At 58.7% G+C, this 56290-nt stretch carries 57 protein-coding genes and 2 tRNA genes (2 of these 59 running past the window's edge); 31 read left to right on the forward strand and 28 right to left on the reverse strand.

All coding sequences use genetic code 11. From position 1 onward, the window contains the following. Positions 1-848 carry the 3' portion of a LysR substrate-binding domain-containing protein gene (locus tag ABJO75_RS10045; protein WP_348129739.1) on the forward strand. It extends 88 nt beyond the left edge of the window, so the window shows 848 of its 936 coding nt (coding positions 89-936); the start codon falls outside the window, past its left edge; its stop codon occupies positions 846-848. A gap of 58 nt (positions 849-906) precedes the next feature. On the opposite strand, the gene ABJO75_RS10050 is transcribed toward ABJO75_RS10045, so the two are convergent. From ABJO75_RS10050 to ABJO75_RS10085, 8 genes are all read right to left on the reverse strand, one after another. Continuing rightward, positions 907-1626, reverse strand: coding sequence for a carbon-nitrogen hydrolase family protein (locus tag ABJO75_RS10050; protein ID WP_348129742.1), 720 nt, complete (start codon positions 1624-1626; stop codon positions 907-909). A 77-nt stretch (positions 1627-1703) separates the two neighbouring features. Then, positions 1704-3053 (reverse strand): APC family permease, encoded by a 1350-nt coding sequence (locus tag ABJO75_RS10055; protein WP_348129744.1) that lies wholly within the window; start codon positions 3051-3053, stop codon positions 1704-1706. Positions 3054-3315: 262 nt separating this feature from the next. Continuing rightward, entirely contained in the window at positions 3316-4113 is a 798-nt protein-coding gene (locus tag ABJO75_RS10060) for a helix-turn-helix transcriptional regulator (protein ID WP_348129747.1), read from the reverse strand. Positions 4114-4614: 501 nt separating this feature from the next. Continuing rightward, positions 4615-4689 (reverse strand) — tRNA-Glu (locus ABJO75_RS10065). 78 nt (positions 4690-4767) lie between these two features. Then, positions 4768-6531: a single-stranded-DNA-specific exonuclease RecJ gene (gene recJ / locus ABJO75_RS10070; protein ID WP_348129750.1), complete on the reverse strand. Its 1764-nt coding sequence runs from the start codon at positions 6529-6531 to the stop codon at positions 4768-4770. A 79-nt stretch (positions 6532-6610) separates the two neighbouring features. Next, positions 6611-7573 (reverse strand): class II fructose-bisphosphatase, encoded by a 963-nt coding sequence (gene glpX, locus ABJO75_RS10075; RefSeq protein WP_348129753.1) that lies wholly within the window; start codon positions 7571-7573, stop codon positions 6611-6613. 36 nt (positions 7574-7609) lie between these two features. Beyond that, positions 7610-8896: a homoserine dehydrogenase gene (locus ABJO75_RS10080; RefSeq protein ID WP_348129756.1), complete on the reverse strand. Its 1287-nt coding sequence runs from the start codon at positions 8894-8896 to the stop codon at positions 7610-7612. Positions 8897-8974: 78 nt separating this feature from the next. After that, positions 8975-9289 carry a hypothetical protein gene (locus ABJO75_RS10085; RefSeq protein WP_348129759.1) on the reverse strand — a complete coding sequence of 105 codons (315 nt, stop codon included), beginning with the start codon at positions 9287-9289 and terminating at the stop codon, positions 8975-8977. Between the two features lie 102 nt (positions 9290-9391). Between ABJO75_RS10085 and ABJO75_RS10090 the strand changes: the two genes are divergently transcribed. Next, positions 9392-9979, forward strand: coding sequence for a TetR/AcrR family transcriptional regulator (locus ABJO75_RS10090; protein WP_348129762.1), 588 nt, complete (start codon positions 9392-9394; stop codon positions 9977-9979). Positions 9980-10019: 40 nt separating this feature from the next. Here the strand turns inward: ABJO75_RS10090 and ABJO75_RS10095 are convergent, their stop codons facing one another. After that, positions 10020-10931 carry a pirin family protein gene (locus tag ABJO75_RS10095; protein ID WP_348129764.1) on the reverse strand — a complete coding sequence of 304 codons (912 nt, stop codon included), beginning with the start codon at positions 10929-10931 and terminating at the stop codon, positions 10020-10022. 225 nt (positions 10932-11156) lie between these two features. Here ABJO75_RS10095 and ABJO75_RS10100 point away from each other — a divergent pair, with 225 nt between their 5' ends. Together ABJO75_RS10100 and ABJO75_RS10105 are read left to right on the forward strand one after the other, a co-directional pair. Then, positions 11157-12107, forward strand: a complete 951-nt coding sequence (locus ABJO75_RS10100; protein ID WP_348130463.1) for an NAD(P)-dependent oxidoreductase — start codon at positions 11157-11159, stop codon at positions 12105-12107. A 67-nt stretch (positions 12108-12174) separates the two neighbouring features. After that, on the forward strand, positions 12175-12645 hold the full coding sequence (locus ABJO75_RS10105) for a hypothetical protein (RefSeq protein ID WP_348129767.1): 471 nt from the start codon (positions 12175-12177) through the stop codon (positions 12643-12645). A gap of 38 nt (positions 12646-12683) precedes the next feature. Here ABJO75_RS10105 and ABJO75_RS10110 read toward each other — a convergent pair whose 3' ends face one another. Genes ABJO75_RS10110 through ABJO75_RS10120 form a run of 3 tightly spaced genes read right to left on the reverse strand, consistent with a single transcriptional unit; the run spans position 12684 to position 15556 of the window. Beyond that, a complete protein-coding gene (locus ABJO75_RS10110) occupies positions 12684-13250 on the reverse strand; it encodes a pilus assembly protein (protein WP_348129770.1) in 567 nt (188 codons plus the stop codon). Between the two features lie 3 nt (positions 13251-13253). Beyond that, the gene (locus ABJO75_RS10115) at positions 13254-13790 is read right to left on the reverse strand and encodes a TadE/TadG family type IV pilus assembly protein (protein ID WP_348129773.1); all 537 of its coding nucleotides are present in this window, start codon (positions 13788-13790) and stop codon (positions 13254-13256) included. Beyond that, entirely contained in the window at positions 13790-15556 is a 1767-nt protein-coding gene (locus ABJO75_RS10120) for a TadE/TadG family type IV pilus assembly protein (protein ID WP_348129776.1), read from the reverse strand. Before ABJO75_RS10120 ends, ABJO75_RS10115 begins: the two co-directional genes overlap by 1 nt. Before the next feature lie 317 nt (positions 15557-15873). On the opposite strand from ABJO75_RS10120, the gene ABJO75_RS10125 reads away from it, so the two are divergent. The 14 genes from ABJO75_RS10125 to ribD all read left to right on the forward strand — a co-directional run bounded on the left by ABJO75_RS10125 (position 15874) and on the right by ribD (position 30694). After that, the gene (locus tag ABJO75_RS10125) at positions 15874-17304 is read left to right on the forward strand and encodes a Glu/Leu/Phe/Val dehydrogenase (RefSeq protein ID WP_348129778.1); all 1431 of its coding nucleotides are present in this window, start codon (positions 15874-15876) and stop codon (positions 17302-17304) included. A gap of 279 nt (positions 17305-17583) precedes the next feature. Continuing rightward, positions 17584-18837 (forward strand): sarcosine oxidase subunit beta family protein, encoded by a 1254-nt coding sequence (locus ABJO75_RS10130; protein WP_348129781.1) that lies wholly within the window; start codon positions 17584-17586, stop codon positions 18835-18837. Between the two features lie 68 nt (positions 18838-18905). Next, complete coding sequence (locus ABJO75_RS10135; protein ID WP_348129784.1) at positions 18906-19181, forward strand: sarcosine oxidase subunit delta; 276 nt, start codon at positions 18906-18908, stop codon at positions 19179-19181. Then, entirely contained in the window at positions 19178-22111 is a 2934-nt protein-coding gene (locus ABJO75_RS10140; RefSeq protein WP_348129786.1) for a sarcosine oxidase subunit alpha family protein, read from the forward strand. The genes ABJO75_RS10135 and ABJO75_RS10140 overlap by 4 nt, the downstream gene beginning before the upstream one ends. Beyond that, the gene (locus tag ABJO75_RS10145; protein ID WP_348129789.1) at positions 22104-22649 is read left to right on the forward strand and encodes a sarcosine oxidase subunit gamma; all 546 of its coding nucleotides are present in this window, start codon (positions 22104-22106) and stop codon (positions 22647-22649) included. The genes ABJO75_RS10140 and ABJO75_RS10145 overlap by 8 nt, the downstream gene beginning before the upstream one ends. A 35-nt stretch (positions 22650-22684) precedes the next feature. Next, on the forward strand, positions 22685-23020 hold the full coding sequence (locus ABJO75_RS10150; RefSeq protein WP_348129792.1) for a hypothetical protein: 336 nt from the start codon (positions 22685-22687) through the stop codon (positions 23018-23020). Between the two features lies 1 nt (position 23021). Next, a complete protein-coding gene (dnaG, locus tag ABJO75_RS10155; protein WP_348129795.1) occupies positions 23022-24968 on the forward strand; it encodes a DNA primase in 1947 nt (648 codons plus the stop codon). Positions 24969-25084: 116 nt separating this feature from the next. Then, positions 25085-27067 (forward strand): RNA polymerase sigma factor RpoD, encoded by a 1983-nt coding sequence (rpoD, locus tag ABJO75_RS10160; protein WP_348129798.1) that lies wholly within the window; start codon positions 25085-25087, stop codon positions 27065-27067. A 172-nt stretch (positions 27068-27239) separates the two neighbouring features. Beyond that, positions 27240-27650 (forward strand): hypothetical protein, encoded by a 411-nt coding sequence (locus tag ABJO75_RS10165; RefSeq protein ID WP_348129801.1) that lies wholly within the window; start codon positions 27240-27242, stop codon positions 27648-27650. Between the two features lie 87 nt (positions 27651-27737). Further along, complete coding sequence (locus tag ABJO75_RS10170; protein ID WP_348129804.1) at positions 27738-28154, forward strand: hypothetical protein; 417 nt, start codon at positions 27738-27740, stop codon at positions 28152-28154. A gap of 4 nt (positions 28155-28158) precedes the next feature. Beyond that, positions 28159-28581, forward strand: a complete 423-nt coding sequence (locus ABJO75_RS10175; protein WP_348129807.1) for a hypothetical protein — start codon at positions 28159-28161, stop codon at positions 28579-28581. A 13-nt stretch (positions 28582-28594) separates the two neighbouring features. Then, the gene (locus ABJO75_RS10180; RefSeq protein WP_348129810.1) at positions 28595-29017 is read left to right on the forward strand and encodes a secondary thiamine-phosphate synthase enzyme YjbQ; all 423 of its coding nucleotides are present in this window, start codon (positions 28595-28597) and stop codon (positions 29015-29017) included. A gap of 118 nt (positions 29018-29135) precedes the next feature. Continuing rightward, positions 29136-29600, forward strand: a complete 465-nt coding sequence (nrdR, locus tag ABJO75_RS10185) for a transcriptional regulator NrdR (protein WP_348129813.1) — start codon at positions 29136-29138, stop codon at positions 29598-29600. Further along, on the forward strand, positions 29597-30694 hold the full coding sequence (gene ribD / locus ABJO75_RS10190; RefSeq protein WP_348129816.1) for a bifunctional diaminohydroxyphosphoribosylaminopyrimidine deaminase/5-amino-6-(5-phosphoribosylamino)uracil reductase RibD: 1098 nt from the start codon (positions 29597-29599) through the stop codon (positions 30692-30694). Before nrdR ends, ribD begins: the two co-directional genes overlap by 4 nt. Positions 30695-30715: 21 nt before the next feature. On the opposite strand, the gene ABJO75_RS10195 is transcribed toward ribD, so the two are convergent. From ABJO75_RS10195 to ABJO75_RS10205, 3 genes are all read right to left on the reverse strand, one after another. Next, positions 30716-32713, reverse strand: a complete 1998-nt coding sequence (locus ABJO75_RS10195) for a capsular polysaccharide biosynthesis protein (protein ID WP_348129819.1) — start codon at positions 32711-32713, stop codon at positions 30716-30718. Positions 32714-32715: 2 nt separating this feature from the next. Beyond that, positions 32716-33798, reverse strand: coding sequence for a polysaccharide biosynthesis/export family protein (locus ABJO75_RS10200; protein ID WP_348130466.1), 1083 nt, complete (start codon positions 33796-33798; stop codon positions 32716-32718). A gap of 139 nt (positions 33799-33937) precedes the next feature. Further along, complete coding sequence (locus ABJO75_RS10205; protein ID WP_348129822.1) at positions 33938-35380, reverse strand: capsule biosynthesis protein CapA; 1443 nt, start codon at positions 35378-35380, stop codon at positions 33938-33940. Here ABJO75_RS10205 and ABJO75_RS10210 point away from each other — a divergent pair. The 5 genes from ABJO75_RS10210 (at position 35379) to ABJO75_RS10230 (ending at position 38738) form a co-directional block, all read left to right on the forward strand. Next, on the forward strand, positions 35379-35972 hold the full coding sequence (locus tag ABJO75_RS10210) for a riboflavin synthase (RefSeq protein ID WP_348129824.1): 594 nt from the start codon (positions 35379-35381) through the stop codon (positions 35970-35972). The two genes, ABJO75_RS10205 and ABJO75_RS10210, sit on opposite strands and share 2 nt — an antisense overlap. 191 nt (positions 35973-36163) lie before the next feature. Then, on the forward strand, positions 36164-37285 hold the full coding sequence (gene ribB, locus ABJO75_RS10215; protein ID WP_348129827.1) for a 3,4-dihydroxy-2-butanone-4-phosphate synthase: 1122 nt from the start codon (positions 36164-36166) through the stop codon (positions 37283-37285). 3 nt (positions 37286-37288) lie between these two features. Continuing rightward, entirely contained in the window at positions 37289-37840 is a 552-nt protein-coding gene (locus tag ABJO75_RS10220) for a 6,7-dimethyl-8-ribityllumazine synthase (RefSeq protein ID WP_348129830.1), read from the forward strand. After that, positions 37837-38319: a transcription antitermination factor NusB gene (nusB, locus tag ABJO75_RS10225; protein WP_348129833.1), complete on the forward strand. Its 483-nt coding sequence runs from the start codon at positions 37837-37839 to the stop codon at positions 38317-38319. The genes ABJO75_RS10220 and nusB overlap by 4 nt, the downstream gene beginning before the upstream one ends. Before the next feature lie 95 nt (positions 38320-38414). After that, positions 38415-38738, forward strand: a complete 324-nt coding sequence (locus ABJO75_RS10230) for a hypothetical protein (RefSeq protein WP_348129837.1) — start codon at positions 38415-38417, stop codon at positions 38736-38738. Between the two features lie 226 nt (positions 38739-38964). On the opposite strand, the gene ABJO75_RS10235 is transcribed toward ABJO75_RS10230, so the two are convergent. Both ABJO75_RS10235 and ABJO75_RS10240 read right to left on the reverse strand, forming a co-directional pair. Then, positions 38965-39384, reverse strand: coding sequence for an SRPBCC domain-containing protein (locus ABJO75_RS10235; protein WP_348129840.1), 420 nt, complete (start codon positions 39382-39384; stop codon positions 38965-38967). Then, on the reverse strand, positions 39381-39716 hold the full coding sequence (locus tag ABJO75_RS10240) for a metalloregulator ArsR/SmtB family transcription factor (protein ID WP_348129843.1): 336 nt from the start codon (positions 39714-39716) through the stop codon (positions 39381-39383). The genes ABJO75_RS10235 and ABJO75_RS10240 overlap by 4 nt, the downstream gene beginning before the upstream one ends. 115 nt (positions 39717-39831) lie before the next feature. Here ABJO75_RS10240 and ABJO75_RS10245 point away from each other — a divergent pair, with 115 nt between their 5' ends. Beyond that, a complete protein-coding gene (locus ABJO75_RS10245; protein ID WP_348129845.1) occupies positions 39832-40311 on the forward strand; it encodes an MmcB family DNA repair protein in 480 nt (159 codons plus the stop codon). Between the two features lie 193 nt (positions 40312-40504). On the opposite strand, the gene ABJO75_RS10250 is transcribed toward ABJO75_RS10245, so the two are convergent. Beyond that, positions 40505-40705: a DUF6324 family protein gene (locus tag ABJO75_RS10250; protein WP_348129848.1), complete on the reverse strand. Its 201-nt coding sequence runs from the start codon at positions 40703-40705 to the stop codon at positions 40505-40507. A gap of 79 nt (positions 40706-40784) precedes the next feature. On the opposite strand from ABJO75_RS10250, the gene ABJO75_RS10255 reads away from it, so the two are divergent. Beyond that, entirely contained in the window at positions 40785-41267 is a 483-nt protein-coding gene (locus ABJO75_RS10255; protein WP_348129851.1) for a GNAT family N-acetyltransferase, read from the forward strand. Positions 41268-41311: 44 nt separating this feature from the next. Continuing rightward, a tRNA-His gene (locus ABJO75_RS10260) sits at positions 41312-41388 on the forward strand. A 32-nt stretch (positions 41389-41420) separates the two neighbouring features. Here ABJO75_RS10260 and ABJO75_RS10265 read toward each other — a convergent pair. Then, positions 41421-42323: a LysR substrate-binding domain-containing protein gene (locus tag ABJO75_RS10265; RefSeq protein WP_348129854.1), complete on the reverse strand. Its 903-nt coding sequence runs from the start codon at positions 42321-42323 to the stop codon at positions 41421-41423. A 101-nt stretch (positions 42324-42424) separates the two neighbouring features. On the opposite strand from ABJO75_RS10265, the gene ABJO75_RS10270 reads away from it, so the two are divergent. Further along, a complete protein-coding gene (locus ABJO75_RS10270; protein ID WP_348129856.1) occupies positions 42425-43129 on the forward strand; it encodes an SDR family oxidoreductase in 705 nt (234 codons plus the stop codon). Between the two features lie 91 nt (positions 43130-43220). Here ABJO75_RS10270 and ABJO75_RS10275 read toward each other — a convergent pair whose 3' ends face one another. The 6 genes from ABJO75_RS10275 to pyrC form a co-directional block, all read right to left on the reverse strand. After that, positions 43221-43967, reverse strand: coding sequence for an ATP-binding cassette domain-containing protein (locus tag ABJO75_RS10275; RefSeq protein ID WP_348129859.1), 747 nt, complete (start codon positions 43965-43967; stop codon positions 43221-43223). Next, the gene (locus ABJO75_RS10280; RefSeq protein WP_348129861.1) at positions 43964-44746 is read right to left on the reverse strand and encodes an ABC transporter permease; all 783 of its coding nucleotides are present in this window, start codon (positions 44744-44746) and stop codon (positions 43964-43966) included. The genes ABJO75_RS10275 and ABJO75_RS10280 overlap by 4 nt, the downstream gene beginning before the upstream one ends. Then, entirely contained in the window at positions 44743-45780 is a 1038-nt protein-coding gene (alr, locus tag ABJO75_RS10285; protein WP_348129864.1) for an alanine racemase, read from the reverse strand. The genes ABJO75_RS10280 and alr overlap by 4 nt, the downstream gene beginning before the upstream one ends. 284 nt (positions 45781-46064) lie before the next feature. Continuing rightward, entirely contained in the window at positions 46065-47555 is a 1491-nt protein-coding gene (locus ABJO75_RS10290) for a replicative DNA helicase (protein WP_348129867.1), read from the reverse strand. Between the two features lie 271 nt (positions 47556-47826). Beyond that, positions 47827-48507, reverse strand: a complete 681-nt coding sequence (locus ABJO75_RS10295) for an orotate phosphoribosyltransferase (RefSeq protein WP_348129869.1) — start codon at positions 48505-48507, stop codon at positions 47827-47829. 67 nt (positions 48508-48574) lie between these two features. Beyond that, a complete protein-coding gene (gene pyrC, locus ABJO75_RS10300; RefSeq protein ID WP_348129872.1) occupies positions 48575-49615 on the reverse strand; it encodes a dihydroorotase in 1041 nt (346 codons plus the stop codon). Positions 49616-49725: 110 nt separating this feature from the next. Here pyrC and ABJO75_RS10305 point away from each other — a divergent pair, with 110 nt between their 5' ends. Further along, complete coding sequence (locus ABJO75_RS10305) at positions 49726-50163, forward strand: hypothetical protein (RefSeq protein WP_348129875.1); 438 nt, start codon at positions 49726-49728, stop codon at positions 50161-50163. 38 nt (positions 50164-50201) lie between these two features. Here ABJO75_RS10305 and ABJO75_RS10310 read toward each other — a convergent pair whose 3' ends face one another. Next, the gene (locus ABJO75_RS10310; protein ID WP_348129877.1) at positions 50202-51206 is read right to left on the reverse strand and encodes a hypothetical protein; all 1005 of its coding nucleotides are present in this window, start codon (positions 51204-51206) and stop codon (positions 50202-50204) included. A 121-nt stretch (positions 51207-51327) separates the two neighbouring features. On the opposite strand from ABJO75_RS10310, the gene ABJO75_RS10315 reads away from it, so the two are divergent. The 3 genes from ABJO75_RS10315 (at position 51328) to ABJO75_RS10325 (ending at position 54674) form a co-directional block, all read left to right on the forward strand. Continuing rightward, positions 51328-51963: a hypothetical protein gene (locus ABJO75_RS10315; RefSeq protein WP_348129879.1), complete on the forward strand. Its 636-nt coding sequence runs from the start codon at positions 51328-51330 to the stop codon at positions 51961-51963. A 223-nt stretch (positions 51964-52186) separates the two neighbouring features. Beyond that, a complete protein-coding gene (locus ABJO75_RS10320) occupies positions 52187-53473 on the forward strand; it encodes a hydroxymethylglutaryl-CoA reductase, degradative (RefSeq protein ID WP_348129882.1) in 1287 nt (428 codons plus the stop codon). A 616-nt stretch (positions 53474-54089) separates the two neighbouring features. Further along, a complete protein-coding gene (locus ABJO75_RS10325; RefSeq protein ID WP_348129884.1) occupies positions 54090-54674 on the forward strand; it encodes a Hint domain-containing protein in 585 nt (194 codons plus the stop codon). A 52-nt stretch (positions 54675-54726) separates the two neighbouring features. On the opposite strand, the gene ABJO75_RS10330 is transcribed toward ABJO75_RS10325, so the two are convergent. Both ABJO75_RS10330 and ABJO75_RS10335 read right to left on the reverse strand, forming a co-directional pair. Further along, the gene (locus ABJO75_RS10330) at positions 54727-55347 is read right to left on the reverse strand and encodes a nucleotidyltransferase family protein (RefSeq protein ID WP_348129887.1); all 621 of its coding nucleotides are present in this window, start codon (positions 55345-55347) and stop codon (positions 54727-54729) included. Positions 55348-55381: 34 nt separating this feature from the next. Then, positions 55382-56290 carry the end of an FAD-dependent oxidoreductase gene (locus ABJO75_RS10335; protein ID WP_348129890.1) on the reverse strand. 1500 nt of this gene lie beyond the right edge of the window, so the window shows 909 of its 2409 coding nt (coding positions 1501-2409); its start codon lies beyond the right edge, outside the window; it ends in the stop codon at positions 55382-55384.

The raw sequence follows: 56290 nt of genomic DNA on the forward strand, positions 1-56290 counted from the left end.
TCACCCAACCGGCATTGTCTGTGCAGATCAAAGAGCTGGAACAGCAACTGGGCGCGGTGCTGTTTGAGCGTGCCGCGAGGCAGGTCCGTTTGACGACGCTGGGTGAGGCATTCTTGTTGCGGGTGCAGGATGTGTTGCGTGCGGTAGAGGGGCTTGGCGATCTGGCGCGGGCGTCCCATGCAGGGCTGGTCGGGCGCTTGCGACTTGGCGTGATTCCGACAATCGCGCCGTACCTCTTGCCTACGATCATCGGCAATCTGTCAGAGGCACATGGGGAACTGGATGTGTTTGTGCGTGAAACCATGACGCCCAAACTGGTGCAGGAGCTTCTAGACGGCCGTCTGGATGCGGCGATCGTGGCTTTGCCGATTGGCGAGCCGTCACTGGTCGAGGAAGAGCTGTTTTCCGAGAATTTCGTGCTGATCCGGCCGAGTGCGGATGCGGATAAACCAGTGCCGAATGGCGAAGACCTGCGGCGGATGCGATTGCTGTTGCTGGAAGAGGGGCATTGTTTTCGCGATCAGACCTTGGCGTTCTGCAATATCCAATCGTCTCTGCCGCGTGATGGGCTGGATGGAAGTTCGCTGTCGACCCTGGTGCAGATCGTCGATGCGGGGATGGGCGTCACGCTGATTCCGGATATGGCCGTGCCGATTGAAACCCGCGCCGCGTCAGTTTCAATTGCACGCTTTGCAGACCCGCAGCCTACACGCAGCATCGGGATGATCTGGCGCAAGACCAACCCGTTGGGCGATCAGTTGATGCAGATCGCCGAAATCGTCCGTCGTTCGGGTTTGCAGAACCGGGGCGAGGTCCGCCATCAATCCCCGCAGGACGCAGGGACATAAGTTGATCGACACATCGGAATGTCACCGCGAGGGTATCTAACACGGCTGAGAACGGGATTCAGGCCCGGTCGCCGATATCAACAACCAGAAGGCACTCAGATTGATGGCCGGCACGCGCCAAGTCGGTGCCGTCCGGCGCAACAACGCAACTCATCCCGGTATATTCATAAGTCTCGTCGTGGCCATGTAAGTTGGCGTAGGCAGTGGTGATATTATTCTCCAGAGCACGTGCGCGCAGCATCGTTTTCGGAACCTGCCAATAAGGGGCCATGTTGGCGGTCGGAACAAGTAGGAGATCGGCACCGTCTGCCGTGGCCTGCCGACCGAACTCGGGGATCTCAATATCGTAGCAGATGCCCAAAGCGATCTTGCGGCCTTTGTATGGGATTGTCGGCACCGAATGACCGACGGAGAAGAGTGATTTTTCGGCGTCTCCGAAGAGATTGATCTTTCGATAATTTGCCAATATCGCGCCGTCGCCGCCGATCATTACGGCGCTGTTATAGACGGTGGCGTCGGCGGCTTCCGGATAACCCAGAACGATAGCGCAACCCGTGTCGGCGGCGATGTTCTGCGCTTCGGTTACGGACGGGCCATCAAGCGGCTCGGCAAGTTCATGGGTTTCGTCGCCTGTATTGTAGCGCGTCAGATACAACTCCGAGCAAACGAGGATATCGGCACCGGCCAGCGCGGCAACATTGGCAACCTCGCGCAATCGCGCCAGGTTCGCTTTCTTGTCGGCACGGACTGGCTGCGATTGGAATATGGCAAGTTTCATCAGGTCAACTCCGTATCAGATATTGCGTCGGATGGTCGACCTACACAAACGGTAGGTCGACCATCAAAGCAGATGGTTCAGGCTTCTGCAAAGTTGACATCGGGCGGCGGTCGGGAAAAACCACGGGTCAAGTAGGCGAGATACAGCACGCCCAGACCCAACCAGATGCATCCCAGCGTGATCGCTTTTCCGTCGAGGTTGATGAGCAGGTATAGATTGAAAACTGCTCCCAAGGCCGGAACGATCAGACCTGTCAGAACGCCAGTGTCACGCACCGCTTCATGCTTTTTGAGAACAAGCAAGATCACCGACAGGTTGACAAAGGTGAATGCGAGGAAAGCGCCAAAGTTGATGAAGGATGTGGATGTTGCGACGTCCAGATAGAGCGCCATCAAACCGACCAGGCTGGCGAGAACCAGGTTGTAGACCGGCGTGTTGAAACGGGGGTGAATGTAACCGAACACCCGTTTCGGCAGCACGTTGTCGCGGCCCATCGCATAGAGCAGCCGTCCGACCGAAGTCTGCGCGGCGAGGCCAGATGCGAATTGTGCAATGATCAGGCCGATCAGAAAAATCGCTGCGAAGACATCTCCGCCGATATTGGTGGCAATAACAAATGCCGCCGCATCGACATTCTCAAATGTGCTACTCGGGTGGGCAAGCTGGGCGAAATATGCCGCAGCTACAAAGATGGCCCCACCGATCAGCGCGATAAGCATGATCGCGCGCGGCATGTTCCGCTTCGGTTCGATGGTTTCTTCGGTCAGGGTGGTCACCGCATCAAACCCGAGAAAGGAATAGGCAGCAATTGCGGCACCGGCGAAAGCGAACGAGAATTTGACGTCGGCATTAAAGAAAGGCTTTGCCGAAATCAGCCCGCCGACACCTTGCGCCGCAGTGACATAGTGGATGCAGAGGAGAATGAAGGCCGCAACCATCAAGCTCTGCATGATCATGAGGACAAAGTTCACCTTGCTGGCAAAGGCAATGCCGATGATGTTGATGACCGTCGTGACAAAGATGAAGCCAATCAACCAAACCTGGGTCGGAATGGCCGGGAAGGCTTCGCCCAGATAGGCCGCACCGATTAGCCAGATCACCATGGGCAGAAAGAAGTAATCCAGCAGCACAGCCCAACCGACGATAAAGCCGATGTTGGAGCCTATGGACTTGCGCGCATAGGTGTAGGCCGATCCTGCGACCGGAAAGATATAAGCCATCTTGCCGTAGCTGACGGCCGTCAGAAGCACGGCACAAAGTGCAAGAAGGTAGGAAGTCGGCACCATGCCATGGCTGACTTCGGACAAAACGCCGAAGGTGCCGTACACGATCATAGGGGTCATATAGGCAAGGCCGAACAGGACAACGGCCCAAAGGCCAAGTGTCCTTTTCAGATGACCCTGCGCTTCTGGGGTGGTGGTGTTCATGGGACTTCCTCCATTGGAGTCTTATTGCGATTACACGAATTTTTGGTAACTCAATATTCTGGAGAAAATCATATCAATGGCAGAAATAGGGGTATATAACCCCGATGTGCTATAGCGACCGCATCGCCCCAAACGGTCCTTCAGCCGCCGCCAGAGCCCGGTTGATGTTGATTTAGCCCAAACTTGACGCGCGAAGGCTGAGTCCAGCGCCTTCGTCCAGGTGATGGGCACGTGGCGGCCCCTGATCCGGTCTATTTGCCCGTCAGAGCAGGGGCAGGATCATGGAAAAAAGCTCTGCCTGCGAAGTGACGCCGCATCGTTGATAAAGCTGACGACGGAATACGCGGACGGTGTGCCAGCTGATACCAAGTTCAGCGCTGATCGACTTTGCCGAATGGCCGCGCAAGATCAGCACGGCAACCTGAGCTTGTCTTGCGGTAATGTCGATTGCGTTGCGGGATTTCAGACGGCGGCGCAGGTCGTTGATGGGATCGCCCGAACGGGCGGCCTTAGATCTGCGGAACGTCGCCGACCTGTAGCGGGTTTCGAGCAAAGCTGAAACCACGGGAGCAATGCGACGGGCTCTCCTGATGTCAGCCTTGCTGAAAGACAATCCTGACGTTTCATCCCGTCCGATGCAAATATTCAGGGTCCAGCCATTGGCCGGATAGGCGAAAAAGGCGATCTCGTCCAGAAGCGTCGTGCGTTCGTAGTATTTCTTGAAATAGGCTGTGCTGCGAAACTTGTCAGGGGCCACATCGCTCAGACTGTAGGCACCGGCCTGCACCGCGTTGCAATGCGCGATATAAAACGGATCAAGTAGGTAATGCGACTGAACATAATGCGTTTCGATTTCGGCATGGACGCGCGGCGACTGACTTTCGTGTGAGAGAACCACCGGCCGCTCGGCCGCGAAATAGGCGATAAGCAGGTAATTGTCGAAGGCAACGTTGCTGGCGAGGAACTTACTGATAGCCGACTGAAATTCCAACTCGTCTTGCGCACTGATCGCACTTCCCAGATTGGTCCAGATGTCGGGAGAATTGTGATCAACAGTCATAGTGCCCGCCGCACGTAAAAGCCAAAGTTACCGTACAAATTCCTTGCGTCAAACCTCAAGGGGGCTGGCTGCAATCTGCGATTGTTGCACGGCTTCAATCTGTCCGACCAGGTTGCCCATGACCCCCTCAGCGATTTCTAGCGTCATGCACACGGCGTATGAATTGCTCCCAAGTATTTGCGGCACATTTGGTTCGGTGTTGAGCGCACAGAGACAGGTGCGCAGGATCGAATGAACGTCAAGCGCGACATGGTTGGCTCGCTAAGCTCGATCGTTCATACCCTCACCGCTAACCAGGCCGCTGCCACAATCGCGCGGGCGATTCTGGATTGCGTCGGTCATGCCCGTTTTGTTTCGAGAGTAAGCTGGAAGGGATCGGCCAGCAGATTCTGAGTAATCGAGGCAAGCACGCCCAACTTTTGCGCTGTCGTGGGAAAATTGGTGGGACGATTTCGAGTCGCTTCGAAATAGTCTGACTTTTCAATATGCTGGGAAGGCAACTGGCAGCCCGTAGGGGAATCGAACCCCTCTTTCCAGGTTGAAAACCTGGCGTCCTAACCGATAGACGAACGGGCCAGTGTTGGTGATCGGTTCATTAGGCAATAGCTTCCGGGGGCGCAAGAGAAAAAATACGGAAATCAGTAAGAAAGTGGTTTAGCGGGACGACGACGCGGATTGCGACGGCGCGGCGTCGTCAAGGCGCAGTTGCGGAGTCTTTCGTCCGCGCCAAATATTGACCTCAAGACGCCCCGCTACGTGAAAGCGTGCGCCCCCGTGTTCCACCATGCTTTGTCCAAGCGGGGTGTCGAATGCGCCAAAGGCAATGGCGTCCAGTGAGCCACCCATTCCGTCGCCAAGCGAGAGTTTGAGGTGGGATTCTCCAACGCGTCGGGCATGCTTGACCTGGAGGTCGGGCAAGGCAAAGCGGGGGGCCGATGCACCTGCGCCGAATGGTCCGGCCTGTTCGATTTGCTCGATCAACTCAATCGTCACGGCCTTGGGCATCAAGACGCCATCGAGCCGCAGATCGGCGGGACCAGCGGTGCCTGCACCCTGCCGGGCGAGGAGGTCGGACAGGCGCTCCATGGCCTCTGGCAAGCGATCTCGGGCCACGGTGAGACCAGCAGCCATCTTGTGGCCGCCGCCCTTGATCAATAGCCCTTCGGCCGCGAGACGCTGGATCGCAGCCCCCAGATCGACGCCTGCCACAGAACGGCCGGATCCCTTGCCTTCGTCTCCATCCAGGCCGATCACAATCGCCGGTCGGTTCGCCGCGTCCTTGAGCCGGGAAGCGACGATACCCACGACGCCCGGATGCCAACCTTCGCCAGCGGCCCAGACTAGCGGGGCGTCCAACCCGCGCCCTTCGGCCTGTTCCATCGCTGCCGCGCGCACAGCGCTTTCGATATCGCGGCGTTCGGTGTTGAGCTTGTCCAGTTGTTCCGCCAGCGCTTCGGCCTCCGCCGAGGAATCCGTTGCCAGCAGGCGCGCGCCCAGATCCGCTTTGCCAATACGCCCGCCCGCGTTGACCCGTGGTCCGAGCAGAAAACCCAAATGATAGCTGCTGGGCGCGGAATCCATGCGCGAAACATCCGACAGCGCCACCAGTCCGGGGCGTTCGCGGCGGGCCATGACGCTCAGCCCCTGGCGCACCAATGCACGGTTGGCGCCGATCAGCGGGGCCACATCGGCAACCGTGGCCAGCGCCACCAGATCCAGCAGTCCCATCAGGTCGGGACCCGGTGGCATGTTGGCTTCTCGCATCTGGCGTGCGGTTTCCACCAGCATGAGAAACACGACCCCGGCGGCGCAGAGGTAGCCGATATCGCCACTTTCATCTTGCCGGTTCGGGTTCACGACAGCCAACGCCGGGGGCAGGGTTTCGCCGCCGAGGTGATGGTCCAGAACGATGACATCGGCATCTTTGGCGGCTGCGATTGCCTCGTGTGAAAGCGTGCCGCAATCGACGCAGATGATCAGATCGTGCGCGGAGGCAAGCTGGGTCATGGCCGGGACGTTCGGACCATAGCCTTCGTCGATGCGATCGGGGATGTAGAGTGTAGAGGCGAGCCCCATCTCCCTTAGCCAGACGATGAGAAGTGCGGCAGAGCTTCCGCCATCCACGTCATAATCCGCAAAAACCGCGATGCGCTGACGTTTACGGACCGCCTCCAGAAACCGGGCAGACGCGCTCTGCATGTCGCGCAGGCTGCGTGGGTCGGGCAGCAGGTCGCGCAGGCGTGGCGAAAGAAAGGCTTCGGCCTCTGCGGAGGGTACGCCGCGCCGGGTCAGCACCTGACACACAGACCGGGGCAGGGCGGTGCCCTGCATCATCGCATCCGTGGCGCGTTCGGTTTCAACATCCGGCCCGATCCAGCGACGCCCGGTCAGTGAGGACTCGATGTCGAGAAATGCCAAAACGAACCTCTGTTGCTGGAGTGCTGGCGATCACCCGGAGCGGCGCAGTTGTGCCCCTCCGGATGTCTAGAGGTCTGGTTCAGACCGGTGTCCGGTATTCCATGCGACGGACGGAACCGGTCTTTGAGCGCATCAACAGCGTTTGGGTGGTCAGCCAGCCCGGCTCGCGTTTAATACCTGCCAACAGGGTACCGCCAGTGACGCCGGTGGCGGCAAAGATCACGTCCTGTTTTGCCATCTCGTCACGGGTATAGATTTTGTCCAGATCGGTGATCCCGGCCTTGGTGGCGCGGCCTTTTTCATCGTCATTGCGGAACAACAGGCGGCCCTGAATCTGACCGCCCATACATTTCAGCGCAGCAGCGGCAAGGACACCCTCAGGCGCACCACCCTGGCCCATATACATGTCGATTCCGGTAACCTGTGCCTCGGCGCAATGCATGACGCCAGCCACATCACCATCGGTGATCAGCCGGATCGAGGCGCCGGTGCTGCGCACTTCTGCGATCATTTCCTCATGGCGGGGACGCTCAAGGATACAGACCGTGATGTCAGAGGGTGCGCACCCCTTTTCCGTGGCCAGAGCAGAGACCCGCGTGGCAGGCGGCATATCAAGGCTCACCAGTCCTTCGGAATAGCCGGGCCCTATGGCCAGCTTGTCCATATAGACGTCCGGGGCGTGCAGCATCGAGCCACGGGGGCCCATGGCGATCACGGTCAGGGCATTGGGCATGTCCTTGGCCGTTAGCGTGGTCCCTTCGAGAGGGTCCAGCGCGATGTCGACACCCGGTCCATTGCCCGTTCCGACTTCTTCGCCGATATACAGCATCGGGGCTTCGTCACGTTCGCCTTCACCGATGACCACGACCCCGGCGATATCCAGCAGGTTCAGCTGTTCGCGCATGGCGTTGACGGCGGCCTGATCTGCGGCCTTTTCGTCGCCCCGCCCAATCAGCGATGCAGACGCAAGCGCCGCCTGTTCGGCAACGCGGGCAAGGCCCAACGACAACATGCGATCGTGGAATTCATTGGATTCGGTCATCAAAAGCTCCTGTTTCGGGCAACGGTCAATAAGATATCATACACTCTCGATGCGCAGCGCAACCGGGGGAGACGCGATAACATCGGTTTTTTGCATTTCGTCCAGCGCCTCGTCCAGCGCGGCACGGGTCGTCTTGTGTGTCACAAACAGAACCGGTGCTGTCGAGTCAGAGTGGCCATATTGGCGCATTCTGTCGATGGATACGCCCGCATTGCCGAGGATTGTCGCGATCTTGGCCAGCGCACCCGGTTTGTCGAGCAGCGCCATGCGCAGATAATAGGGTGCAGGCAAGACCGCACGCGCCGAAGGGGCATCCATCAGGGTCGCGGCAGGTTGCCCGAAAGTCGGCAACCGAAAGCCACGTGCCAGATCGCAGACATCGCCCATGACGGCGCTCGCCGTTGGGCCTTCGCCAGCGCCGGGACCGCGCAGTACGATCTGTTCCACCGCGTTGCCTTCGATGACGATCATGTTGGTGCCGCCTTCGAGCTGCCCGAGCGGAGAGGAGGCGGGCACCAGACAGGGTTGCATGCGCTGTTCCAGCCCGCGCCCTGTGCGCTGAGCCACACCCAGAAGCTTGATGCGATACCCCATGTCAGAAGCCTGACGGATGTCGTCGATGGTAATCCGCTGGATACCTTCCAGTTCGATGCCGTCAAAATCAGGTCGGGTGCCGAAGGCGATGGAGGCTAGCAGCGCCAGTTTGTGTCCGGCGTCAATGCCGCCCACGTCCAGATTGGGATCCGCTTCGAGATAGCCGAGATCGCTGGCTTCCTGAAACACCTCGTCATAGGGCAGACCGGCATTTTCCATGCGGGTCAGGATGTAGTTGCAGGTGCCGTTCATGACGCCCATTACACGGGTAATCTCGTTCGCGGCCAGCCCCTCGGTCAGGGCCTTGATCACCGGGATGCCACCGGCAACGGCGGCCTCGTACCGGATCACACGGCCTGCGGTTTCGGCGCGCTCGGCCAGTGCCTGACCATGAATCGCCAGCATCGCCTTGTTGGCCGTCACGACATCCTTGCCTGCGTCGATCGCGGCTTCGGTGGCGTCCTTGGCCGGGCCGTCAGTGCCGCCCATCAATTCAACGAAAACATCCACGTCGTCGCGTTTGGCCAGAGCGACCGGATCGCTCTCCCAGGCATAGTTGCCCAGGTTGACACCCCGGTCCTTGTTTGCATCCCGTGCTGAGACGGCAGTGATCTGGATGTCGCGCCCGGTACGGGCCGACAACAGGGCGGCCTGGCTGCGAATGATCTTGACCACGCCCACACCAACGGTGCCCAAACCGGCTATTCCAAGCCGCAGAGGTGCTGTCATGAACCTGTCCCTTGTTCTTGTTTCTGGCTGTGCCTTAGCGGGTTCGGTGCAGGGGCGCAACGCGACACATGCCGTCGATCACCCTTCGACCCCGGCCCGCATCCGCGCCTCGGTTTCTTCGTCCACAACTGTGGCGTTGTTCAGTCTGCGCGCGCGCTCCTGCAAGGCATCCCGGCGGCTTTCCAAGTCTTGTCGCACATCGTCGCTGCGTTCTTTGGGCTCGGGCAGGGGGATCAGCAGGGTTTCGATAGGCGCAAGCGCCGGATAGTCGGCGCTCTCAAGACTTGCAGACAAGGTATCATCCAGTTGCGGAATTTGCGCACAGCCTGCCACCAGCAAGGCTGGGCCAATGACCCGCACCCAGGCCTTGGGTCCTCTGGACTGTGATGACATCAGCACCTCTCATGTCGCGATCTGAACAACGTGATGCCCGTTTGGCGTTTCTGGTGCAAGCAGGGGTTTTATCTGAACATATGTTCAGATAGCATCCTTGGCATGGCTCGTACCACCGGTTCACATTCCGATATCACCGGACCTCGTATTCGCGAGGTTGCAATGCGCCTTTTTGCCCAGCAAGGATATGCCGCCGTATCGATGCGCCAGATTGCCGCCGGCGTCGGGGTGCAGGCCGGAGCCCTTTATAATTACACGCCTGACAAGCAAAGCCTGTTGTTCGGCCTGATGCAGGGCCACATGCAGGATCTGCTGACAGCGCGGGCGGAACGGGATCGGCCCGAAGATCCGCTTGCCCAACTTGAGGATTTCACCCGCTTCCACATCGCGTTTCATATGGAGCGGGCAGATGCAGTGTTTGTCTCCTACATGGAGCTGCGCAATCTTGACGATGAGAATTTCGCGACCATCGAATCCTTGCGCCGTCGATATGAGGATGAGCTCGAACAGATCCTGCGACAGGGAGTCTCCACCGGTATTTTCTCCGTGCCGGACACCAAGATCGCGACGCTGGCTTTGATTGCCATGCTGACAGGGGTCAATACATGGTATCGAACCGGAGGCAGATTGTCGGTCAAAGAGGTCGAAGCGATCTACTGGGATATGGTCCGCAAGGCTGTTGCGCCCTGAATAAAGGCGCAACAGTTATCATCAATGATGGGCGGTGGTGCTAATGGGCGGCTTGCACAAAAGTTCCGTTGCGCAGATCCTTCATCGCCTGCCTTAGTTCCGCCTGCGTGTTCATGACGATCGGCCCGTGCCAGGCAACGGGTTCGTCAATCGGAGCCCCCGAGATCAACAGGAACCGAACGCCTTCGGGACCGGCCTGAACAGTGATCTCGTCGCCGGTGCCGAACCGCACGAGCGTCCGGTCACCAGACAGATCGCGGATATTGACCTCTTGGCCGGCCACTTCCTTTTCCAGCAGAATGCCAGTTGGGTCCGAGGCATCGACAAAGGCTGCTGCCCCTTCGAACACATAGGCAAATGCCCGGCGATAGGTGTCGATGCGAAACGTCTTGCGCACGCCTGCGGGCACCGACACGTCAAGGTATTGAGGGTCGGCCGCGATGCCATCGACAGGCCCGGTCTTGCCCCAGAATTCACCTACGATGACGCGCACCCGCGTGCCGTCGTCATCTATGACCTCGGGGATGTTCGCAGCGCTCACATCCTGATAGCGGGGTGCGGTCATTTTCTGCGCGGTGGGAAGATTGCCCCAAAGTTGGAACCCGTGCATCTGCCCGGTGGCGTTCCCGTGCGGCATTTCCTGATGCATGATGCCCGATCCGGCGGTCATCCATTGCACGTCACCAGCCCCAAGCGTCCCGGCGTTGCCAAGCGAATCGCCGTGATCGACGCTGCCGGACAGCACATAGGTGATGGTTTCAATCCCGCGATGCGGATGCCAGGGAAATCCCTTGATGAAATCTTCTGGCCGGTCATTGCGGAAATCATCGAACAACAGGAATGGGTCGAGTTCGGTCGGATCCTGAAACCCGAAAGCGCGGTGCAGCTTTACGCCGGCACCTTCCATGGTCGGTATCGCCTTGCGAGTTTCGAGCGTTGGTCTGAGGGACATGGTTCTGACTCCTGCGCTGTGTTTCGTTAAACAAAAGATAGGTGTGAAATGATGCTTCGCAAATGCCGTTCCCAAACTGGACCTGTGCGTAGATGCGCAGAGAACCCAATGGAGCGAAGGGTAGTTCGACGCGGTGACGTTTCGGGATTATAAGGTCGCAAATGGATCAGACCGTGGCGATTTGACAGAACAGGCTTTGAGGAATTTGTCAGGGGAGACGGCATGATGCGCGTTGGATTCGTTGGATTGGGAAATGTCGGTGGCAAGCTTTCGGGGAGCTTGCTGCGCAACGGGATCGACCTGTCGGTCCATGATCTGAATCCGGAGCTTGTCGACGCGTTTGTCGCGCGCGGCGCAGTCGCCGGGGGCAATCCTGCGGCCATGATGCGGGACTGCGATGTGGTGATTACCTGTCTGCCAAGCCCGGCAGCCAGCGATGCGGTGATGTCCGAAATGCTGGAAGAGGTCGGTCCGGGCAAGATCTGGTTGGAAATGTCCACCACTGACGAGGCCGAGGTCAGGCGATTGGGCGATGCAGTACAGGCGCGGGGTGGTGCAGCCGTTGACTGCCCGGTATCCGGCGGGTGTCATCGGGCCGACAGTGGCAACATCAGCATCTTTGCCGGGTGTGCGCGTCCAACGTTTGAACGGGTTCTGCCTTTGCTGACCACGATGGGGCGACGTGTTCTCCATACCGGCGATCTCGGCAGCGCCAGTGTTCTCAAGGTGGTGACCAACTATCTCGCCACCGCCAATCTGGTCAGCTGCGCCGAGGCGCTGGTTGTGTCCAAGGCCGCTGGCATGGATCTGAACGTGGCCTACGAGGCGATCCGGATCAGTTCCGGGACGAGTTTCGTGCATGAAACCGAAAGCCAGGTGATCCTGAACGGCAGCCGCGACATTTCATTCACCATGGACCTAGTAGCCAAGGACATCGGCCTGTTTCAACAGGTGGCCGATCGTGCCGGAGTACCCTTGGAGATCAGCCCGAAACTGATCGACATCTTTGCGGATGGTATCGAACGCTTTGGCTCGCGTGAACTCTCGCCCAACATCATCCGGCGCCTTGAGGAAGCCACAGGCCTCGATATCCGCGCGCCCGGATTTCCGACTGAGATGGTTGATGATGAACCCGAAGAACCCGGCGCTGAGGTCATCATCGCGCGCGATGGATAGAGACCGCCTGTACATCGAGCATCGGACTGCGATATGCGCCTTGTGACGCAATCGGCAGGAGGTCGCCATGCAATCGGATGTTATCGCAGTGGTAGAGGCCACGGCGTTTCGGCGCTGGATGGCGGTGGCGACGCTTGTCGGTGTCTCGGTGCTTTTGATCTATACCGGGGTGCAGGCGGGGTCGTCAGCGTTGCTGAGCGTCTTTGCCATAGCGCTTGGGATATTTTCTCTGGTCATTGGTGCGCGGCTCTATCAGGCAACCCGGCATCGCATTGAGCTGACCAGCGAAGGCTTGCGGGACAGCAGCGGCATTTCTATCGCCAGACTGGACGAAATTGCGTCCTTGGACCGGGGATTTCTTGCATTCAAACCTTCAAACGGATTTGTGCTGCGCACCCATGCACCAAGTGGGAAAATCTGGCGGCCCGGTCTGTGGTGGCGGATTGGTCGTCAGGTCGGCGTGGGCGGCGTCGTACCGGGGCATCAGGCCCGTTTCATGGCGGACCGTCTCGCGGAACTCGTCGCGGCGCAGCGCTGATCGAGGTCAGTAGAGATGTTGCAGTTCGGTACGAGTGTTCACCCGAGACTGCTTTGCCCGTCCCACTTGATCTGATCGACGAACCGGGGCCGGGTAAACACAAAGTTCTCCAGCTTGGTTTTTTCCATGCCGATCCTGAACAGCGGGGTGAACGTGTTTTCCGTCTCTACCAGGATAACGATCTCATTGTCTGGCATGGTGGGGAGCCTGCCTGCATACTGGCTGACCGTTCCGTCGTTCATCTCGCCCGGAAAACCACGGTTTGCCGACCAGTTGACGTGATACCGGTTCTCGGATTCGTCCCAGCGGATGACTGATATGCGCAGTGCAATGTCGCTCGGCGTGTGGGTCATCATCCCAAAGAGTTCGTACATGCTGTCGACGTAGGCGTCGTTGATATCAGTCGTTTCCCGAGAAATCAGATCGCTGATCGTATAGGCCGCTTTCAGGTTCGCGGTGCTTTGATGATAGCCGTCAAAATAGACGTAGGACGCCATGAACGCCCAGAATACAAACGGCATCGCAAGGATGAATTCTACGGTCACGCTGCCGCGCGTGTCGTTCCAGAAATTTGCGAGAAAGGTGCGGAGTTGTGCAGGTCGCATGGTCTACCTCGGCTCCTGCACAAACGCAGAGGTGGACACCAGCGCGTATTGACCGGCGCCGTCCTTCGCGATGTTCTTGCCAAGTCCGGTGGTGGGAAACACCGGCGAAATCTTGGCGCAGGCGCGCAGGATCATCAGTTCGTTGTCGCCTGCGTCATTCTTGAAGTTTATCTTAGGCTGCACGTTTCTGGATGCGTCCGTACAGCTGGCTTCGCGCGCAACGTTCCCCCAGTTTCGCGGATCGACCTGGATCATCTCGAGCCTGAGGTTGGATTTGCAATTGCTGATGAAACCGGCGCGGTCGCAGATCAGGTCCTTGATCGCGTCGTGCTGCGGGGCAGAGCCTGTGCTGAGGCGGATATCGCGTACGGTCAGGTCCATTGCTCGCTCGAGGCTGGAATGGTTCAGCGTCATCATACCCAGTTCAATACCCGATAGCATGAAGAGCAGCATTGCAGGGAAGGTGATGGCAAATTCAACAGTCCCGTTGCCGTTCTCTGAACGCAGAAAGCGCCGTATCAGGATCGAAACCCGGCGCATCACTGCGTCAGTCTCAGCTTGCGGATCGACGACGCGATCGACGAAAAGGCAATCCGAATCTTTTCGCCGTCTGCATCTCGTTTTACCTCAAAGAAATGCGCGTCGGAGCTGGCGCAGTATTTCAGCATATCAACACCACCCGATGGCGCGTCAAAGCCAATCGTGAACACGATGATGTTGTTGTCCTTGGCGACATCGCAGATACGTTCGGTACGCCCATTCTTGACCCAGGTATCCACATAATTGCGAATGTCGTGATACCATTTTCTGTTGGCTTCCGATGGTGACATGAACGGATAATAGTTTTCGTACAGGTTCGCCTTCAGCGTGACGTGCGCCCATAGGTCCGGATAGCTGATGTTGACCGGGGTGCCCGGTTGTGACCATTCCCTGCACGACCAATCGCCCGGGGTATCCCCGATACATCCCTCAATGCTGTCATCGGGATGGTTTGCTCCATACGGGTGATCGGCCCATTTGTTCCCGTCATTTACCCAATTGCCATGCCGGTCATAGTGCCCCTTGTTGTCGTCGGGCCAAAAATAGGCTTCGGCTGGTGGGTGGTAGATCGAGTAAGCCTTTTCGTCGATGTTGTAGAAGATATCAGAGGGACCCTCGCGAAAACCCTCGTTGACAAAATACTGATCGGTGTTCTGGCCATCGGTCATCAGCACAATCACCTTGAGCGTTTCGCCATCGTTGTAATTTGTCGGCAGGTTCGCGGCACTTTCCGGAACTTCGCCAATCGTGCTGAGTGAATTTACGGCGGTGCGCAGGCTGGGATCGAGCAGGGCTGTACCCCACTTCATGCCAACGTCAATCGAGGTGTTGCCGCGGGCCGTCAGGTTTCTGATATAGCTTTTCAAAGCATCCGGATCGGATTGCATAAGCAATATTTGACGATTCAGATCAGCCTCGCAGACGGGTAGGGAGTCCCGTTCTATGTCATTTCCGACGAGAGTGATCTCGTCTTGGTTCAGACCATTGAATTCATTCCACGGATCAAAATGCATCGTGCGCTGGTATTGGTTGGCATATGAGAGAGATGCCGTATCGAAATCGGCGCTCTCAAAGTTGATGCAATTCGAATACCGGTGTTCCTCGGAGACATTGAACTGCTCCATGAGGGTTTGTGGCACAGAGACCTGCGTTGCATAGGGGACGATCGACATGGTCATGTCGCCATCGGCGCTGTTGTCCGCCATGGTGTCAACAAACTCTTGCGCCGCCGTGATCAGGTTGGTCAGGCGGTTGTTGTTGTTCATTGACCCGGAGACATCCAGCACCAAGGAAATCTCGACCCCATCGATGCGTTCCTCGGCTGTGCCTGCGGCGGGGGCGGTCAAGGTGTCAACACCACTCATATGCATGAACTGGGTGTCGATCTCGGTGCTGGCCGTAGCTGACACCACGCGATAGCCGAGTCCTTGGTCGACCGTGACCGAGGTGAGGTAATCGCCCAGCCCCGATTTCGCAAAGTAGTCTTCGACGACCTCCGAAGGGTTCATCGGCTGATCAAGATCTGCCGCCGCGAGCACAGCACGGTCCAACGTGGCCTGAAGTTTGGAACGGTCGCGTTCAAAGCGCATGAAGTCGATGCCGATACCTGCGACCATCAAGATGATGAGAAATGTATAGACGCCAAACACCAGCATCGCGCCACTGTCGTCGCGTGCGAACCGACGCAGAAAACTGGCGAGCGCAGATGCGCACGCTGATCGTCTGTCAAGACGGTTCAGTCTGCTGACTTTGGCGTTAGAACCCATCGTTAAACCTCATCCGCTCTAATAGGGACATCGGATAGAAAAATCTATTACTCTATGGTTGCGGAACGTGACGAAATTTGGACACAAATCGCGCCGCATTGCGCGTATTATCTACATATTTAGTATAATCCTAACCCTATCATAGCAGGGACTCTCTACCGAACCATCCATCCTTTCCGACGCGTATTATGGTCGATTTTGTGCTGGTATGTACAGGATCATGTCAAATATGTCGCCAAACTTCACCATCTCGTCATAGGTTGGCTTCTAGAACACAGCGCAAGTGAGTCGTTGTGAACGTTCGGGAGGAGAAACGCATGAATCAGAGAAACGAGCCGACATTTCGCGAAAGCGTCGATCTGATGTTCAACCGCGCCGTGGCGCTGATGGACCTGCCGCCGGGGTTGGAAGAAAAGATCCGAGTGTGCAATGCAACCTACACGGTGCGCTTTGGTGTCCGCCTGCGTGGGCAGATCCAGACCTTTACGGGTTACAGGTCCGTGCACTCTGAACATATGGAGCCTGTCAAGGGCGGTATCCGTTTCGCAATGGGTGTCAATCAGGACGAGGTCGAGGCGCTGGCCGCGCTGATGACCTATAAGTGCGCGTTGGTAGAGACCCCCTTTGGTGGCTCAAAAGGCGGCCTGAGGATCGATCCGCGCCAATATGACGAGCATGAGCTTGAGCAGATCACCCGTCGCTTTGCCTATGAACTGGCCAAACGCGACCTGATTCATCCCAGCCAGAACGTGCCTGCACCTGACATGGGGACGGGCGAGCGCGAGATGGCATGGATCGCCGATCAATACGCCCGAATGAACACCACGGATATCAACGCGCGTGCCTGCGTCACCGGCAAGCCGCCGAATGCCGGCGGTATCGCGGGACGGGTCGAGGCCACGGGGCGGGGTGTGCAATATGCCCTGCAAGAGTTCTTCAGACACCCCGAGGATGTGGCCAAATCCGGGTTGTCCGGGTCACTGGAGGGCAAGAGAGTCATTGTTCAGGGCTTGGGGAACGTGGGCTATCACGCGGCGAAATTCCTGGCCGCGGAAGACGGTTCGGTCATCACGGGCATTATCGAGCGGGATGGGGCGCTGTTTAATCCGGACGGTCTTGATGTTGAAGCGGTGTTCAACTGGATTCGCGGTCGTGGTGGTGTGACAGGCTTCCCTGACGCGGCGCACACGGCCGAAGGTGCCGCAGTTCTGGAAGAAGAATGCGACATCCTGATACCTGCGGCGCTGGAAGGTGTGATCAACCTCAGCAATGCGGACAGAATCAAGGCGCCGTTGATCATCGAGGCGGCGAACGGACCCATTACCGCAGGGGCGGACGATATCCTGCGCGCTAAGGGAACCGTCATCATTCCCGATATGTATGCCAATGCTGGTGGTGTGACCGTTTCGTATTTCGAATGGGTCAAGAACCTGAGTCACATTCGGTTTGGCCGGATGCAACGCCGGCAGGAAGAAGCGCGTCACCAGTTGGTGGTGGACGAGCTAGAGCGCCTGGATCGTTATCTTGGTGATGCTTGGTCGATGTCGCCGGACTTCAAGAAAAAGTACCTGCGTGGCGCTGGCGAACTCGAACTGGTGCGGTCCGGTCTGGATGACACGATGCGCACGGCCTATCAGTCGATGCGCGAGGTCTGGCATTCACGCGACGATGTAGATGACTTGCGGACAGCTGCCTATCTTGTTTCGATCACCAAAGTCGCCGCGAGCTACCGCGCCAAGGGCCTCTGAACGGGCAATAGCAACGGTGCGTGAACGGGACTTCGGATGTTCGTACCGCATTTGCCATTTTCCTCCAGCCCGTGCGTTTCATTGCGCGGGCTGAGTGGCTAAGCAAGATATATAGCGAATGTGCGCCAGAACGCCGTGGGCGCGCTGAAATTTTGCGTGATCCCACATTCGATCGGTGCCAAGCCAAATTTCCGTTGGGTTTTCTTTAAAGGCGCTGCTAGGTCTTGGAAAACAGGCGGGTGCGGGCTGGTTTTCGTGCCCTCGCATTAGGGGAATGATATGCGGTTTTCTGGTCTTCGAGTCCTGAAAGAAGGGCTGACCGGGAATCGGGGTTGGACGCCTCACTGGCGTGATCCCGAACCCAAATCCGAATACGATATCATCATCATCGGAGGCGGAGGGCATGGTCTGAGTACGGCCTATTACCTTGCCAAGGAACACGGGCTGACCAATATCGCCTTGCTTGAGAAGGGCTACATCGGTGGCGGCAATGTGGGGCGCAACACGACCATCGTGCGGGCCAACTATTTTCTGCAGGGCAATTCGGAGTTCTACTCCCACTCACTGAAGTTGTGGGAAGGGTTGGAAGAAGACCTGAACTATAACGTCATGCATTCGCAGCGGGGCCTGATCAATCTGTTTCATTCCGACGGGCAGCGCGATGCCTTTGCGCGGCGCGGCAATGCGATGATCAACCAGGGCGACGATGCGGAATTGCTCGATCGCGAAGGCGTGCGTGCTCATCTGCCCTATCTCGATTTCGACAATGGACGTTTCCCGATCTATGGGGGACTCTACCACCCGCGTGGAGGAACGGCGCGCCATGACGCCGTCGCTTGGGGTTATGCGCGCGGTGCGGAACAACGCGGGGTCGACCTCATCCAGAACTGCGAAGTGACCGGGATTGATATCGAGAACGGCAAGGTCCGGGGCGTTCAGACGACACGCGGAGAAATTCGGGCCAAGAAAGTCGGCATCGTGGTCGCCGGACGATCCGGCCAGGTTGCGGCGATGGCTGGGATGCGATTGCCGATCGAGAGCCATGTCTTACAGGCTTTTGTCACCGAGGGTCTGAAGCCGGTGATCGACCATGTGATCAGCTTTGGCATGGGGCATTTCTATATCAGCCAGTCCGACAAAGGCGGGTTGGTGTTTGGTGGTGATCTCGATTTCTATGCCTCTTATGCGCAGCGGGGTAATTTGCCGATGGTCGAGCACGTCATGGAGGCCGGGATGACCCTGATGCCGATGATCGGCAAGGCGAGAGTGCTGCGCAGTTGGGGCGGTATCATGGACATGACGCCGGACGGCTCGCCGATTATCGACAAGACGGGAATAGATGGGCTCTATATCGACTGCGGCTGGTGTTATGGCGGGTTCAAGGCCGTGCCGGCCTCGGGGAATTGTTTTGCGCATCTGATGGCAACGGATCGTCCACATGGGGCAGCGACCCGGTTTGGACTGGATCGGTTCCGCACCGGGCGGGGGCTTTTGGATGAAGAGGGCACCGGCTCTCAGCATAATCTGCACTAGGCGATGGAGGACAGGATGGGAGCCTCCGGCGGGAGTATTGTTGCAAAGATGAAATTGGGGTGCGGCGCATGAGGATCACCTGTCCGGTTTGCGGCGAACGGGATCGGCGCGAGTTTTATTATCAAGGCGCTGCGGTGGCGCTGGATCGGCCATTGCCTGATGCGAATGAGGCGGCATGGGACGACTATGTCCATCTGCGTGAGAACCCCGCAGGGGTCACGCGAGACCTGTGGTATCACGAGGCGGGATGCGGGGCCTGGATCGTAGTGACGCGCGACACAGTCAGCCATGAAGTGCTGGGAACCATGTTGGCTGCGGATGTCCGCGCGGAGGCTGGGGCATGAGGCTGGCGGGAAAGGGTCTGGTGGATCGCACAACGCCAGTGCGGTTCAGCTTTGATGGCGCAGTTCATCAGGGATTTGCAGGTGATACCGTGGCTTCGGCGCTCTTGGCGAATGGTGTCAGGCTGGTCGGGCGGTCTTTTAAATACCATCGGCCCCGTGGAGTTCTGAGCGCCGGAAGCGAAGAGCCGAATGCGTTGATGACCATCGGAACGGGGGCCGGGGTGGAGCCCAACATGCGCGCGACGGTGCAGGAGCTTTATGACGGGCTTGAGGCACAGAGCCAAAACCGTTGGCCATCGCTGAACATGGATGTAATGGCGGTGAATGATCTGGCGGCGCCATTTCTGGGGGCCGGTTTCTATTACAAGACCTTTATGTGGCCACCTGCGTTCTGGGAAAAGCTTTACGAGCCAGTGATCCGGCGGGCGGCAGGGTTGGGAGCCCTGTCCGGGGATCACAATCCTGACTGCTATGAGAAGGCCTTTGCCTTTTGTGATCTTCTGGTGATCGGGGCCGGACCGACCGGATTGATGGCCGCGCTGGTTGCTGCGCGCGCTGGGGCGGACGTGATCCTGGCAGATGAGGATTTCCGTGCCGGCGGGCGATTGCTTGCCGAAAACGAAGAGGTGGATGGGAAGCCCGGTGCCGTTTGGACCGATGAGGTTGTTGCCGAGCTTTCGGCGATGCCCAACGTACGCCTGATGCCCCGCACGACTGTGACCGGAGCTTACGATCAGGGCACTTATGGTGCGCTGGAGCGGGTTGGCCATCACCTCGGGGCGCGGCACGCTGCCTTGCCGCTCGAGACGTTCTGGCGGATTGTGGCCAAACGCACCATTCTGGCGTCGGGTGCGATCGAACGGCCCGTTGCGTTTCGCAACAATGACCGGCCGGGCATCATGACTGCGGGCGCGGTCAGGGCGTATCTAAACCGTTGGGGCGTCGTTCCGGGACACAAGGTGGCGGTTTTTGGCAACAATGACGATGCGCATCGCACGGCGCGGGATCTGCAGGCGGCGGGGGTTCACGTTGCCGCCTTGATCGATAGCCGACACGACGCGCCGGATATGGCGGGTGTTCGGGTGTTCAAAGGCGCGATGGTGTCCAACAGCAGGGGCCGCCGGGCGGTGGAGAGCATTACCATCCGCAGCGTCAGCGGTGAGGACAATCTGGCGGTCGACTGTCTGGCGATGTCGGGGGGGTGGAACCCAACGCTTCATCTGACCTGTCATACCAATAGCCGTCCGGTTTGGCGTGATGATATTCAGGCATTTGTTCCCGTTTCTGGCGCGGTGCCGGGTCTGCGCGCTGCGGGGGCCTGTAACGGGACGTTCTCGACCGCCGCTTGCCTGCGCGCGGGGGCCGATGCGGCTAAGGCAGCGCTGGCTGATCTTGAGCGCACACCGCAGGGAATAGATATTCCGGCGGCTGAAGACGAACCCTATCGGCTGTCGCCACTTTGGGCGGTGCCGGGGCGCGGGCGGGCATGGCTCGACTTTCAGAACGATGTCACGGTCAAGGATGTCAAACAGGCAGCAACCGAGAACTTCCGCTCGGTCGAGCATATGAAGCGTTATACCACGCAAGGCATGGCGACCGATCAGGGCAAGAACTCGAATGTCGCGGCGCTGGCGATCCTTGCCGATATCACCGGGCGCGCCATTCCCGATACAGGCACGACGACGTTTAGACCGCCGTATAGCCCGGTTTCGATTGCCGCGATGGGGGCCGGAGGGCAGGGCAAGGGCTTTGCGCCGCAACGGTTTACCACCAGCCATGTCGCCAGTGTCGAGCGAAACGCGCCGATGATCGAGGCGGGGCTTTGGTACCGGCCGAGCTATTTTCCTGCGCCGGGTGAAACCACTTGGCGGCAGTCCTGTGATCGTGAGGTTGCGATGGTGCGCAACGCGGTTGGCATCTGCGATGTGTCCACGCTCGGGAAGATCGACATTCAGGGGCCGGATGCGGCCGCATTTCTGGATTTCCGTTATACCAATACGTTCAGTACGCTAAAGGTCGGTCGCGTGCGCTATGGGCTGATGCTGCGCGAAGACGGGCATGTGATGGACGATGGCACGACCGCGCGACTGGGCGAAAACCACTATCTCATGACCACCACAACGGCGGCGGCCGGGCCTGTGATGCGCCATCTTGAATTTGCGCATCAGGGATTGCGTCCGGATCTGGATGTGGCGTTCACCTCTGTGACCGAACAGTGGGCGCAGTTCGCAATTGCTGGACCGCAATCGCGCGAATTGTTGAATGAACTGCTGGAAAAGCCGCTGAACGACGATCTTTGGCCGTTCATGGCCTGTGGCGCGGTGTCGGTGCGGGGCATCGCCGGGCGATTGTTCCGGATCTCGTTTTCGGGCGAACACGCTTACGAAATTGCGGTTCCGGCACGCTATGGCGACAGCCTCTTTCGGATGCTGCTCAACCGCGCAGAGGCCTTGGGGGGCGGTGCCTACGGGATGGAGGCGCTGAACGTATTGCGAATTGAAAAGGGGCACATCACCCATGCCGAGATCCATGGTCGGACGACGGCGGATGACATCGGCATGGGGCGCATGGTTTCTGCCAAGAAGGATTGTATCGGCAAGACCATGAGCGAGCGTGAGGGTCTGTCAGGGCCGGAACGCGACCAGTTGGTTGGCCTCAGACCGGCGGGAGATGTCAAGCAATTGACGGCGGGCGCGCATCTGTTCGATCCAGAGGACGAGGCCGTGCGGGTCAATGACAAGGGCTATGTCACGTCGGTCGGGTATTCGCCGACGCTGGGCCAGATGCTGGCGCTTGGGTTTCTAAAAAACGGGCGGGCGCGGCATGGGCAGCAGGTGCGCGTCGTCGATCACCTGCGAGATGTAGAGACGCTGTGCGAGGTGGTTGATCCGGTGTTCTTTGATCCCGAGGGAGGGCGTGTTCGTGGGTGATTTCGTTGCAAGAACGCCCTGCAAGGGATTGTTGCCGCTGGAAATTGGCAATGTCGTGCTTAGTGAGATTGACCTTGGCAGGATGACCTCGATCATGCCGTTCAAAGGCAAACAGGCGATGGTTGCAGGTATCCTGAAGTCTTCGCATGAAGTCGATCTTCCGGAGCCCAATCGGCTCAGCGATAAGGCCGAGGTCCAAGTGATATGGTTTGCCCGTGGACAAGTGTTTCTGGTCGGCGCCGATCCTGATCCTGCGCTGACGGGGCATGCAGCGCTCACCGACCAAAGCGATGCCTGGGCGGTTGTTGCGCTGGAGGGAGCCGGGGCCGAAGATGTGTTGGCGCGCCTCGTGCCTGTTGATCTGCGGAACAGTACATTTCAGATCGGGCACACCCTGCGCACGCAGATGATGCACATGAACGCTTCGATTACCCGCGTTGACGCGGACAGGTTCCAGATCATGGTGTTTCGGTCGATGGCGGAGACTCTCGTTCACGATCTCAGATCGGCTATGGAGGGTGTCGCGGCGCGCGGGTAGAGTATCTCGATCCAAACTGATTCCGGAGTACACCAATGATCCGTCTTGCGCTTGTCGCTTGTCTATTTGCCTCGCCGCTTCTGGCCGCTGAAACCAAAGAGCAGAGCTGTGGCTATCAGGCGCAGGTCATCAGCGCCATTCAGAAGGCGCGGCTTGACCGGGTAAAACAGGCGGATGTGGCGTCGACCATCGCGGCATCCAACCCGACCTGGCCTGCAAACTACAATGCGGCGATCCCGCAATTGACCGAATTTGTCTACAGCCAGAAAAAGCGCGATCTGAAAAAGACCGATCTGGGTGCGAACATGGAACAGCAGTGTCTTGAAAACTGGGACCAGATTCAGGAAATGCAAAAGAATCTGAAGAACTGATATGTCGCTGCCGCCGGGTTTTCTGGAAGAACTTCGCTCTCGGGCCAGCCTGTCACAGGTGGTCGGACGCAAGGTGACCTGGGACGCGCGGAAGTCCAATCAGGGCAAAGGCGACATGTGGGCACCGTGCCCGTTCCATCAGGAAAAAACCGCGTCCTTCCATGTCGATGACCGCAAGGGATTCTATTACTGCTTTGGTTGTCACGCCAAGGGTGATGCGATTTCCTTTATCACCGAAACCGAGAATGTCGGGTTCATGGAAGCGGTCAAAATCCTTGCGCGGGAAGCAGGGATGAACATGCCCGCGCGTGATCCCAAAGCGCAGGAAAAGACTGACCGGCGCAGTGAATTGGCCAAGGTGATGGAGCAGGCGGTACAGTTTTTCCGCCTGCAACTCAAGACAAGTGCAGCGGCGGAGGCGCGCGACTATCTCGACCGGCGCGGTCTTAGGGCTGAGGGGCAGGAGCGATGGGAGATCGGCTTTGCGCCCGATGGCTGGCAGGGCCTGTGGGATCATCTGCGCGGAAAATCTGTTCCGGACGACATGATACTGGCGGCGGGGTTGGCCAAACCGTCGACCAAAGGCGGCAAGCCCTATGACACGTTTCGCAATCGCATCGTGTTTCCGATCCGGGATGCGAGAGGGCGTTGCATCGCTTTTGGCGGGCGGGCCATGGACCCGAACGACAATGCAAAATATCTGAACTCACCGGAAACCGAACTTTTTGACAAAGGGCGGAGCCTTTACAACCACGGCCCGGCGCGCAGCGCGGCGGGCAAGGGCAAGCCGCTGATCGTGGCCGAGGGTTACATGGACGTTGTCGCGCTGGCGTCTGCCGGGTTCGATGCGTCGGTGGCCCCTTTGGGGACGGCAATCACCGAGAACCAGCTGCAACTGTTGTGGCGGATCGCGCCTGAACCGATCATCGCGCTGGATGGTGACACGGCAGGCCTGCGTGCCGCGATGCGCCTTATTGACCTCGCATTACCGTTGCTCGCGGCGGGGCAAAGCCTGCGGTTCGCGATCATGCCGGAGAAGATGGACCCAGATGATTTGATCCGTGATCGCGGGGCTGGCGCGATGAAGAAGCTGCTGGATGATGCGATTCCGATGGTGCAATTGCTCTGGCAGCGTGAGACCGAGGGCAAATCCTTTGACAGCCCCGAGCGCAGGGCAGCACTGGATGCGACGCTGCGCGAGCGGATTCAGCAAATTCGCGATCCGTCGATCAGGGGGCATTACGGGCAGGCGATCAAGGATTTGCGGTGGGAACTGTTTTCGCCGCGCAGAACCGGGGTAGGGCGCAAACCCTGGAAGCCGGGGCAAAAGGCAACGCCCGTTCCGATGGCCGGAACTAAAACATCCCTGCTTGTCGCTGCGGATGACGCCGCCCAGATACATCTGCGCGAAGCGGTCATTCTGGCCACGATCATCGCCACGCCCAAAGTCGTCTCTGAATTCGAGAGCGATTTGGAACGGATGGCCTGCGCCGATCCCACCCACGCCCGGCTGCGTGATCTGGTTCTGCGCCACGCGGATACGCAGGAACGGTCACTATCTGACATCCTCGCCGAGGAAATTGGTCCCGGTACCCTTGAAAATCTTCATGCCCTTCGCCATGTCGCAATCAGCCCCTGCGTTCGAAACCCGGGCGATGTTGAACTGGCGCGCATGACGCTGACCGAAGAACTCGCCAAACTCACCACGCAACGCGGGCTAACTGCCGAAATTGCCGAAGCCCTCGAAGATGTCGCGGGCGGCGCCGATGAGGCTTTGACATGGCGGCTGTCGCAGGCCGCCGAAGCCCGTAACCGGGCTGCACGCAGTGAACACGAAGACAAGGCAGAGTATGACACCGGCGACAATGGCGCGCGAATCAACAAGGACGAACGCGAGCGTTTTGAGGCCTTGTTGCAGCAGATCGGGCAACCCAAATCGCAACGGTGATGTGTTTTGGTAAAGAATCACTAAAGAAAAACGGGTAGATGGGTAGCCGAATCAGCAGATCACGCTAATGATTCGTTCCAATCGAATCACCCGAGACGCCCTAGCAGGAGCAACGCATGGCCGCCAAAGACAATGACGACCGCAAGTCTGACGATCAGGACGCCGAGATTTCGCTCGATATGAGCCAGACCGCCGTCAAGAAAATGATCGGCGAGGCGCGCGAAAAGGGTTACATCACCTACGACCAGCTCAATCAGGTTTTGCCGCCAGATCAGGTCAACTCCGAACAGATCGAAGACGTGATGTCGATGCTCAGCGAGATGGGCATCAATATCATCGAGGATGAAGAGGCCGAAGAGGAAGAGCAAAAGGGCTCGACCGAAGTCGCGACAACCGAGAGCGCGCGCGAAGTCACCGTTTCGACCGGCACCACCGAAAAGCTGGACCGCACAGACGATCCTGTGCGCATGTATCTGCGCGAGATGGGCAGTGTCGAGCTGCTCAGCCGCGAAGGCGAGATCGCCATCGCCAAGCGGATCGAGGCAGGGCGCAACACGATGATTGCCGGGCTTTGCGAAAGCCCGCTGACCTTTCAGGCGATCACGATCTGGCATGACGAACTGCTTAGCGAAGACATCCTGCTGCGTGATGTGATCGATCTCGAGACGACATTCGGCGATCAACTGGACGAAGACGAAGAGGTTCAGGCCCCTGTTGTCGACGCCAACGCCAAGACCGAAAAACCAGCGGAAGAGGAAACTCAGGAGCTGGATGCGGATGGCAACCCCATCGCCAAAGACGATGACGATGACGAGGATGAACAAGCCAACATGAGCCTTGCGGCGATGGAGGCCGCGCTCAAGGATCAGGTTCTGACCACCCTTGAAACGATCTCCAACGACTATGCGCAACTGTCCGAAATGCAGGACAGCCGTATTTCCGCAACCCTGAACGAAGACGATTCCTTTAGCGATGCGGCCGAGGCAACCTATCAGGCGCTGCGTTCGGAAATCGTTGAGCTGGTGAACGGATTGCACCTGCACAACAACCGGATCGACGCGTTGATTGACCAGCTTTACGGGATCAACCGGCGGATCATGTCGCTGGACAGCTCCATGGTCAAACTGGCGGATCAGGCGCGGATCAACCGGCGCGAGTTCATTGATGCCTATCGGAGCCGGGAACTTGATCCCAACTGGCTCAGCGACATGGCGGAAAAGCCGGGTCGCGGCTGGAAGATGTTCATTGAACGCTCATCGGACAAGGTCGAAGAACTGCGCAATGACATGGCCCAGGTCGGGCAATATGTCGGTCTTGATATCAGCGAATTCCGACGCATCGTTCAGCAGGTTCAAAAAGGCGAGAAAGAAGCCCGTCAAGCCAAGAAGGAAATGGTCGAGGCCAACCTGCGTCTGGTTATCTCGATCGCCAAGAAATACACGAACCGTGGTCTGCAATTCCTTGATCTTATTCAGGAAGGCAATATCGGCCTGATGAAGGCGGTGGACAAGTTCGAGTATCGCCGGGGCTACAAGTTCAGCACCTATGCGACGTGGTGGATCCGGCAGGCGATCACCCGCTCGATTGCGGATCAGGCACGCACGATCCGTATTCCGGTGCACATGATCGAAACGATCAACAAGCTGGTTCGTACCGGTCGCCAAATGCTGCACGAGATCGGACGCGAGCCGACACCAGAAGAACTGGCGGAAAAGCTGCAGATGCCGCTTGAGAAGGTTCGCAAGGTGATGAAGATCGCCAAGGAACCGATTTCTCTGGAAACGCCGATCGGCGATGAGGAAGACAGCCAGCTTGGCGATTTCATCGAGGACAAGAACGCGGTTCTGCCTTTGGACTCCGCAATTCAGGAGAACCTCAAGGAAACCACGACCCGCGTCCTAGCAAGCCTGACTCCACGCGAAGAACGCGTGTTGCGGATGCGGTTCGGGATCGGGATGAACACCGACCACACCTTGGAAGAGGTCGGGCAACAGTTCAGCGTGACACGCGAGCGGATCCGCCAGATCGAGGCCAAGGCATTGCGCAAGCTCAAACACCCAAGTCGCAGTCGCAAGCTGCGCAGTTTCCTCGATCAGTAGTCAATACAGAAACCCCGCCGTCCCTTCGGCGGGGTTTTTTGCACTGGCATCTTTTGTTGAATGGCCGTCTGGCGAGGCAGCCGCGGGTTATCGCCGATAAACACGCCGTGATCGCCCTTTGCACATCTCACAACCGCTCTATCGTTGGTTCACACCCAATCGGAGAAACCTCATGAAGAACAAGATCACAGGCCTTGCGCTGATCGCCGGACTAGCCTTGGCGATTCCGCAGACGGGCGACGCCTTTACAAGCAAGTTGGGTGCGCGCGTGAATCCAGTCAACTCCAATGTTTTTGAGGTTGTCCCAAAGAGCAGTGGAAATGGGCAGGTCTTTTGGTGCAGCGCGGCTGATTATGCCCAGCGTGAATTGCGAGCGTCATGGCAAGCCCGCCTCTATATCGCTCGCGGCCGAGCACCAAGCGTTACGACCGGGCGGCGCTCGTCGGTTCAGTTCACGCTCGACCCAAAGGCGGCAGGCATAACACCCGCACCACCCTCGCTTAGCCTGAATGCCTTGAAAGTAGGCGAGAGCATGACCGTTCAGCAGGCGCACGGGTATTGTCAGGTCGCACCGATCTTTTAGGGGGTGGCGAGACAACCCGATCAGACCGTGCTAGGTTTATCGAAACAGGCAACAGAGCCACGGCGTCATACAGCGCGAGGTGAACCAATGAAAATAGCGACGAGCGTGACACTGGCAGCGTTCTTGGCCGTGATCCCAACATGGGGGAGCGCATGGTGGGCCATTAACCGGCTCGAAGTATTTCCAGTTTCCGAAACAGTGTGGGAGGTGGTCGCCGGGGTAGGCACCAGCGCCGCCGATTTCTGGTGCGGTGCAGGGGATTTCGCCCAACGGGTGATCGGTGTGCCGGCTGTCGCTCGTATCTATATCTGGAAGCCGATCGGTTCCAGCGTAACGCGTCCGGGACGCAAGGCAGTGCAGTTCTCGATGTCACCGCCAGCGGGCGCCGATACCAGCACCGGATACTCGCTTACCGTCAAGCGCGCTGGTGACAATCTCGCGCGCCATACGGCCGTTTGGTATTGTTATCAGTATGACGGTCCGGCGATCTGGGATAGGTGGTAAGCCCATGCTAAATAATGTTCGGAAGACCCGATATCTCGCTTTTTCCATTATCCTTGCAATAGTGTACACGGCGACGCCTGCATCGGCTTGGCGCGCCACCAACAGTCATGTGGTCAATCCACTCTCGGCGACGTCTTTCGAAGTGATTGGCCGCGGCGGTATTTCCAGCACCGAATACTGGTGCGCAGCCGGAGACTATGCACGCCGCGTGCTTGGCGTGCCAATCGAACAGCGCATCTATATTTCACGACCGCGCGGTCGGTCCGAGACCGAGAATGCCAAATCTGCTGTTCAGTTCTCGCTCGACCCACCAGCGAACGCAGACCTAAAGCCGGGATTGCTGCTGACTGTGACCAGGACGGGCGACAACCTCAGCGCGTGGGGTGCGTGGAACTATTGCGTGCCGCAAATGGGCCGCGCCGGATAGGGCGCAGGTTAGCGTGGCCGATCAGACCGAATTCATCATCGAAACCCATGGTCCGGGGCTGTACGAATTTACGCGCGATGTCACCGGTTGGGTGAGGAACACGAGGTGCCGGACTGGCCTTCTTACACTCTTCGTGCGGCACACATCTTGTTCGCTGGTGATTCAGGAAAACGCTGACCCCGAGGTTCGGGACGATCTGACCGATTTCTTTGATCGTTTGGTTCCACCAGGTACTGATCCTGCCATGTCCTATCTGCGCCACACCTATGAAGGCCCCGATGATATGCCGGCGCATATCAAATCGGCGCTGTTGCCAGTCTGCCTGTCGATCCCTGTATCGGATGCAAGGCCGCTCCTTGGCACGTGGCAGGGAGTCTATCTCTTTGAACACCGCACGGCGCCGCACCACCGGCATGTGGTCGCGCATTTGGCCTGACTTCCGTATCTTGCGGTGTGAATTCCCCCCTACCCAAATCCTAGCGGCTCGCCTATAATTCTCGGCAAGTGGGCCAGAGCACCCACAACAAGTGGCAGAAATCATAGGGGGACGGCTGATGCGCTGCCCGTTTTGCGGAAATATCGACACACAGGTCAAGGATTCACGTCCCGCCGAAGATCACGTTTCGATCCGGCGGCGGCGGTTCTGCCCGGCTTGCGGTGGCCGGTTCACAACCTATGAGCGGGTACAGCTGCGCGACCTCGTGGTAATCAAGACAAACGGCAAGCGCGAAGACTTTGACCGGGATAAACTGGAACGTTCGATTCGCATTTCGATGCAGAAGCGCCCGATTGAACCGGAACGCATTGATCAGATGATCTCGGGTATAGTTCGCCGGCTTGAGAGCATGGGTGAAACCGATATTCCATCCAGCAAGATCGGCGAGATCGTGATGGAGGCTTTGGCCCGGATCGATACGGTTGCCTACGTGCGTTTTGCCAGTGTTTACAAAAACTTTCAGGCGGCAGACGACTTTGAGGATTTTGTCCACGAACTGCGCCCACAGACGCCGGAAGAGTGACCGACAGCGACACACGCTTTATGGCGCTGGCCCTGTCTTTGGGCCGCCGCGGACAAGGACGATGCTGGCCAAATCCCGCTGTCGGCTGTGTGGTCGTGCAAGAGGGGCGCATCGTCGGGCGGGGATGGACTCAACCGGGCGGGCGACCCCACGCCGAAACCATGGCCTTGGCGCAGGCTGGTGATCTGGCGCGCGGTGCAACGGCCTATGTCACGCTTGAGCCTTGCTCTCATCACGGCAAGACACCGCCTTGCACCGACGCGTTGATCGCAGCAGGTGTCGCGCGGGTCGTCGCATCCATCGAGGATAGTGATGCGCGGGTTGCAGGGCAGGGGTTTGCCAGATTGCGCGAACATGGCATCGACCTGACCACTGGCGTACTGGCGGATGAGGCCGCGCGGGATCACGCCGGGTTCTTCCTGAGAACCGAACAAGGCCGTCCTCTTGTCACGCTGAAACTTGCCAGCAGCTTTGACGGTCGGATCGCCACCGAAACCGGACAGAGCCAATGGATCACCGGACCGATGGCGCGTCGAGCGGTGCATGGGATGCGTGCGCGCCATGACGCGGTGATGGTCGGTGCCGGTACGGCGCGGGCGGATGATCCATCACTGACCGTGCGCGATCTGGGCATCGCGCAGCAACCGGTGCGCGTGGTGGTATCCCGCTATCTTGATCTGCCATTCATGGGGAAATTGGCACGCACGGCGGGCGAGGTTCCCTTGTGGATCTGCCATGGCGAAGGGGCCGACGCCGAACGGTTGCGGGCGTGGACTGGGTTGGGCGCGCGTTTGCTGCCCTGCGGTGCGCGCGGGGTGCAGCTCGATCCGAACGAGATACTGCGCCAGCTCGGCGATGCAGGGCTGACACGGGTGTTCTGCGAAGGGGGCAGCGCGTTGGCGGCGTCGTTGCTGGCCGCCGATCTGGTGGACGAGCTGGTTGGTTTCACCGCAGGGCTTGCCATTGGGGCCGATGGGTTGCCCGCAATCGGCGGTCTTGGCATCACGCATCTGGCAAGTGCGCCGCGCTTTGAGTTGATCGAAACGGGCCGGGTCGGGCCGGATATACTGCATCGCTGGCGTCGCGCGATCTGATTGTCGGAGTCGCTGGCCGGATCACCGCCAAAGATAGGCGTAGGTCGCAAACAGTCCTTGCAGCTTTGACACCGTTCGATTGACCGGGCCGGGTTGGGGGACTGAGGCATCGTTGAGGCGATCAACAACCACTTCTACCGGGCAAATCCGTCGGGTCACCGGATCGAAATAGCGCGGATAGTCGATCAGCGCCGCATGTACGAGGCCCAGCAGGTCCGGACGGGCCTGACGCCGCTTGGGTATGTCACCCAGATCGGTGGTCAGCCCCCATCCCGCATAGAACGGCGTACCAACCGTGGTCACAGGGATACCGCGCAGCAACGCTTCGAACCCGAGCAGCGAAGTCATTGTCCAGACCTCGTCGACTTGCGCGAGCAGGGCAGACGGATCGGTTTCGTTGGCGATCACGTCTGCGTTCGCGGTATCTATGACTCCGGGGCGCAGGCCAGCCTCGACATCGGGGTGAGGTTTGTAGATCAGGATGGAGTCCGGATGCGCCTTTCTTACCGCACGCAACAAGGCCGCGTTGGTCGAAATGTCGCCGGTGCCCAGCCGGATCGACGCATCGTCCTCGACCTGGCCCGGCACCAGGATGCGATGGCCCTCGGGCAGTGATGCGACCGGCCCACCAACATTGTATTTGCTAAGCCCGCTGCGCGTGAGCATCGTGATCAGCCTCTCGGCGCGCAGGCTTTGATCCGGTCGCAAGGTCGTGCGGGCGGTGATATGCGCCTCAAGTCGGCTGGCCTGACGGGGATCATAGTAGATCCCGAGATCGTCGAGGGTGAGCGACAGAGCAGGAACCAGCGTCGCGCCCAACCCGCGCGAGCGTAGAAATCCGTCTTCGATCCGGATCGTGTCGTCATCTATTGTCGGAGCGCTGCCCCATATCATGTGGCGACGGTCGGGGAATTTGCGGCGATCCCTGTCGAATTTCATCCGTTTCACATAGCCGAATGTCTGCTGCATCGGGCGGCGTTTCCAAAGACGGATGCCGCTTGCGACCCATCCTCGGCGATCTTCGCGCCAGGCCCTGACCTGCGCTTCAAGATTGTCCAGCACGGTTTCCAGCTCGCAGAGCTGATCCCGAAACGGATCGTACCATGTGGGATAGAGAATCATGGCGGCGGCAAAGAGCTGCGCGCGCGTGAGACTGCGGGCGCGGCGCGGCACCGGGTTTTCATCCGTCGTAAGCCCCCAGCCTGCATAAAACGGCTGACCAAAGACACGGGGGCGATGCCCGGCAAGGATCGCTTCGAAACCCAGATGTGAAGACACCGTATAGACGCCGACAGCGCCATCAAGGATGTCCCACGGGCTAAGCGGATCGTCATGCAGGCTGACCCGATTGCTGGTATCTGCCTCAGAATAATATCCGGGCCGGAAGCCTGCGCGCGTCTCGGGGTGGGTCTTGATGATCACCCGCGCGCCGGGATGTTCCTCTTGCGCAAAGACCAGCATTTCGCGGAATAGGGCGTCATTGCCATTGCTCGCTGTAACCGACGCATCATCGCGCACCTGATCGACAACGAGGACGTAACCGGGGTCGGGCGGTTGGATAGCAGTGTCGAAATTGTTGTATTTGCTCAGATGATGTTCGCGAATGCGGGCCATCGCTCCGCGCGCACGATCCAGAACTGCGGTATCGTCCAAGGGGTCATGCGCTAGAATGTGTTCCAGATGGGACGGGCCTGACGGGTCAAAATGCAGGCCCGAACGGTCCAGCAATAACCCGATGGGAGGCTCTCCGCTCCGGCCCGGATGGATGGACCGCAGGAATGCGTCTTCGACGCGCAACAGCGGTACGTTCCGATTTCGCGCGACCTTCTGACCGCGATGGGCCGTCGGGCTGTTGCCCCAAATGGCCACGAGGTCATCCGCGCCGGGCAGTCCAAATCGCAGATCAAAACCCGTAAGATGCAGTATGCGTCGAACCCGCCGCTGTGTCAGAAAGCCGCCATTATAGGCATAGACCCGGGAACGCTCATCATCTCCGGGTGTCGGCGCTTGGCCGGTCATGCCTATTGGGTCAGGGTGGCGACGTTCGCGATGGGGGTCAGCCCGCCTACGATAAGTGAAATTGATTTGCTCCACTGGGCATAGGGTGCCTCGGTCACGTAAATCGTATCACCGTCATGGATCACGAAATCGCGGGCCTGAAACACGCCGTTCGGCTCTTTCAGGTTCAGCACGTAAACGAGGCGTTGCGCTCCTTGAAGATCGTCGCGGCCCAGAACCTGATTGGCAATCGCGGCCTTTTCATTGCGGAACACAAAGATACCGGTGGGATCAGAGGAAATCGATATCAGACCGCCGACCTGCGCCAATGCATCCATGGCCGAGAGGTTCTTGGTCTCGAACCTCACGCGGGCTTGCTGGCTGGTGGCACCGATCGCTGTATAGGCCCGGCTGTCTTCTTCGACGAGAATTCGGTCGCCGCCACGCAGGGCGATGTCCAGATTGGGGTCTTTGTAGAGGTCCTGAAACCAGACTGTTCCCTTGCGAGAGCCGCGAATGACGGTCACGAGGGCAATTTCGGGTTCGATGACGACGCCGCCAGCCTTGGCCAGCATCGCCGCGAGCGTCCGGGTGGGCCGTTCGATCGGGTAAACACCTTGGGCCCCGACACCGCCAACAAGCGAAACGGTCGACCCGTCACCGGCTAGACGCCGCACTTCGACCTGCGGGTCGGGTGTCTGGTCCATCAGGCGTTCGGTGATGATCGCACGCAACTGTTCCGGGGTGTTGCCGGCGGCACGAATGCGGCCGCCATAGGGGACAAAGATATGACCACTACTGTCCACCTGAACTTCTTCAAGCGCTGTGGAATTGCCGACGTCACCTGCAAGCAGACCATCATCGACGTTTTCCCAGATCGTCAGGCCCAGCGTATCGCCCGGACGAATCGTATCTGATGTGAGTTGCGGCGTGGTTCTGAAATCGCTCGAAAACCCAAGAGCGGGTACCACTGCCGTTGCGCGGGTAACGCGGTCGTTGACCGCTACGACAAAGGCGTCACCGTCCTTTTGCAGGGACCCATCAAAGATTTGACCTTTGGTCGGGCCAGCCTGTGGCAGGGAACAGGCGGTCAGTGCGCCTGCCACTATGGCGATTGTGGCGAATCTAACCCATCGGAACGAAACAGTTTTCAAAGAGCGGCCCCCTCGACCCGGTGTCAGCACCCATCAATTTTGCGAAACCTAGAGGAATTGGCTTTGGATAGCCAGTCATGGGGACGCAGTCTCAGGTTATCGCGCGCAAATGTGGTTTCTGTGCCTCTTGGCCGGATTCCCGCGCAGTATAGGGGTCGTGAGGCGCAAGCATCATGTCAACGACACGACGCAGCAATCGCTGCCGTCCTCGTCTGGAATAGAAACCTCCCGGCACCTGGCTGGTTTCCAGAAGATATCGCCGATAGATCAGGTAGGCCGACGTCACAGGGCGGCGGGGATTCGCAAAGAAGTCGGGTAGCGCTTGATCGGAGATGAACTCGGGTTTGGCATAGACCGCACGGCCGAAAATTCGCAAGGGCAACCCCCGCCACAGGGCCTGCTGCCCGGCGGTGGAATTGACCGTGACCACGCTGCGCGCATCGTCCATGAGTCGGGCCAGCTTGCCGCCGCGGACAAAATGAACCCGGTCTGTCAGCCCATAAGCCTTTGCGATGCGGGTGATGTCCTGTTGCAGAGGTGTGCGTCCGTCTTCCAGCGGGTGGGCCTTGAAAACCAGATGATGATGCGGCGGTGCGCCCTCGGCAAAGCCCGCGATGACCTCGGAGAGGAATTCGGTCATGCTGTCAAAGCTGGAGTGATCCCGAAAGCTGGCGTCATGTTCGAGCTGCAGCAAGGCGAGGTGATAAGGATAGCCCCCCCGCCGGACGCGCGCCGTCCTAAGACGTCGTTCGGTGGCGTGGACCGGGATCAGCAGCAATCGTTTCAGATGCAGCAGAAATTCGCGTGTGACGGGCAGGGTCCGATGCGGTCGAAAGTGGCGATAGCCCCGATTGGTGAACATCACGCACCAATGATAGGCCGCGCCATAGAACATGTGCTGCCGCATGTCGCCCCAATGGGCCGGTGGCGGTGGTGCTTCGATATCCGCGCGCTCAAGCTGAGCCTGCATATCGGAGACAGGCATCTGAATCAGTTGGGAATTGCCGTTCGAACCGTCGCGTTCATATGTGACCCAATAGGGGCGCAGATAGCCTTCTTCAAAAACATGGATGGTAATGTTGCGGGCGCGGGCGGCGGCAATGGCGGTGGCATGAATGCGGCGGGTGTCTCCGTAGAGCACGATATCAGTCACGTTGTGCAGATCGAAAAGCACGCTGATGGTACCGGGCCAGTTCTGCGGAAGGCCACGAAACGGGATATAGCTGGGACGGTCAAACCAGAAGGCCCTGTCGCCGGCATTGAACCCCACGCGCAGTACGCGCGCGCCGGTATTGCGCAGCATGCGCCCAAGCGCGTTGAAAAAAGGCCCGTGCGGCCCTTGCAGGAACAGAAAGACCCTGTCCTGACCTTGCAATGGCAAAGTGGGTTGGTTGACGCTACCGATCCGACTATCCCGGCACTTGTGAAACAGTGAATTTATGGCCCGGCTGGGTGGGTTTGGCAAGACGTGGGGCTTGCCGTGCGCGACATCGCTGGTTACGTGAAACGAACAGAATTCAAGGGGGCGCAGCATGTTCACTGGCATCATCACCGATATCGGCACCGTACGGGAGTTGGAGCAGCAAGGCGATCTGCGCGCGCGGATCGCGACCGGGTATGACACTGTTGGCATTGATATCGGCGCCTCAATCGCCAGCGATGGGGTCTGTTTGACCGTGATTGCCTTGGGGGATGACTGGTACGATGTGCAGGTGAGTGCCGAGACCGTGTCAAAAACCAACCTCGGCGATTGGGCCGAGGGTAAACGGGTAAACTTGGAGCGGGCCCTGAAAGTCGGGGACGAGTTGGGCGGCCATATCGTATCCGGCCACGTGGATGGGGTCGCCGAAGTGATTGCCATTGTTGATGAGGGTGACAGCACTCGCGTGACCCTGCGCGCACCGGAGGAGTTGTCACGGTTCATTGCGCCGAAAGGGTCCGTTGCGTTGAATGGAACGTCTTTGACAGTGAATGAAGTCGATGGAGCGTCATTCGGGATCAACTTCATTCCGCATACCAAGGACGTCACGACTTGGGGTGATGTGGCTGTCGGAGATCGCGTCAATCTCGAGATAGATACGTTGGCGCGATACGTGGCGAGACTCGCCGAGACAACCACAGCTTAGGCGAACGGGCAGGGGGCGCTGCCCCCTAAGGCGGAAATCCGGGATATTCGCCGTTCACCCCCGGAGTATTTGGACAAAGATGAAGTGGTGCGCGTCGGGTTTTCGCGGGTAACAGCGCGTTCCGGGTCTGGCGTTCATGACGCGTGTGGGGTATTTGCGCCCTGAGCCAACTGCGCACGGAAGACGACCTAATGAGCTTTGAAACACCCGGTCAGGTCGAAACGGACCTGCGCCATGCCATTTCTCCTATTGAGGAGATCATCGACGCGGCGCGGCGTGGCCAGATGTTCATCCTGGTCGATCACGAGGATCGCGAGAATGAAGGCGATCTGGTGATTGCCGCCGAATTCGCCGATGCCGAGGCAATCAACTTTATGGCGACCCATGGTCGGGGGCTGATCTGCCTGCCGATGACCGCAGAGCGGGTCGACCGGTTGGGACTGCCGATGATGGCCGTCAACAACTCCTCGCGTCACGAAACACCGTTTACCGTGTCGATCGAGGCCCGTGAAGGCGTCAGCACCGGTATTTCCGCGCCGGATCGGGCCCATACTGTCGCGGTTGCAATCAACGAACAGAATACCATGGCCGAGCTTGCGACGCCCGGGCATATCTTTCCGCTGCGAGCGCGCAATGGCGGCGTTCTGGTGCGGGCAGGCCATACCGAGGCCGCAGTTGATATTGCGCGGCTGGCAGGGCTGAAGCCCGCCGGCGTAATTTGTGAAATCATGAATGCGGATGGCACGATGGCGCGCCTGCCGGAACTCGTGGACTTTGCCAAAGCACATGAGATGAAGATCGGCACGATTTCGGATTTGATCGCCTTTCGCAGTATCAACGACAACCTGGTGGATCAGACCGCACAACAGACCGTGACCTCGGAATTCGGAGGGGACTGGGATATGCGCATCTTTACCGACCAGACCCACGGAGTAGAACACGTGGTGCTGATCAAGGGCGATATCACGACACCCGAGCCTGTCCTGACCCGAACACATGCGCTGCATGAAGCGAGCGATATGCTGGGATTGGGGCCAAAGCCTGCGCGCGAACTGTCATGTGCGATGGAGTTGATCGCCGATGAAGGGCGCGGGGTGGTTTGTCTTTTTCGCGAACCGCGTCATTCGCTGTATGCCTCTGAGGAAGAGGGGCCGCGCACCATCAAACGGACGGGTCTTGGCGCGCAAATCCTTTCGACCCTTGGGGTCAAGAACTTGATTCTGCTGACAGATTCGCCGCTTACACGCTATGTCGGGCTGGATGCATATGGCTTGTCGATCGTCGACACGCGCCCGATCATGTCGGAGGGATAGACCATGGCCAAATCTGAAACACATTACGTTCTGCCGCGTCCGGAGTTTGACAAACCGGTCAAGCTGTTGATCGTTGTGGCGCCCTATTACAAGGATATCGCCGACGATCTGATTGCCGGTGCCAAGGCTGAAATCGAGGCTGCAGGTGGGACATGGGACCTCGTAGAGGTGCCAGGTGCGCTTGAGGTGCCGACGGCCATTGCGATTTCGGACCGGCAGTCGAATTTTGACGGTTATGTTGCTCTGGGCTGCGTGATCCGCGGGGAAACGACGCATTATGAAACCGTTTGCAACGACAGCAGCCGGGCGTTGCAGTTGATGGGTTTGCAAGGCCTGTGCATCGGGAATGGGATCCTGACGGTCGAAACCCGCGATCAGGCTGTGGTCCGCGCAGAAGCGGACGGCCAAAACAAAGGTGGCGGCGCGGCAGCAGCGGCCTTGCATCTGATCGCGCTCGCTCGTAAGTGGGGCGGTCAGCGCAAGGGTGTTGGGTTTCGTGCCCCGTCAGACCCGATCCTGCTGGCGGAAAAGAGCGACGGACCAACTACGGCATGACCACTTCTAATACCACCCTGTCTGGCAACCAGAAACGCAAGATGAAATCGGCCGCGCGGCTTTACGCGGTGCAGGCACTGTTTCAGATGGAGCAGAGCGGACAGACCAGCGAGCAGGTCGTGGCCGAGTTTCTGGAGCACCGCTTTGGTGCGACTTATGATGGTGAAGAAATGCTGGATGGCGACATCAAGTTGTTTCGCCGCGCGGTCGAGGACGCGGTGAATTATCAGGCGCGGATCGACCAGATGACGGATCGCGCGCTGGTGGCCAAATGGCCGATTGCACGCATTGATCCGACGCTGCGGGGGCTGTTTCGCGCAGCCGGGGCCGAGCTGACCAACAGCAACACGCCGCCTAAGGTTGTGATCGTCGAATATGTCGATATAGCGCGCGCGTTTTTTCCTGATGGGAAAGAGCCGAAATTCGTGAACGCCGTGCTGGACCACATGGCGCACGAGGCGAAACCCGAAGCGTTCTAGAGCGCGATGATTTACGTTTCGCGGCGTACTGACGCGGGTGTTGATCTTGGATCACATCCAGTCACATGCTAGAATGGGAATATAGGAGGACGCCTATGCCCAAACTGGTCAAGCTCTATATTCGCAATGTGATCATCGGTTTCGCCATCGCGGCGGCTTTCGTCGCGATGCTGCTTTGGTTCAACGTGATGAACATCTGGCATCTGGTCACGCATTCTGATGCAGGCATCCTTGCAGTGTTCCTGTTGTGGTTCATGCATGGGATCGTTTTTGCCGGTGTTCAGTTTGCTTGGGCCGTGATGTCTTTGGCTGAAAAGCCGGACAGCGGGCGCGGGGGCACCCCGGTCGCCCATGACCTGCAACCGGCGCTGGTTCCGGTAAAAGACCGGCGCGACCGGAAGGTTAAGGGGCGCCGATAAGCCATTGGCCTTAAGGTGAAATGTGACGGGACCACCAATCAACCGTGTGGTTCTGATTCCCGAGGACCTGTATATACAGGTGGGCGCCAGGTAAACGGACCAGGATCCGTACAGAGCCAGCTCCCTCGGATTTGCTTAAGGCCACCGGAATGCAACCGCTCACGCGCAGGGCAGAACCCGCCACTCGTTCCAGATAGGCGTAGATGACGGGTCCGGCAAGGGGAGATCAGGCAGAATCGTGCAGATGGGCACGCATGCGACCCATATGTTCGTCCCAGCCCTCGTCCAGGTTCAATGTCAGCCCGAAACCTTCTGCTCCTTGAGGCAGGCCCGAATGCTCAAGTGACAGGCGTGTGCCGCCCGCGACGGGGTCCAGTGTCCATTTGACGAGGCTGACAGCATCGCCCATCGGCCCTATGACAAAGGTGTATTCGATATAACTGGGCCGTCGCGCGGTTTTGACCGTCCCCCAAATCAGTAGATTACCACTCTCGGCACCATACATCTTTAGTTCATTCCCCTGTTCCAGCGGGGCCGTTGGCTTGTGAAACCACAGGACCAGCTTGTCGGGATCGGTGAGATAGTCCCAGACCTGTTCGGGCGAAGCGTTCAGGTAAATCGATTTGCGGATCATAGTGTCGGTCATGTGTTGTCCTTTTCAATGGCGGCTTTGAGATCGGCAAGCCGGTCGTCCCAGAATTGATCAAAATATTCGAGCCAGCTTAGAACCGGTGCAAAACCTGCCGGGTTCAGGCTGTTTACGCGTTCGCGACCGCGCGCATTGACTGTGATCAGACCGCCATCGGACAGCACGTTCAGGTGCTTCTTTACGGCGGCGCGCGTCATGTCGAACTGATCGGTCAATTGCGCGATCGTCATGTCGTTCCGAGTCAGGAGCCGGACGATATCGCGCCGAGTCGGATCGGCAAGCGCACGAAAGCAGGTTTGGGTGGGGTCGGTAGCTTGTTCAGATGTCATTATTGGATACCTTTTGGTATCATATTAAATAAGGTACCAATTGGTATCATGTCAATGAAGGGTTGAATTGCGTTGGATACTTGAAAAATGTTCACCTATTGTTCATGTTTGGCGCATGACTGATACGATCTCTTCCTTGGTCAAGCCGGGCCAACTGCTGGCGCGCGGGGTATGTCGCCTTCTCAAAGGGCATGGCTTTGTTTCTGTTGAAGAACTTGTGCCAACTCGAGGGTTGAGGGTGGATGTGATGGGGTTGGGCCCCAAGGGCGAAATCTGGGTGATTGAATGCAAATCCAGCCGAGCGGATTTCCAGGCAGACTCCAAGTGGCAGGGCTATTTGGAGTGGTGTGACCGGTACTTTTGGGCGGTCGATCAGGATTTTCCCACGGATCTTTTGCCACTGGATTCGGGTCTGATCATTGCTGATGCCTATGACGCCGAAATCATCCGTATGGCGCCCGAAGACAAGCTGGCACCGGCGCGGCGCAAGGTGATGGTGCAGAAATTCGCCGTACACGCGGCGCGACGATTGCAGGCGCTGCGTGATCCCGGGGTGGCGACGCTGATGGCCTCCAGAGACAATTCCGAGGAATAAGAGTTCTGATCAAATGTTACGACGCGGGTGGCGCTTGGTGCCGTCGCGCATTGCTTGCGGCGCATCCCATCTTTCTGGCGATTACCCACGGAGAACGGGTCACGCGTGCAGAAAGGCCAAACGGTTTAGGGATGCCTGAATTCGGGATGTCCAAGTTCGTACTGATCGGTCTGGGCCGAACTCACCCCTGATTTCAGCGTCCGGTTTTCCCGCCGACCGCGCGTGCCGCTTTGGCCGCAGCCATAATCTCTTCGGCGATTTCGTCTGCTTCTTCCGGCTCAAAGTCCATTGGCACCTCGATGCCCTGAGATTCGATATAGATGCGCACCATGCCGGTGTCGGTCGGACCGATCTGCATGTTCGCTTCGATATCTCGCTCGGTATTGATGCTCATGGGGTGCCTCCGTGCCTCTGCTGTTCCTGCTAGCTTGGCAGGGGTTGAGAATCAAGCGCTGCTGCGCGCAGTGTGGCGCATGGATGATGTCATCATACGCCAGTTCAGCCCGGCGGACGCACCTTGGCTGGTGCGCCAACATGGTGAGCATTATGCGCGTGACGAAGGGTTTAATGACACGTTTGGCGCCTTAGTCGCCGAGATCCTTGATGATTTTATTGTCAATCACGAGTCCAACCGAGAGCGCGGTTGGATTGCGGTGCAGGGTGAACAACGGCTTGGCAGTATCTTTTGTGTCGCGGCAGGAGAAACGACTGCAAAGCTCCGCCTGTTCCTGCTGACACCGGATGCGCGGGGGCGGGGGTTGGGAAAGCGCTTGCTCGCGACCTGCATGGGCTTTGCCCGCGCCCAAGGCTATCGTGACATGCGTCTCTGGACTCATGAAAGCCACCGCGCCGCCTGCGTACTTTACAAGGCATCGGGCTGGCAACTCGTTGACAGCAGGCCCGTACACTCATTTGGAGTCGATCTTGTGGAACAAAGCTGGCATATTGACCTCTAAGCCACTTGCATTCACCCTGTGGCTTGTCTAAATCGCATGCCAGTGCCGCCTTAGCTCAGTAGGTTAGAGCGCCTGATTGTGGATCAGGAGGTCCCCCGTTCGAGCCGGGGAGGTGGTACCACCACTCATCACATTGACAGTGAAAGACTCTGCCTAGGGAGTTGCAGTGGCGGGATCAGACGATTCTAGTTCCGCAGTCGAGGTGAGCCAGGCGATCACTGCTTCGATGGCAGGGCTTTGTCGTGATTTGCGTTGCACCAGAAGGTAGAATTCGTGATCTCCCTGCATGACCTCGGGTGTGACCTGCACCAGGTTTCCGGCACTGATATCGCGCGCCACGAGAAAATGGCTGACCAAGGCAATACCCTGCCCGGAGAGCGCTGCGTCGACAGCAAGAGTGGTCTGGCTCAGCCTTAATCCGTGAGCGCTCTGATCCTGAATGTTCAGGCGTTTCAGAAACGCAGGCCATAGGTCATGCGAGTCATGCAGTTTTGGCAGGTGCGCGATGGTGGCGGTGGCGAGCGGCAAAGGGTGGTTTTCGAGCAGCGACGGTGCCGCAACCGCAATGATGTTGTGTTGAAACAGGCGGATCGCGTCGAGCGAAGCCCCGAATGGCGGCCGACCCTGCCGGATTGCCAAATCGATGCCATCGCTGTGAAAGCTGGACACGCGTTCTGTCGCAAGAATTTGCAGGTCGATATCGGGGTGAAGCGCTGAAAATTCGGGGAGATTGGGGATCAGCCATTTTGCGGCAAAGGTCGGTGTGACACTGATCATGGCGTCGCCGGGTTCCGGTTTCAGACTGTCGGTCGCCCGGCGCATGTCATCAAACGCCATCGAGATCTGCGCGTGATAGCTGCGCCCTGCCGGGGTCAAGGCCAGTCCCTTGGGCAACCGTTCAAACAGTGGCTGACCAAGGTGCGATTCAAGGTGACGAACCTGTTGCGCCACGGCGCCCTGCGTGACGCCAAGTTCGTCTGCGGCGGCACGGAAGGTCAGGCGACGGCCTGCCGCTTCAAACGCGCGCAGACCGTTCAGAGGGGGGAGTTGGGTCATGCGACGATAGTATTTCTACTGACAGAAAACATCAATTCTCAAGCGAAGTTCTGAGTCCTGTCACCTAGATTAAGCCCCAGAAACTTACGGAGGCAGGTCATATGTCAGTAGAAAAAGTTGCTCTTGTCACAGCAGGTGGAAGCGGAATGGGCGCGGATGCCGCGCGACGCCTTGCAGCAGATGGCTTTCGGGTCGGTATTCTGTCGTCGTCCGGCAAGGGCGAGGCGCTAGGGACCGAGTTGGGTGGGTTTGGTGTCACCGGCTCCAACCTTGATGAGGGCGCTCATGCTGCGCTTGTCGAGGGGGCCAAGGAGCGATGGGGCCGTGTCGACGTGCTGGTGAACTCTGCCGGACATGGCCCCAAGGGTCCTGTGCTGGAAATCTCGGATGATGATTGGCACATGGGGATGGATGTTTACCTCTTGAATGTGATTCGACCCACTAGGTTGGTGACCCCCTTGATGCAGGCGCAGGGCGGTGGCGTGATCCTTAACATTTCGACGTTTGCGGCTTTTGAGCCGGACCCGCTGTTTCCGACTTCGGGTGTCTTTCGCGCCGGGCTTGCAGCCTTTGCCAAGCTGTTCTCAGACAAATATGCGGCCGAAAACATCCGGATGAACAACATCCTGCCAGGGTTCATCGACAGCCTGCCCGAAACCGAGGATCGCCGGGCGCGCATTCCCATGGGGCGATACGGTCGCGCTGACGAAGTGTCTTCGATGATCTCGTTGCTGGCCTCAGAGGGCGGCGGTTATGTGACCGGCCAGAACTTCAGGATCGATGGCGGCCTGACTCGTTCGGTTTAGCGAGCAGGCATAGGGCTGGTGCCACTGCTAAGTTCCTGAGGGGGTATGCTTCCTCGGTTCCCGTACTTGCGGCGAGGTTTTCGATCGAACGTCAGCGGACCGCTTCGATTGGACCTTCGGCGCGACCGTGGATGAACTGATCCAGATAGGGGTCGCCGCTGTTGTCCATCTGGCTGACCGGGCCGGTCCACTGGATCACCCCATCATGCAGCATCGCGACGTTGTCGGCGATTGCACGGACGCTGCTCATGTCGTGGGTGATGGTCATGGCGGTTGCCCCCATCTCTACGACAATCTCGCGGATCAGGTCATTGATGACGCCCGACATGATCGGGTCCAACCCGGTGGTGGGCTCATCAAAAAAGATGATCTCGGGTTCGGCGGCGATGGCGCGGGCGAGACCGACACGCTTCTGCATGCCGCCTGAGAGTTCCGCTGGAAACAGGTCGGCGACCTTTGATTTCAGGCCCACACGTCGCAGCTTGTCTATGGCAATCTCGCGCGCTTCTTCCTGCGGGCGCTTGAGTGAGCCGCGTAGCAGGCGAAAGGCAACGTTCTGCCAAACCGGCAGCGAATCAAACAAGGCGCCGCCCTGAAACAGCATGCCAAAGCGCGCAAGAAAGGCGTCACGATCGCCGGAAGCGGCGTCTTTGCCATCCACGAGGATTTGGCCGGAATCCTGCTGGATCAGGCCAAGGATACACTTTAACGCCACCGATTTCCCGGTGCCCGAGCCGCCGATGATGACCATCGATGTGCCCTTTGGGATGTGCAGGTTCATGCCCCGCAGCACCTCGTTGTCGCCAAAGGCTTTCTTGACGTTCTCCATGCGGATCATATCGAAAAGAACACCCCTGTAAGAACAAAGTTGGCGGCGAGGATCAGGATGGCGGCGGCTTCGACGCTGTCTTTGGTCGCGCTTCCGACGCCTTGCGCGCCGCGCCCGGATTGCATGCCGTAGTAACATCCCATCATGGCCGCGATCACGCCAAAGGCCGCACCCTTGACCAGCGATGAGATCACATCGCGGGCTTCAAGGAAGTCGACGGTGTTTTGCAGATAGGCAGCAGAGTTAAAGCCGAGGTTCTTGACCGCCACCACATATCCGCCACCGATGCCGATGATATCACCAACCGCAACGAGAAGAGGCACGGTGATCAGCGCCGCCAACACACGAGGTGCGACGAGATATTTCATCGGGTTGGTCGAAAGCGTCACCAGCGCGTCGATCTGTTCGGTCACTTTCATGGTGGCGATCTCGGCAGCGATGGATGAGGTCACGCGGGCCGCGATCATTAATCCGACAAGCACCGGGCCAAGCTCGCGGACCATGCCAATGGCGACAATCTGTGGCACCACGGCTTCGGCGTTGAAACGCGCGCCACCGGAATAGATCTGCAAGGCCAGCGCACCGCCGGTGAAAATAGCTGTAAGTCCGACCACGGGCAGAGACAGCCAGCCAATCGTGACCAGCGCATTGAAGAGTTCACGCGGATAGTAGGGCGGTCGAAAGATGTGTGAGAACGCACGGGCGGCAAAGATCGAAATGCGACCCACCAGCGCAAGAACATTCATAACCGCCCGCCCCAGGCGTGCCAGCATCGTCAGAGGGTTCACGCAACGTACTCCCGCTGGTAGCGGCCACCAAGAGAGGTCAGAATCTCATACCCTATGGTGTCGGCTGCGTCGGCCAAAGTATCAACACTCTGGTGACGGCCAAGGATTTCAAGTGTGCCCGGATCAGAGGGCAGATCTGTGATATCAACGGTGATCAGGTCCATCGACACACGGCCCACGACCGGGCAGGCAGTGTCGCCGGCAAAAACCGCAATGCCACCGGACCCGAGCGCACGGTGCAGGCCATCTGCATAGCCCGCTGCCACAGTGGCAATGCGAGACGGGCGCGGCGCACCCCATGTGTTTCCGTAACCGACGGTTTCCCCCTCGGCGAGATCGCGGGTCTGGATCACCGGAAGGTCGAGGGAGACAACCGGCCGTGCATCCGCAAAGGGCAGACCGCCATAGAGGCCGACGCCAGCACGAGTCAGGTCAAAATGATAATCCCGCCCGAGGAGTATGCCGCCGGTTGCCGCTAATGAGCGCGGCACATTGTTATTCGCTGTGAGTTCGATAAAGCTGCGCAATTGCTGGCGATTCATCGGATGATCAGGCTCGTCTGCGCAGGCGAGATGGGACATGAGCAGCACCGGTTTTTGCGCCAGCGCAATGTCGCGTAGCGCGGCCCATTCCGCAGGCTCCATTCCCAGACGGTTCATACCGGTGTCCAGTTGAATGCCGAACCGGCCGGACGGAAGGCTTTCCATATGGCGCAGCATCTGATCGACCGAATTCAGCATTGGGATCAGATCATGGTCGCGGATAAGAGCGGTGTCGCCTTCCATATGGCCGGAAAAGACCGAAACGCCGGGGCCGGGTCCGAGCGCCTGACGCACCTTGGCACCTTCTTCGGCGGTGGCGACAAAGAATTGGCGGGCTCCGGCCTGCGCCAGCGCCTGCGATACGTGTTCTACGCCAAGCCCATAGCCATTTGCCTTGACCACGGCACCGGTTTCACAGCCGGATTGTGCGTCAAGGGCGCGCCAGTTTTCAGCGAGGGCGGCGAGATCGACGGATAGTTTTGCAGTGCTCATACGGTGGTAATGACATGGGCATGCGGGGCGTCAAGAGGGAATGCGTGATCGGTTGGCACAGGGATCGGCAATTTGACGCGCACTCTGGACGAGGCGCAGGCGCCGGATCCAAATAGGGCGAGGTGGCTTGCGGATAAGGTTTTGCGCCACCTGCGGCGGCGCTTCGAGCGAGGGGCGCTGCCCCTCGCGCACCCCGGAGTATTTTTGCAAAGATGAAGTTTGGGATTTTGGCGAGGGGCTGCTGTGTTTGTGTTGCCGTGTGCGCCTATCGTTCTCGCGCTGTTTCAGAAGCTTTGCTCTCCGCTGCCCTGCTGCCAGGATTTGGCGAGATTGCCGAAACGCGTGAACTGGGCTTCAAAGCTGAGCTCGACCGTTCCGATCGGGCCGTGACGTTGCTTCCCGATGATTACCTCTGCCTTGCCGTGTAGGCGCTCCATGTCGGCGATCCATTGTTCGGTGGCTGCCAGATCGTCCTCGCCGGGTTTTTCACGCTCTTTGTAGTACTCGCCGCGATAAACGAACATGACGACATCGGCGTCCTGTTCGATTGAGCCGGATTCACGCAGGTCAGAGAGTTGCGGGCGTTTGTCATCGCGGCTTTCGACCTGACGGGACAGCTGTGAAAGAGCGATGACCGGGATGTTGAGCTCCTTGGCGATGGCCTTAAGACCCATGGAGATTTCGCCGATTTCCTGAACGCGGTTGTCAGAGGTGCCGCGCACCAGTTGCAAGTAGTCGACGATCAACAGGTCGAGGCCATGAGTCCGTTTCAGGCGACGGGCGCGGGCGGCCAGCTGCGCGATTGGAATGGCGGCCGTGTCGTCGATAAAGAGCGGGCAGGCTTCGAGTTCCTTGGCGGCGTCAACGAAGCGGCGGAATTCGGCCTCGTTCATATCGCCTTGGCGAATCTTGTGGCTGGAAATCTCGGAGGCTTCGGCGAGAATCCGGCCAGCGAGCTGTTCGGCACTCATTTCCAGCGAGAAGAAGCCGACGACACCACCATCCACAGCGCCTTCCCCACCGTCAGGCAGTTTGCCGCGCTTGTAGGCTTTGGCAACATTGAACGCGATGTTGGTGGCGAGCGAGGTCTTGCCCATCGACGGGCGACCAGCAAGGATCAGCAGATCGGATTTGTGCAGGCCGCCCAGCATCTTGTCCATATCGACCAGATCGGTCGAGATACCGGCCAACCCACCCTCGCGCATATAGGCGGCATTGGCGACGTTGACCGCATCGGTGACGGCGCGCAGAAAGCTCTGAAAACCGCTTTCGGTCTGGCCCTGTTCACTGAGTTTGTAGAGCTGCTGTTCGGCTTCGACGATCTGTTCGCGCGGTTCGCTGGAGACTTCGACGCGGCTGGCCTTGTCACTGATGTCACGACCCAGCCCGATCAGTTGCCGACGAATCGCCAGATCATAGACCATCTGAGCATAGTCGCGTACGGCGAAGGCGCTGATGGCAGCACCGGCGAGACGGACGAGATAGGCAGGACCACCCAGCTCCTTTAGGCCATCGTCATCTTCCATGAACGCCTTGAGCGTTACGGGAGACGCCAGCGCGTTCTTGGCAATGCGGGCGGCGGCAATTTCAAAGATGCGGGCATGGACCGGGTCATAGAAATGCTCGGGTTTGATGATGCTGGCAACGCGGTCATACACATCGTTGTTGGTAAGAACCGCGCCCAGAAGCTGCTGTTCGGCCTCTACCGAATGGGGCATCGTGTCTGGGCTGTTCGTTTCCGGACTGGACCCGTCAAAGCTGGTAATTTCGTTCATATCGCCCCCATTTCGCCTCGGATGGCCGCGTGTTGTCACGGGCTCGTTTTTTGAGTGATTTGCTGATTGCAGCCGGTGCCGGGTGATACCTCACGGTTGGCCGCGCCTGCAAATTGTATGTTTTTGTGGATAGCCTGTGCATATCCTGCGGTCACTGCATATTGCATGCTGTGAGGCGGAGTAGTCAATATCTGGTGGGGCCGGGTAGAGCTTTTGGACCCAGATTTGCTTTGCCAGAATTGCGAGCGGCGATGTCTCGCCGCTCGTTGGGTCAGCTGGTCTGACGCGCTTCTTGCCAGGCGCGAGGATTGGTCAGAAACGATTCCACTTCGGTCAACGTTTGTGCATCAAAGGCGCCAGAGGTCTTTGCCTCGGCCAGAACATCCCACCACGTGCAGAGGTGATGCAGGGTGATTCCGTGATCGCCGAGGCTCTTCTCGGTATCCGGGAATATGCCGTAGTAGAAGATGACAGCGGTGTGGGCACAGCTCGCCCCGGTATCGCGAATCGCCTCCACGAATGAGAGCTTGGAACCACCGTCGGTGGTGAGGTCTTCGACCAGCAAAACCCGATCGCCTTCGCCCATGACACCCTCGATCCGGGCGTTACGGCCATAGCCTTTGGGTTTCTTGCGCACGTAGGTCATTGGCAGGCCCATGCGTTCAGCAACGAGCGCGGCAAAGGGAATGCCTGCGGTTTCGCCCCCGGCGATGTTATCGAACGCCTCAAGCCCGGCATTGCGCATGACGGTGATCGCCATGAAATCCATCAGAGTGCTGCGGATGCGAGGATAGGAGATCAACTTGCGACAATCGATATACGTTGGGCTGGGCAGACCAGAGGCCAACGTGAACGGCGTTTCGGAATTGAGATGCACAGCTTCGATCTCAAGCAGCATGCGGGCAGAGAGGCGGGCGATTTCCTTGGGGTCAGGGTAGCTTGTGGGGATCATGATCGGACCTATGGACGTGTGGGGAGGGCAGGTGCCTCCGGCGGGAGTATTTCAGGCAAAGATGAAATCAGGCGGTGCGCCAGTAAACGGGGAAGCCCGGATCAAAGACAGTGACGGGGCCATCGGTGCAGTCGATTTTTGACGGAAAGTCAGTTGGAGCGTCGCCCTTTTTTAAGGTCAGTGCGTTGTCATTGACGGGCAGGCCGTAGAAGGCGGGGCCGTTCTGGGATGCAAAGGCCGCGAGATGGTCAAGCGCATTGTCTTCTTCGAACACATGAGCGAGGAGCGCCATTGTGTTGGTGGCGGTGAAACAGCCAGCACATCCACAGGCGTGTTCCTTGAGGGCATCCACATGCGGAGCGCTGTCGGTGCCGAGAAAGAACGATGGCTCGCCCGAGGTGGCGGCGGCGCGCAGCGCAAGGCGGTGTTCTTCGCGTTTGGCGACGGGGAGGCAGTAGTAGTGCGGTTTGATCCCGCCGACCAGGATGTGGTTGCGGTTGATGATCAGGTGATGGGTCGTAATGGTGCCACCTATGGTGTCACCACCGCCACGGACGTAGTCAATGCCTTGTGAAGTGGTGATATGTTCCATCACCACGCGCAGGCCGGGGGTGGCACGGCGGATCGGGTCAAGTACGCGGTCGATGAACACGGCCTCACGGTCAAAAATGTCGATATCGTTGTCGGTCACTTCGCCATGTAGGCAGAGCGGCAGGCCAATTTCTGCCATGCGTTCAAGCACAGGACGCACGCGGCCAAAATCGGCCACGCCGCTGGCAGAGTTGGTGGTGGCCCCGGCAGGGTAAAGTTTGACAGCCTTGACCAATCCGCCGGCGGCGGCCGCGGCGACGTCGTCAGGGTCCGTGTCTTCGGTCAGGTAAAGCGTCATCAGTGGTTGGAAATCGCTGCCCTCTGGCAGGGCCGCCAGGATGCGGTCGCGATAGGCCATGGCCTGTGCACCGGTGACCACCGGCGGCACGAGGTTGGGCATGATGATGGCGCGGGCAAAGTCGCGGGCGGTTTCGGGCAACACGGCCTTTAACATCGCGCCGTCGCGCAGGTGCAGGTGCCAGTCATCGGGGCGCGGGATCGTCAGGGTTTTGCTCATGAGGTCCGGCTAGCACAGCCCGCTGGCGCGGACCAGAGGGGCGAGACGAAATGCGCCGTTTCAAACCATCGCGCAGCGCGGCAGATTGTCGGCAAACAGGAAGGTATGACATGGCTAGGCAACTCACGTTCAGGCATCGATACCCGGTCGATGCGGACCGGTTGTTTGCGATGGCAATCGATCTGGATGTGCTGGAGGCAGTGAGCCGACCTTGGGTGCAATTCGATCATTTGCCATCAGGACCGGCGCAGATCGGACAACGCATTGACGTGGCGCTGTCGCTGCTGGGTGTGTTGCCAGCGCAGTCTTATTCGATGCATGTCGTAACTTGCGATCCCGAGGCACGGCTGTTGCGCAGCGAAGAACACGGTATGGGAATTATCCGGCTGGTTCATGAACTGAAAGTGGAACCGTCGGATATAGGCGCGCTTCAGATCGATCGGGTTGTAATCGATGCGGGGTGGCGCACGGAGATCGCGGCACTTTGGGTGAGACTCATCTATCGCTGGCGGCACCGGGTTCTGCGCCGGTTGCTCAAAACGGGTTGACCGCGCACGAGAGAGTGTCGCGCCAATTCTGAAATGCGCTAACGCATCCAGAACCCGGCTGATTTGATCCGGTTGCGGATCATCTGTTCGCGTTTTGGCAGCGCGCTTCGGTCAAACAGCGCGCGCACCTTTTCGCCACGCCCCTGATAGACCATGCGCTTGATCGGTTCATAACCTTTCAGTACCTTCTTGATCCAGTTGGGCGCTGCGACGGTATGGAGAACGTCGAGTACGTGGTCATCCTCGCGGGCATAGAGCAGGGGAAAGACACGGTAGTGGCAGCTTACAGAGCCGTCGAGAAAGCCGGGAGGCAGCGCCTCGCGTCCGCCACCATAGGAGTGGACGACCAACGGCAGGGCAACTTGGTCCAGCCATGGATCGACACTCTGGCAGATCAGTTCCGGGGGGGGCAAGTCGCGAATCGCAATGGCGTAGTCCAGAAATCTCTGTCCGAATTCATGTGGGTTCGCTCCGAAGAAAAACCCTGCATTGAAGTAAAGATATCGTTGCCAGTGGTTGTCTGGCTGGCTGGTGTCTAGGCTGCTTTCGAAATCCAGGCCGAATTTGTCATAGAGTGATTTCCAGATTTCACCGTATTGCGGACCATAGAGCGTAGGTTCTGGCCATGTTCCCTCGCAGCGGAGCGATGCGCCCGGCCGCTCAAAGTCAAAGGGCACGCTCATCACGTCGCCAGTGATCAGGGTATCCGTATCAAAAAACACGAACGGCTTGTCTGGCGGGAGGGCAAACAGCGCTTCGATCTTGTTGCCTTGCGGATAGGTTTGCCCAAAGACCTTCGACTCAAATGGCAATATTCTGGCCCCGAGCCTTTCAAGTGCCGCGAGTACCGCGCCATTTTTGATTGACGGATCATTGCTCCACTTGGGTCCGGCTTGCGGGATAGCGACAAACAACTCGCCATCAAAGTTGGGCGAACAATGCCGCAATGACGCGGCGAACAGCAGCGCTTCGTATTGGAGCCTGCCGGATTGACCGACAATCAGGATATTGAACGCTTGGCGCTGTGGCTGTTTCTTTGTCATACTCAATCCAGCCGACATTTTTCGGCAGTGGTCCTGACGCGGACTATAGGCGTGGAGACGACCGGTCAAAACCCCGGAACTGCAAAGCGGGTAGGCAGGTCGCGGTAGTAAAGGGATAGCGATGATTGAGACACTTTTGTTGATGGTCTCCGTGGGGCTGCATTCCGCGTCCTCCTTTGCCAATGCGGAACCGGACGGGGGCATGTCGCAGGTCGCCGAACCGATTGCTCAGGAGGCACCTGCGGTTGAGCCTTCACAGCCTTCAGAGACAGCGCAAGCTGTCAATCCTGACGAACTATCGGACGAGACAGCCGCAACGGTTGCCCAAGCCGACGACATTGCAGCTCCCGCCTTTCTGGCCCCCGAAGTGCCGCAACTTACCGCAGAACCCCAGATCGCGACGGGCAAGTTCACGACCGCGCTTGAGGTCAAACCGATTCTCAATGCGACGCGGGGCAATTGGATCACCCTGCGAGAGTATGATGGCAAGGACCTGGTTTATGTCACCCATCTGTGGGCGTGGCGTTGCGGGTTGCTTGAGATGCGCGTCGGGATCAATGGCAATACGCCCGAACTCTGGCCGATGCCGGACTGTCATCTGGATCAAGCCGCGCCGGGCGCGATTCTGGATACCGATGGGTTGCCCTATCGTGGTTATGCCCTCGGATCGGTGGCATTGATCGAGATCCAGCTGACGTATGACGATCTCACGACCGCTGGGGCAAAGTACAATCGAGAAGGTCGACTTGTCGAGTGAACGTTGCCTCCGATAGCGCATAGGGCGCTGGGTATTGCGGGCAATTGCTATCCCCCCTCGGCGCGCGATAGCACTCATTGGTCATTTTACCATTGCTCCTCTGAGACATACAGTCATTGTGCTGCGCGGGGATTGCTGATCTTCGTGGCGTCACCGCGCGAGTCAAAGAGGAAAACGGCCATGACATTCTTCCACAAATCCAGAGTAAACGAGGTCGGTTTCAATGGCTGAATTCAGTTCCCGCATCGAGAACCTGCGCAGTATGGCGCCGCAGGAACGTCGTGCAGCAGTTGCCAATGCTTCGGGCATGTCGGATGACGACCAGAATGCACTGGAAGGGGCCGATGTACTGCCACAGGCGCTTGCCGATGGAATGATTGAGAACGTCATCGGAAAATACGAACTCCCACTCGGCATAGCGACGAACTTCACCGTGAATGGACGGGACTATTTGATCCCTATGGTGACTGAAGAGCCTTCGGTCGTGGCCGCAGCCTCGTATATGGCACGTATCGCGCGGGGGTGCGGTGGCTTCACAACCTCGTCGGATGCGCCGATCATGCGGGCGCAGATTCAGGTGATACGGCCGAACGATCCATATGGTGCCCGCCAGCGCCTGTTGTCAGCGCGAGATGAACTGATTGATATGGCCAACACGCGCGACACGGTGCTGATCGCGCTGGGGGGCGGATGCAAGGATATCGAGGTGCATGTGTTTGACGACACGCCGGTGGGGCCGATGGTCGTGCTTCATTTGCTGGTCGATGTGCGCGACGCCATGGGTGCCAACACCGTGAATTCGATGGCGGAAACGCTGGCCCCGCGGGTTGCTGAGATTGCTCGGGGAGAGGTGCGTCTGCGCATCCTGTCAAATCTTGCGGATCGCAGGTTGGTGCGCGCCCGAGTCGAGATCACGCCTGAGGCCCTGACGATGGACAGGTTTGACGGCGATGATGTCGCTCAGGGAATCGTCGAGGCCTGCACCTTGGCCATTATCGATCCGTATCGGGCCGTGACGCACAACAAGGGCATCATGAACGGCATCGATTCGGTTGTCGTTGCCACGGGCAATGACTGGCGCGCGATCGAAGCTGGGGCGCATGCCTATGCCGCGCGGGACGGGCGCTATACCAGCCTTTCCCGGTGGGAGCGCGGTGCGGATGGCGTGTTGGTCGGGACGTTGGAAATGCCGATGGCGTTGGGTCTGATCGGCGGTGCCACCAAAACCCATCCGGCGGCGCAGGCGGCAATCCGGTTGCTGGGGGTCACGACCGCTCAGGAATTGGCCGAGGTGACGGCAGCGGTGGGGTTGGCGCAGAACATGGCGGCTCTCCGGGCGCTGGCAACCGAAGGCATTCAGAAAGGTCACATGACCCTTCATGCCCGCAATATTGCAATTCTTGCCGGTGCCGAAGGCGACGAAGTTGAGCGCGTGGCGCAGGCGATCGCGGGTGCCGGCGAGGTTTCGGTTCAGCGGGCAGAGGCCGAACTCGCCAAACTGCGGGATTAGCGGGGTTCGGGCGATAGTGACGCCCGCATTTCGCAGTGATTGTGACACTCGCGGCACGAGGCAGATGCCAGATTTGAGACTCCAGATGGCGCTGACCGAGTTCGAATCGGATGGGTTTTCGAGGTGCCTGCGGTATTGAGGTGTCCAATTTTCCAAAATTCCAGTGATTGGTGTGTGAACGGAAACGGTCGGCCACTTCCACCGTTGTGGACGCTGCTAGAACACCAATGCACCGTCTCGGATAGTGTCGAACTAGGGTGCAAGAACCAGTGTGTTTCGTAAGTTATTGATAAATAATCATACCTTTGGATATGCGGTGCCTCGGCGCGCACTTTATCGGATTTCGTGGGAAAGCCGAAACAATCTCTGCGAATATGCTGTGAAAATTGATTCGCGCTTTGCGTGTGCGATTGTCATTTCGAGAAGACCCCAAGGTTTCACTGCTGTTTCCGGACCGTCTGCGACCCGGTATTGATTGCATTGTACGAGTTCGCTTTGTTTTGATCGGGTCCACGGGGGCGGGTTCGATGTGCGTTTGCGAGTGGGAATGTGTGCAAGTTGTCCGGGCGGCGCGAAAGCTAACGCTGACCATGACCTGATATCTGGGGAAGAGGGTATGAAGCGTCGTCCGGATCGCCACGCGAAAGCAAAGAAATTGAAATCGCACGAACAACGGCCTTCACATTGGCATATATCGACACCAGCCGGTGACGTATGCGCGACGGAACTGCGGATCGGGAACCGGGTCATTACCCGCCATCATGGTGTTCAAGTGATAGACTGGATCGGTCGCTGTGAATTGTCCGCTGCTGATTTAGAGCAGTCTCCGCTTCCGGGCCCCGTACAGATCGCCGCAAACGCGCTCGGACAGGGACTGCCAGAGCAGGCCATTATCGTCAGCCCCTATACCCGCGTGCTGGTCAAACAGGATGATACGGCGCTCTATTTCGGGGATGATACCCTATTGGTACCGGCACGGAACCTGGTCGGGCTTGAGGGCGTCGAGCATCTGGACGACGAATCTGTTTCCTACGTTCACATCGCTTTTGAACAGCACGAAGTCGTGCGCGCCAACGGGATTTGGATCGAGTGTTTTCAGCCAGCGGATCCACATGTTTTTGGCATTGGCGAGGCGCAGCGGACCGAGATGCTCGTACTGTATCCGGAGCTGACCGAGGCGCGCTTAGTACCCGTCGCGTAGCGTTGCACGGTATCGGCGGCCTTTGATTGCGGCGTTCTGTGTAGCGAGTTAATCAAGCGTTTTCGTGCGCAGCGCGCCACTTGGCCCAATCCTCGGGGGTGTCGAGGTCAAGTCGGGCACGGTTGCCCGGCAGGGGGATATGGGCGATATGGGTGCCTGCGGCTTTGACCACTTCGCGGCCACCACCATCCCCAGTCAAACCACTGAATTCACCAAATAACTTGGAGGAAAAGACAATGGGATGTCCCGGTTTGCCATCCTGCGTAGTGCCACGCCAGATCAGAGTGTCACTGTTCGGGTCGTGGGCCAGAGCGATCCGGGCGAGGTCCGCCTGCGTCAGCTCCGGCAAATCGCAAAGCAGCAGCATGGCTGCATCCACATCTGCTGGTAGCGCCGCAAAACCAGTGCGCAGCGAAGCATTCATTCCCTCCGCTGCCATCGGAACTGGCAACACCTCCACATTTGCACCAACCAGAGCGTCGTAGCGGGGATGAGGCTCAGGGGGTAGCGCGACGATCACCGGCCCGCTGGTGACAGCGCGCGCAATGTCGGCCTGTCGCCGGATCAGCGGTTTGCCGTCCACCTCTTGCAAAAGCTTGTCGATTCCGCGCATTCGCGAGGATTGCCCGGCGGCGAGCAACAGGATCGGCATATCTGTGACCGGTGTATTCATCGGCTCAGTCTAGCGCCGCTGCGAGCAGGCGCAATCAGCCGCGCAAGCGCGTTCCGTCCGGGTCAAACAGCGGTGTTGTGATCAGGGTTGCCTGACGCATTTGGCCAAGGATTTCAATCTCGACCTCGAGACCTTCGGCAATGCGTTCGGTCGGCAGAAAACCCAAGGCAATCGATTTTCCCACGTGGTGAGAATAACCGCCCGACGTGCAATAGCCCTGAACCGCGCCGTCCAGCCAGATTGGCTCGTAACCGTGCACATCCGCGTCCTCGGCCGCAACCTCGAACGCCGCTAGTTTGCGCGCGGTATCGTTGATGCGTTCCGCTTCGGCAGCGGCGCGCCCGATGAAATCAGCGTTCTTGCGGAACGAGATGAAGCGGTCCAGCCCGGTTTCTGCAGCTGTGTAATCCGGCGAAAATTCGGACAACCAGCTGCCAAAGAACCGATCGAGCCGCAGAGACATCATTGCCCGCATTCCAAACGGTATCATCCCGTGAGGTTGCCCCGCTTGCCAGAGTGTCTGCCACAGCTGGCGCTGCGCCATCGGATCGCAATAAATTTCAAATCCGAGATCGCCGGTATAGCTGAGCCTCTGCACAATGCAGTCGGTCATGCCAACAGTCAGACGCCGCACATCAAGAAAGCGCATGTCGCCGATGTCGGACCGGGTGCAGGCGGCCAGTACCTCGCGGGACTTTGGCCCCGCGATCTGAAACCCGGTGCGGATATCGCTTATGTTTTCGATGATTACGCCATCTTGGTGATGTTGTTGGAACCAGCGGAAGTGGTAGGCTTGGCTGCCATAGGAGGCGGTGAGCTGGAATTCAGTCTCGGAAAGACAAGAGATCGTGAAATCGCCAATCAACCGCCCTCGGGGCGACAGCATCGGGGTCAGGCTGACCCGGCCCGGAGCGGGAACGCGGCCCGCCATGATGTGATCAAG

This window comes from Sedimentitalea sp. (assembly GCF_039973035.1).
Lineage (GTDB): Bacteria > Pseudomonadota > Alphaproteobacteria > Rhodobacterales > Rhodobacteraceae > Sedimentitalea.

Excerpts from the sequence above, each read along its gene's own strand:
- ABJO75_RS10050 (WP_348129742.1), bottom strand. The coding sequence starts at position 1,626 with ATGAAACTTGCCATATTCCAATCGCAGCCAGTCCGTGCCGACAAGAAA.
- ABJO75_RS10055 (WP_348129744.1), bottom strand. The coding sequence starts at position 3,053 with ATGAACACCACCACCCCAGAAGCGCAGGGTCATCTGAAAAGGACACTT.
- ABJO75_RS10060 (WP_348129747.1), bottom strand. The coding sequence starts at position 4,113 with ATGACTGTTGATCACAATTCTCCCGACATCTGGACCAATCTGGGAAGT.
- glpX (WP_348129753.1), bottom strand. The coding sequence starts at position 7,573 with ATGACCGAATCCAATGAATTCCACGATCGCATGTTGTCGTTGGGCCTT.
- ABJO75_RS10080 (WP_348129756.1), bottom strand. The coding sequence starts at position 8,896 with ATGACAGCACCTCTGCGGCTTGGAATAGCCGGTTTGGGCACCGTTGGT.
- ABJO75_RS10085 (WP_348129759.1), bottom strand. The coding sequence starts at position 9,289 with ATGTCATCACAGTCCAGAGGACCCAAGGCCTGGGTGCGGGTCATTGGC.
- ABJO75_RS10090 (WP_348129762.1), top strand. The coding sequence starts at position 9,392 with ATGGCTCGTACCACCGGTTCACATTCCGATATCACCGGACCTCGTATT.
- ABJO75_RS10095 (WP_348129764.1), bottom strand. The coding sequence starts at position 10,931 with ATGTCCCTCAGACCAACGCTCGAAACTCGCAAGGCGATACCGACCATG.
- ABJO75_RS10100 (WP_348130463.1), top strand. The coding sequence starts at position 11,157 with ATGCGCGTTGGATTCGTTGGATTGGGAAATGTCGGTGGCAAGCTTTCG.
- ABJO75_RS10105 (WP_348129767.1), top strand. The coding sequence starts at position 12,175 with ATGCAATCGGATGTTATCGCAGTGGTAGAGGCCACGGCGTTTCGGCGC.
- ABJO75_RS10110 (WP_348129770.1), bottom strand. The coding sequence starts at position 13,250 with ATGCGACCTGCACAACTCCGCACCTTTCTCGCAAATTTCTGGAACGAC.
- ABJO75_RS10115 (WP_348129773.1), bottom strand. The coding sequence starts at position 13,790 with ATGCGCCGGGTTTCGATCCTGATACGGCGCTTTCTGCGTTCAGAGAAC.
- ABJO75_RS10120 (WP_348129776.1), bottom strand. The coding sequence starts at position 15,556 with ATGGGTTCTAACGCCAAAGTCAGCAGACTGAACCGTCTTGACAGACGA.
- ABJO75_RS10125 (WP_348129778.1), top strand. The coding sequence starts at position 15,874 with ATGAATCAGAGAAACGAGCCGACATTTCGCGAAAGCGTCGATCTGATG.
- ABJO75_RS10130 (WP_348129781.1), top strand. The coding sequence starts at position 17,584 with ATGCGGTTTTCTGGTCTTCGAGTCCTGAAAGAAGGGCTGACCGGGAAT.
- ABJO75_RS10135 (WP_348129784.1), top strand. The coding sequence starts at position 18,906 with ATGAGGATCACCTGTCCGGTTTGCGGCGAACGGGATCGGCGCGAGTTT.
- ABJO75_RS10140 (WP_348129786.1), top strand. The coding sequence starts at position 19,178 with ATGAGGCTGGCGGGAAAGGGTCTGGTGGATCGCACAACGCCAGTGCGG.
- ABJO75_RS10150 (WP_348129792.1), top strand. The coding sequence starts at position 22,685 with ATGATCCGTCTTGCGCTTGTCGCTTGTCTATTTGCCTCGCCGCTTCTG.
- dnaG (WP_348129795.1), top strand. The coding sequence starts at position 23,022 with ATGTCGCTGCCGCCGGGTTTTCTGGAAGAACTTCGCTCTCGGGCCAGC.
- rpoD (WP_348129798.1), top strand. The coding sequence starts at position 25,085 with ATGGCCGCCAAAGACAATGACGACCGCAAGTCTGACGATCAGGACGCC.
- ABJO75_RS10165 (WP_348129801.1), top strand. The coding sequence starts at position 27,240 with ATGAAGAACAAGATCACAGGCCTTGCGCTGATCGCCGGACTAGCCTTG.
- ABJO75_RS10170 (WP_348129804.1), top strand. The coding sequence starts at position 27,738 with ATGAAAATAGCGACGAGCGTGACACTGGCAGCGTTCTTGGCCGTGATC.
- ABJO75_RS10175 (WP_348129807.1), top strand. The coding sequence starts at position 28,159 with ATGCTAAATAATGTTCGGAAGACCCGATATCTCGCTTTTTCCATTATC.
- nrdR (WP_348129813.1), top strand. The coding sequence starts at position 29,136 with ATGCGCTGCCCGTTTTGCGGAAATATCGACACACAGGTCAAGGATTCA.
- ABJO75_RS10195 (WP_348129819.1), bottom strand. The coding sequence starts at position 32,713 with ATGACCGGCCAAGCGCCGACACCCGGAGATGATGAGCGTTCCCGGGTC.
- ABJO75_RS10210 (WP_348129824.1), top strand. The coding sequence starts at position 35,379 with ATGTTCACTGGCATCATCACCGATATCGGCACCGTACGGGAGTTGGAG.
- ABJO75_RS10205 (WP_348129822.1), bottom strand. The coding sequence starts at position 35,380 with ATGCTGCGCCCCCTTGAATTCTGTTCGTTTCACGTAACCAGCGATGTC.
- ribB (WP_348129827.1), top strand. The coding sequence starts at position 36,164 with ATGAGCTTTGAAACACCCGGTCAGGTCGAAACGGACCTGCGCCATGCC.
- ABJO75_RS10220 (WP_348129830.1), top strand. The coding sequence starts at position 37,289 with ATGGCCAAATCTGAAACACATTACGTTCTGCCGCGTCCGGAGTTTGAC.
- nusB (WP_348129833.1), top strand. The coding sequence starts at position 37,837 with ATGACCACTTCTAATACCACCCTGTCTGGCAACCAGAAACGCAAGATG.
- ABJO75_RS10230 (WP_348129837.1), top strand. The coding sequence starts at position 38,415 with ATGCCCAAACTGGTCAAGCTCTATATTCGCAATGTGATCATCGGTTTC.
- ABJO75_RS10235 (WP_348129840.1), bottom strand. The coding sequence starts at position 39,384 with ATGACCGACACTATGATCCGCAAATCGATTTACCTGAACGCTTCGCCC.
- ABJO75_RS10240 (WP_348129843.1), bottom strand. The coding sequence starts at position 39,716 with ATGACATCTGAACAAGCTACCGACCCCACCCAAACCTGCTTTCGTGCG.
- ABJO75_RS10245 (WP_348129845.1), top strand. The coding sequence starts at position 39,832 with ATGACTGATACGATCTCTTCCTTGGTCAAGCCGGGCCAACTGCTGGCG.
- ABJO75_RS10250 (WP_348129848.1), bottom strand. The coding sequence starts at position 40,705 with ATGAGCATCAATACCGAGCGAGATATCGAAGCGAACATGCAGATCGGT.
- ABJO75_RS10255 (WP_348129851.1), top strand. The coding sequence starts at position 40,785 with ATGGATGATGTCATCATACGCCAGTTCAGCCCGGCGGACGCACCTTGG.
- ABJO75_RS10265 (WP_348129854.1), bottom strand. The coding sequence starts at position 42,323 with ATGACCCAACTCCCCCCTCTGAACGGTCTGCGCGCGTTTGAAGCGGCA.
- ABJO75_RS10270 (WP_348129856.1), top strand. The coding sequence starts at position 42,425 with ATGTCAGTAGAAAAAGTTGCTCTTGTCACAGCAGGTGGAAGCGGAATG.
- ABJO75_RS10275 (WP_348129859.1), bottom strand. The coding sequence starts at position 43,967 with ATGATCCGCATGGAGAACGTCAAGAAAGCCTTTGGCGACAACGAGGTG.
- alr (WP_348129864.1), bottom strand. The coding sequence starts at position 45,780 with ATGAGCACTGCAAAACTATCCGTCGATCTCGCCGCCCTCGCTGAAAAC.
- ABJO75_RS10290 (WP_348129867.1), bottom strand. The coding sequence starts at position 47,555 with ATGAACGAAATTACCAGCTTTGACGGGTCCAGTCCGGAAACGAACAGC.
- ABJO75_RS10295 (WP_348129869.1), bottom strand. The coding sequence starts at position 48,507 with ATGATCCCCACAAGCTACCCTGACCCCAAGGAAATCGCCCGCCTCTCT.
- pyrC (WP_348129872.1), bottom strand. The coding sequence starts at position 49,615 with ATGAGCAAAACCCTGACGATCCCGCGCCCCGATGACTGGCACCTGCAC.
- ABJO75_RS10305 (WP_348129875.1), top strand. The coding sequence starts at position 49,726 with ATGGCTAGGCAACTCACGTTCAGGCATCGATACCCGGTCGATGCGGAC.
- ABJO75_RS10310 (WP_348129877.1), bottom strand. The coding sequence starts at position 51,206 with ATGACAAAGAAACAGCCACAGCGCCAAGCGTTCAATATCCTGATTGTC.
- ABJO75_RS10315 (WP_348129879.1), top strand. The coding sequence starts at position 51,328 with ATGATTGAGACACTTTTGTTGATGGTCTCCGTGGGGCTGCATTCCGCG.
- ABJO75_RS10320 (WP_348129882.1), top strand. The coding sequence starts at position 52,187 with ATGGCTGAATTCAGTTCCCGCATCGAGAACCTGCGCAGTATGGCGCCG.
- ABJO75_RS10325 (WP_348129884.1), top strand. The coding sequence starts at position 54,090 with ATGAAGCGTCGTCCGGATCGCCACGCGAAAGCAAAGAAATTGAAATCG.
- ABJO75_RS10330 (WP_348129887.1), bottom strand. The coding sequence starts at position 55,347 with ATGAATACACCGGTCACAGATATGCCGATCCTGTTGCTCGCCGCCGGG.